General features: G+C 60.2%; 54 protein-coding genes, 3 tRNA genes and 1 pseudogene (1 of these 58 running past the window's edge). 25 read left to right on the forward strand and 33 right to left on the reverse strand.

Annotated features, from left to right (window positions below; translation table 11 throughout):
- Positions 1-587: 587 nt before the first annotated feature.
- Together fdxA and mutS are read right to left on the reverse strand one after the other, a co-directional pair.
- Entirely contained in the window at positions 588-911 is a 324-nt protein-coding gene (gene fdxA / locus CKW29_RS20755; protein ID WP_007908827.1) for a ferredoxin FdxA, read from the reverse strand.
- 142 nt (positions 912-1,053) lie between these two features.
- Entirely contained in the window at positions 1,054-3,633 is a 2,580-nt protein-coding gene (gene mutS, locus CKW29_RS20760; RefSeq protein WP_095146748.1) for a DNA mismatch repair protein MutS, read from the reverse strand.
- A gap of 192 nt (positions 3,634-3,825) precedes the next feature.
- Here mutS and CKW29_RS20765 point away from each other — a divergent pair, with 192 nt between their 5' ends.
- The 5 genes from CKW29_RS20765 to recX all read left to right on the forward strand — a co-directional run bounded on the left by CKW29_RS20765 (position 3,826) and on the right by recX (position 7,372).
- Positions 3,826-4,569 (forward strand): XRE family transcriptional regulator, encoded by a 744-nt coding sequence (locus CKW29_RS20765; RefSeq protein ID WP_095149020.1) that lies wholly within the window; start codon positions 3,826-3,828, stop codon positions 4,567-4,569.
- Between the two features lie 237 nt (positions 4,570-4,806).
- A complete protein-coding gene (locus tag CKW29_RS20770; RefSeq protein ID WP_095149021.1) occupies positions 4,807-5,157 on the forward strand; it encodes a phage holin family protein in 351 nt (116 codons plus the stop codon).
- Positions 5,158-5,259: 102 nt separating this feature from the next.
- A complete protein-coding gene (locus CKW29_RS20775) occupies positions 5,260-5,760 on the forward strand; it encodes a CinA family protein (RefSeq protein ID WP_095146751.1) in 501 nt (166 codons plus the stop codon).
- Between the two features lie 83 nt (positions 5,761-5,843).
- Entirely contained in the window at positions 5,844-6,896 is a 1,053-nt protein-coding gene (gene recA, locus CKW29_RS20780; protein ID WP_095146752.1) for a recombinase RecA, read from the forward strand.
- Between the two features lie 8 nt (positions 6,897-6,904).
- Entirely contained in the window at positions 6,905-7,372 is a 468-nt protein-coding gene (gene recX, locus CKW29_RS20785; RefSeq protein ID WP_095146753.1) for a recombination regulator RecX, read from the forward strand.
- Positions 7,373-7,404: 32 nt separating this feature from the next.
- On the opposite strand, the gene CKW29_RS20790 is transcribed toward recX, so the two are convergent.
- On the reverse strand, positions 7,405-8,523 hold the full coding sequence (locus tag CKW29_RS20790; RefSeq protein WP_095146754.1) for an LOG family protein: 1,119 nt from the start codon (positions 8,521-8,523) through the stop codon (positions 7,405-7,407).
- A gap of 476 nt (positions 8,524-8,999) precedes the next feature.
- Between CKW29_RS20790 and CKW29_RS20795 the strand changes: the two genes are divergently transcribed.
- On the forward strand, positions 9,000-9,194 hold the full coding sequence (locus CKW29_RS20795) for a hypothetical protein (protein ID WP_095149022.1): 195 nt from the start codon (positions 9,000-9,002) through the stop codon (positions 9,192-9,194).
- On the opposite strand, the gene CKW29_RS20800 is transcribed toward CKW29_RS20795, so the two are convergent.
- Complete coding sequence (locus CKW29_RS20800) at positions 9,195-9,620, reverse strand: PA3611 family quorum-sensing-regulated virulence factor (protein WP_095149023.1); 426 nt, start codon at positions 9,618-9,620, stop codon at positions 9,195-9,197.
- Between the two features lie 190 nt (positions 9,621-9,810).
- Here CKW29_RS20800 and CKW29_RS20805 point away from each other — a divergent pair, with 190 nt between their 5' ends.
- Positions 9,811-10,521, forward strand: a complete 711-nt coding sequence (locus tag CKW29_RS20805) for a tRNA-uridine aminocarboxypropyltransferase (RefSeq protein WP_095149024.1) — start codon at positions 9,811-9,813, stop codon at positions 10,519-10,521.
- Positions 10,522-10,524: 3 nt separating this feature from the next.
- On the opposite strand, the pseudogene CKW29_RS20810 reads toward CKW29_RS20805, so the two are convergent.
- Positions 10,525-11,418: pseudogene (locus CKW29_RS20810) on the reverse strand (DMT family transporter).
- A gap of 119 nt (positions 11,419-11,537) precedes the next feature.
- Positions 11,538-11,663 (reverse strand): hypothetical protein, encoded by a 126-nt coding sequence (locus CKW29_RS26140; protein WP_256577910.1) that lies wholly within the window; start codon positions 11,661-11,663, stop codon positions 11,538-11,540.
- Here CKW29_RS26140 and erdR point away from each other — a divergent pair.
- Both erdR and CKW29_RS20820 read left to right on the forward strand, forming a co-directional pair.
- The gene (gene erdR, locus CKW29_RS20815) at positions 11,656-12,306 is read left to right on the forward strand and encodes a response regulator transcription factor ErdR (RefSeq protein WP_095077444.1); all 651 of its coding nucleotides are present in this window, start codon (positions 11,656-11,658) and stop codon (positions 12,304-12,306) included. The two genes, CKW29_RS26140 and erdR, sit on opposite strands and share 8 nt — an antisense overlap.
- Positions 12,307-12,381: 75 nt before the next feature.
- Positions 12,382-12,744, forward strand: a complete 363-nt coding sequence (locus CKW29_RS20820) for a diacylglycerol kinase (protein ID WP_095077443.1) — start codon at positions 12,382-12,384, stop codon at positions 12,742-12,744.
- A gap of 4 nt (positions 12,745-12,748) precedes the next feature.
- Here the strand turns inward: CKW29_RS20820 and CKW29_RS20825 are convergent, their stop codons facing one another.
- Complete coding sequence (locus CKW29_RS20825) at positions 12,749-13,675, reverse strand: LysR family transcriptional regulator (RefSeq protein WP_095077442.1); 927 nt, start codon at positions 13,673-13,675, stop codon at positions 12,749-12,751.
- A 122-nt stretch (positions 13,676-13,797) separates the two neighbouring features.
- Here CKW29_RS20825 and fpr point away from each other — a divergent pair, with 122 nt between their 5' ends.
- Positions 13,798-14,577: a ferredoxin-NADP reductase gene (gene fpr, locus CKW29_RS20830; RefSeq protein WP_095146759.1), complete on the forward strand. Its 780-nt coding sequence runs from the start codon at positions 13,798-13,800 to the stop codon at positions 14,575-14,577.
- A 97-nt stretch (positions 14,578-14,674) separates the two neighbouring features.
- On the opposite strand, the gene tsaA is transcribed toward fpr, so the two are convergent.
- The 5 genes from tsaA to rimO form a co-directional block, all read right to left on the reverse strand.
- A complete protein-coding gene (tsaA, locus tag CKW29_RS20835) occupies positions 14,675-15,373 on the reverse strand; it encodes a tRNA (N6-threonylcarbamoyladenosine(37)-N6)-methyltransferase TrmO (protein WP_095146760.1) in 699 nt (232 codons plus the stop codon).
- A gap of 68 nt (positions 15,374-15,441) precedes the next feature.
- Entirely contained in the window at positions 15,442-15,909 is a 468-nt protein-coding gene (locus CKW29_RS20840) for a DUF1456 family protein (RefSeq protein ID WP_095077439.1), read from the reverse strand.
- Between the two features lie 76 nt (positions 15,910-15,985).
- The gene (locus CKW29_RS20845) at positions 15,986-16,696 is read right to left on the reverse strand and encodes an rRNA pseudouridine synthase (RefSeq protein ID WP_095146761.1); all 711 of its coding nucleotides are present in this window, start codon (positions 16,694-16,696) and stop codon (positions 15,986-15,988) included.
- Positions 16,697-16,778: 82 nt separating this feature from the next.
- Positions 16,779-17,252 (reverse strand): GNAT family N-acetyltransferase, encoded by a 474-nt coding sequence (locus tag CKW29_RS20850; protein WP_095146762.1) that lies wholly within the window; start codon positions 17,250-17,252, stop codon positions 16,779-16,781.
- A 103-nt stretch (positions 17,253-17,355) separates the two neighbouring features.
- A complete protein-coding gene (gene rimO, locus CKW29_RS20855; RefSeq protein ID WP_095146763.1) occupies positions 17,356-18,693 on the reverse strand; it encodes a 30S ribosomal protein S12 methylthiotransferase RimO in 1,338 nt (445 codons plus the stop codon).
- A 105-nt stretch (positions 18,694-18,798) separates the two neighbouring features.
- On the opposite strand from rimO, the gene CKW29_RS20860 reads away from it, so the two are divergent.
- Both CKW29_RS20860 and CKW29_RS20865 read left to right on the forward strand, forming a co-directional pair.
- Positions 18,799-19,131 carry a hypothetical protein gene (locus CKW29_RS20860; protein ID WP_143496889.1) on the forward strand — a complete coding sequence of 111 codons (333 nt, stop codon included), beginning with the start codon at positions 18,799-18,801 and terminating at the stop codon, positions 19,129-19,131.
- Between the two features lie 62 nt (positions 19,132-19,193).
- Positions 19,194-21,035, forward strand: a complete 1,842-nt coding sequence (locus tag CKW29_RS20865; protein ID WP_371850663.1) for a potassium transporter Kup — start codon at positions 19,194-19,196, stop codon at positions 21,033-21,035.
- A gap of 63 nt (positions 21,036-21,098) precedes the next feature.
- On the opposite strand, the gene CKW29_RS20870 is transcribed toward CKW29_RS20865, so the two are convergent.
- The 5 genes from CKW29_RS20870 to CKW29_RS20890 form a co-directional block, all read right to left on the reverse strand.
- Positions 21,099-22,394: a virulence factor family protein gene (locus tag CKW29_RS20870; protein WP_095149025.1), complete on the reverse strand. Its 1,296-nt coding sequence runs from the start codon at positions 22,392-22,394 to the stop codon at positions 21,099-21,101.
- The gene (gene mprF, locus CKW29_RS20875; protein ID WP_095149026.1) at positions 22,394-25,036 is read right to left on the reverse strand and encodes a bifunctional lysylphosphatidylglycerol flippase/synthetase MprF; all 2,643 of its coding nucleotides are present in this window, start codon (positions 25,034-25,036) and stop codon (positions 22,394-22,396) included. Before mprF ends, CKW29_RS20870 begins: the two co-directional genes overlap by 1 nt.
- Before the next feature lie 272 nt (positions 25,037-25,308).
- Positions 25,309-25,385: transfer RNA gene (locus CKW29_RS20880), tRNA-Met, on the reverse strand.
- Positions 25,386-25,605: 220 nt separating this feature from the next.
- Positions 25,606-25,682: transfer RNA gene (locus CKW29_RS20885), tRNA-Met, on the reverse strand.
- 220 nt (positions 25,683-25,902) lie between these two features.
- A tRNA-Met gene (locus CKW29_RS20890) sits at positions 25,903-25,979 on the reverse strand.
- Positions 25,980-26,278: 299 nt separating this feature from the next.
- On the opposite strand from CKW29_RS20890, the gene dinB reads away from it, so the two are divergent.
- Complete coding sequence (dinB, locus tag CKW29_RS20895; RefSeq protein WP_095146768.1) at positions 26,279-27,340, forward strand: DNA polymerase IV; 1,062 nt, start codon at positions 26,279-26,281, stop codon at positions 27,338-27,340.
- 50 nt (positions 27,341-27,390) lie between these two features.
- Here the strand turns inward: dinB and CKW29_RS20900 are convergent, their stop codons facing one another.
- The 4 genes from CKW29_RS20900 to CKW29_RS20915 form a co-directional block, all read right to left on the reverse strand.
- Positions 27,391-28,344, reverse strand: coding sequence for a hypothetical protein (locus CKW29_RS20900; protein ID WP_095146769.1), 954 nt, complete (start codon positions 28,342-28,344; stop codon positions 27,391-27,393).
- A 17-nt stretch (positions 28,345-28,361) separates the two neighbouring features.
- On the reverse strand, positions 28,362-30,077 hold the full coding sequence (locus CKW29_RS20905) for a proline--tRNA ligase (protein ID WP_095146770.1): 1,716 nt from the start codon (positions 30,075-30,077) through the stop codon (positions 28,362-28,364).
- Positions 30,078-30,203: 126 nt separating this feature from the next.
- The gene (locus CKW29_RS20910; RefSeq protein WP_095149027.1) at positions 30,204-31,766 is read right to left on the reverse strand and encodes an AmpG family muropeptide MFS transporter; all 1,563 of its coding nucleotides are present in this window, start codon (positions 31,764-31,766) and stop codon (positions 30,204-30,206) included.
- Between the two features lie 44 nt (positions 31,767-31,810).
- Positions 31,811-32,164, reverse strand: coding sequence for an MGMT family protein (locus CKW29_RS20915; RefSeq protein WP_095149028.1), 354 nt, complete (start codon positions 32,162-32,164; stop codon positions 31,811-31,813).
- A 164-nt stretch (positions 32,165-32,328) separates the two neighbouring features.
- On the opposite strand from CKW29_RS20915, the gene CKW29_RS20920 reads away from it, so the two are divergent.
- Positions 32,329-33,336: a DUF481 domain-containing protein gene (locus CKW29_RS20920; RefSeq protein WP_095149029.1), complete on the forward strand. Its 1,008-nt coding sequence runs from the start codon at positions 32,329-32,331 to the stop codon at positions 33,334-33,336.
- Positions 33,337-33,445: 109 nt separating this feature from the next.
- Here CKW29_RS20920 and CKW29_RS20925 read toward each other — a convergent pair whose 3' ends face one another.
- Entirely contained in the window at positions 33,446-33,655 is a 210-nt protein-coding gene (locus CKW29_RS20925) for a cold-shock protein (protein WP_002554837.1), read from the reverse strand.
- A 355-nt stretch (positions 33,656-34,010) separates the two neighbouring features.
- Here CKW29_RS20925 and dcd point away from each other — a divergent pair, with 355 nt between their 5' ends.
- Entirely contained in the window at positions 34,011-34,577 is a 567-nt protein-coding gene (gene dcd / locus CKW29_RS20930) for a dCTP deaminase (protein ID WP_019692149.1), read from the forward strand.
- Between the two features lie 107 nt (positions 34,578-34,684).
- Positions 34,685-34,894 (forward strand): hypothetical protein, encoded by a 210-nt coding sequence (locus tag CKW29_RS20935; RefSeq protein ID WP_095149030.1) that lies wholly within the window; start codon positions 34,685-34,687, stop codon positions 34,892-34,894.
- 205 nt (positions 34,895-35,099) lie between these two features.
- Here the strand turns inward: CKW29_RS20935 and CKW29_RS20940 are convergent, their stop codons facing one another.
- From CKW29_RS20940 to CKW29_RS20965, 6 genes are all read right to left on the reverse strand, one after another.
- Positions 35,100-35,864 (reverse strand): ABC transporter ATP-binding protein, encoded by a 765-nt coding sequence (locus tag CKW29_RS20940; protein WP_095146775.1) that lies wholly within the window; start codon positions 35,862-35,864, stop codon positions 35,100-35,102.
- Positions 35,865-35,877: 13 nt separating this feature from the next.
- Positions 35,878-36,996, reverse strand: a complete 1,119-nt coding sequence (locus CKW29_RS20945) for a succinylglutamate desuccinylase/aspartoacylase family protein (RefSeq protein WP_095149031.1) — start codon at positions 36,994-36,996, stop codon at positions 35,878-35,880.
- 12 nt (positions 36,997-37,008) lie between these two features.
- Entirely contained in the window at positions 37,009-37,719 is a 711-nt protein-coding gene (locus tag CKW29_RS20950) for an ABC transporter permease (protein ID WP_095146777.1), read from the reverse strand.
- A complete protein-coding gene (locus CKW29_RS20955; RefSeq protein WP_095077419.1) occupies positions 37,716-38,444 on the reverse strand; it encodes an ABC transporter permease in 729 nt (242 codons plus the stop codon). Before CKW29_RS20955 ends, CKW29_RS20950 begins: the two co-directional genes overlap by 4 nt.
- Before the next feature lie 58 nt (positions 38,445-38,502).
- Positions 38,503-39,285 (reverse strand): transporter substrate-binding domain-containing protein, encoded by a 783-nt coding sequence (locus CKW29_RS20960; protein WP_095146778.1) that lies wholly within the window; start codon positions 39,283-39,285, stop codon positions 38,503-38,505.
- Between the two features lie 244 nt (positions 39,286-39,529).
- Entirely contained in the window at positions 39,530-41,980 is a 2,451-nt protein-coding gene (locus CKW29_RS20965) for a penicillin acylase family protein (protein ID WP_095149032.1), read from the reverse strand.
- A 210-nt stretch (positions 41,981-42,190) separates the two neighbouring features.
- Between CKW29_RS20965 and CKW29_RS20970 the strand changes: the two genes are divergently transcribed.
- A complete protein-coding gene (locus CKW29_RS20970; RefSeq protein WP_095149033.1) occupies positions 42,191-42,739 on the forward strand; it encodes a cysteine hydrolase family protein in 549 nt (182 codons plus the stop codon).
- Positions 42,740-42,779: 40 nt separating this feature from the next.
- Here the strand turns inward: CKW29_RS20970 and CKW29_RS20975 are convergent, their stop codons facing one another.
- From CKW29_RS20975 to CKW29_RS20990, 4 genes are read right to left on the reverse strand one after another with little or no spacing between them, the layout of a single operon-like run.
- Positions 42,780-42,989, reverse strand: a complete 210-nt coding sequence (locus tag CKW29_RS20975; protein ID WP_095077415.1) for an SEC-C metal-binding domain-containing protein — start codon at positions 42,987-42,989, stop codon at positions 42,780-42,782.
- Positions 42,990-42,994: 5 nt separating this feature from the next.
- Positions 42,995-43,480: an LEA type 2 family protein gene (locus CKW29_RS20980; RefSeq protein ID WP_095149034.1), complete on the reverse strand. Its 486-nt coding sequence runs from the start codon at positions 43,478-43,480 to the stop codon at positions 42,995-42,997.
- A gap of 33 nt (positions 43,481-43,513) precedes the next feature.
- On the reverse strand, positions 43,514-43,987 hold the full coding sequence (locus CKW29_RS20985) for a YchJ family protein (RefSeq protein ID WP_095149035.1): 474 nt from the start codon (positions 43,985-43,987) through the stop codon (positions 43,514-43,516).
- 4 nt (positions 43,988-43,991) lie between these two features.
- Positions 43,992-44,489 (reverse strand): DUF6231 family protein, encoded by a 498-nt coding sequence (locus CKW29_RS20990; RefSeq protein ID WP_095149036.1) that lies wholly within the window; start codon positions 44,487-44,489, stop codon positions 43,992-43,994.
- Positions 44,490-44,679: 190 nt separating this feature from the next.
- Between CKW29_RS20990 and CKW29_RS20995 the strand changes: the two genes are divergently transcribed.
- The 4 genes from CKW29_RS20995 (at position 44,680) to CKW29_RS21010 (ending at position 47,349) form a co-directional block, all read left to right on the forward strand.
- Entirely contained in the window at positions 44,680-45,369 is a 690-nt protein-coding gene (locus CKW29_RS20995) for an OmpA family protein (RefSeq protein ID WP_095146783.1), read from the forward strand.
- Positions 45,370-45,459: 90 nt separating this feature from the next.
- Positions 45,460-46,179: an OmpA family protein gene (locus CKW29_RS21000; protein WP_095149037.1), complete on the forward strand. Its 720-nt coding sequence runs from the start codon at positions 45,460-45,462 to the stop codon at positions 46,177-46,179.
- A 140-nt stretch (positions 46,180-46,319) separates the two neighbouring features.
- The gene (locus CKW29_RS21005) at positions 46,320-46,598 is read left to right on the forward strand and encodes a DUF1145 domain-containing protein (protein ID WP_095146785.1); all 279 of its coding nucleotides are present in this window, start codon (positions 46,320-46,322) and stop codon (positions 46,596-46,598) included.
- Positions 46,591-47,349, forward strand: a complete 759-nt coding sequence (locus tag CKW29_RS21010; RefSeq protein ID WP_095146786.1) for a hypothetical protein — start codon at positions 46,591-46,593, stop codon at positions 47,347-47,349. Before CKW29_RS21005 ends, CKW29_RS21010 begins: the two co-directional genes overlap by 8 nt.
- A 509-nt stretch (positions 47,350-47,858) precedes the next feature.
- On the opposite strand, the gene CKW29_RS21015 is transcribed toward CKW29_RS21010, so the two are convergent.
- Positions 47,859-48,323, reverse strand: a complete 465-nt coding sequence (locus tag CKW29_RS21015; protein ID WP_095146787.1) for a DUF2269 family protein — start codon at positions 48,321-48,323, stop codon at positions 47,859-47,861.
- Between the two features lie 99 nt (positions 48,324-48,422).
- On the opposite strand from CKW29_RS21015, the gene dinG reads away from it, so the two are divergent.
- The 4 genes from dinG to CKW29_RS21035 all read left to right on the forward strand — a co-directional run.
- Positions 48,423-50,567 (forward strand): ATP-dependent DNA helicase DinG, encoded by a 2,145-nt coding sequence (gene dinG / locus CKW29_RS21020; protein ID WP_095146788.1) that lies wholly within the window; start codon positions 48,423-48,425, stop codon positions 50,565-50,567.
- Positions 50,568-50,649: 82 nt separating this feature from the next.
- Entirely contained in the window at positions 50,650-52,995 is a 2,346-nt protein-coding gene (locus CKW29_RS21025) for a beta-agarase (RefSeq protein ID WP_095149038.1), read from the forward strand.
- Positions 52,996-53,151: 156 nt separating this feature from the next.
- Positions 53,152-54,297 carry a serine hydrolase domain-containing protein gene (locus CKW29_RS21030; protein ID WP_095149039.1) on the forward strand — a complete coding sequence of 382 codons (1,146 nt, stop codon included), beginning with the start codon at positions 53,152-53,154 and terminating at the stop codon, positions 54,295-54,297.
- A gap of 121 nt (positions 54,298-54,418) precedes the next feature.
- Positions 54,419-55,208 carry the 5' portion of an OmpA family protein gene (locus CKW29_RS21035; protein ID WP_095146791.1) on the forward strand. The gene runs 419 nt beyond the window's last position, so the window shows 790 of its 1,209 coding nt (coding positions 1-790); the start codon lies at positions 54,419-54,421; its stop codon lies beyond the right edge, outside the window.

Below are 55,208 nucleotides of genomic sequence, written 5' to 3' on the forward strand. Positions count from 1 at the left end.
GCGGCTACTCATCGAGGGCCGAGCGCTGTTGCCACAGCGCTCACCATGAGCCCGGATACATTAGCGCAAGCCAGCTTTACCGAAAACAGCCAAAGAGGTTGCAGGAGATGGGCTGACCATACATTTTGTTGGGCTCGATTCAGTGGAATGTTTAATCGTTCGGGGGCTGCCCGTACACCTTCTTAGCTTGATGTAAGCCTTGGCTTACTCTTTCGTAAGTGTTCGGTTTTTATGTTCGGTAGCAGTCGTCCGCAAGACTCTATTTAAGTTTCTAGTCTGTTGTTTTTAAAAGATATTTTTACAGTCTGGCAAGTTTCTATACGGAACGTTTGGCCATTACCTGTGATTGCTCTTGCCGAGGAACTCTCTAGTATCGGTCCTGTGTCGACGGACAGACACAGCCATCAAGGATGATGGTCAAGGAGCATCTCAAGGACGCGATTCATCAGGATGATGAAAAGGAATACAGGGAATAGGGAAAAAATGTGGGCGGGTCATACCGCCCCTTTTTTTTGCCTGTGAAAAAGTATCGAAACCCGGAAATGCAAAAAGGCCCGCAGGGGGCCTTTTCGAGGGTACCGTCAGGATCAGCGTTCGAGATCCTTGATCTTGCCTTTGACGCCATCCCACTCTTCGGCATCGGGCAGCGATTCTTTCTTTTCAGTGATGTTTGGCCAGATTTCGGCCAGCTCAACGTTCAACTGAATGAATTCCTGCATCTCTTCCGGGACTTCGTCTTCGGAGAAGATGGCCACGGCAGGGCATTCTGGCTCGCACAGGGCGCAGTCGATGCACTCATCCGGGTGAATCACCAGGAAGTTCGGGCCTTCGTAAAAGCAGTCCACCGGACAGACTTCTACGCAGTCGGTGTACTTGCACTTGATGCAGTTGTCGGTGACGACGAAGGTCATTTCTAATTCTCTCCTCAGGCGCGGCTTGCAGCGCCCCTTCACGGTGGGGTCGCCAGGTTTGGGAGCGATAGTCTGCAGACCAGGCTATGTGCCTGCAGCATCCCAAACCGCGCGAGATTCTATCAGCTTGCAAGCCTGTGCGTTAGATCAGTGTCTTTAGTGTATAGAGCATTTCGAGTGCTCGACGCGGCGTCATGTCATCCAGGCTGAGCTTGGCCAGTTCGTCGAGCACCGGATGGGGCAGGCTGGCGAACAGGTCGCTTTGCTGTGGTGCTGCCGGTTTGCCCTTGGCCGGTGTCGGCACTTCATGGGGCAGGCTGGTGGTTTCCAGGCGGCTCAAATGCTCACGTGCCCGTACGATGACCTCGGTTGGTACGCCGGCCAACTGCGCAACCGCCAGCCCGTAGCTCTGGCTGGCAGGCCCGGGCAGTACGTGGTGGAGGAACACGATGCGTTCGTTGTGCTCGGTGGCATTGAGGTGCACGTTGGCCACCAGCGGCTGGCTTTCCGGCAGTACCGTCAGCTCGAAGTAGTGCGTAGCGAACAGGGTATAGGCACGCAGTTGTGCCAGGCGTTCGGCTGCCGCCCAGGCCAGCGACAGGCCGTCGAAGGTGCTGGTGCCGCGGCCGACTTCGTCCATCAGCACCAGGCTGCGTTCGGTGGCATTGTGCAGGATGTTCGCGGTTTCGCTCATTTCGACCATGAAGGTCGAGCGCCCGCCCGCCAGGTCGTCGCTGGAGCCGATCCGGGTGAAGATGCGGTCCATCAGCGACAATTCGCAACTGGCGGCCGGTACGAAGCTGCCGATATGGGCCAGCAGTACGATCAGCGCGGTCTGGCGCATGTAGGTGGATTTACCGCCCATGTTCGGGCCGGTGATCACCAGCATTCGCGTGTTGTCATCCAGGCTCAGGTCGTTGGCCACGAACGGCGTGGTCAGCACCTGCTCGACCACCGGGTGACGACCCTGGCTGATGCGCATGCACGGCTCGCTGACGAATCGCGGGCAACTCAGATCCAGGTTCAAGGCGCGTTCGGCCAGGTTGCTCAGGACATCCAGTTCGGCCAGGGCGGCAGCGGTATCCTGCAGCGGTGGCAGTTGGCTGATCAAGTCTTCAAGCAGCGCTTCGTAGAGCATCTTCTCGCGAGCCAGTGCACGGCTCTTGGCCGACAGGGCCTTGTCTTCGAAGGCTTTGAGCTCAGGCGTGATGAAGCGCTCGGCACCCTTGAGGGTCTGGCGGCGGATATAGTCGGCAGGTGCCTGTTCCGCCTGCTTGCTCGGCAACTCGATGAAGTAGCCGTGAATCCGGTTGTAACCGACTTTAAGGTGTGACAGGCCGGTGCGGGCTTTCTCGCGGGCTTCGAGGTCGATCAGGAACTGGCCAGCGTTCTCGCTCAGTGATTGCAGCTCGTCGAGTTCGGTGTCGTAACCGGTCTTCAACACCCCCCCGTCACGGATGACGGCGGGCGGGTTGTCGACGATGGCTTTTTCCAGCAGGGCAGCCAGCTCGGGATAGGTGCTGGTGGTGACGGCCAACTGGTTCAGGTGCGGTGCTTCCAGCTCGCCCATCGCCACTTGCAGTTCCGGCAGGGCACCCAGCGCATCGCGCAAGCGCGCCAGGTCACGTGGGCGCGCATTGCGCAGGCCGATCCGCGCGAGGATCCGCTCGATGTCGCCGATCTCTTTCAATTGCGGTTGCAGTCGTTCGAAGCGATAGCCGTCGAGCAGGCACGTGATCGAGCTCTGGCGCGCCTGCAACACCTGCAGGTCGCGCAGCGGGCGGTTCAGCCAGCGGGTCAGCAAACGGCTGCCCATGGCGGTCTGGCAACGGTCGACCACCGATTGCAGGGTGTTGTCGCGGCCCCCGGCCAGGTTGGTGTCCAGCTCCAGGTTACGGCGGCTGGCACCGTCCAGTACCACGGTATCGTCCAGGCGTTCATGACGCAGGCTGCGCAAATGGGGCAGGGCGGTGCGCTGGGTTTCCTTGGCGTAGCTCAGCAGGCAGCCAGCAGCGCCGATGGCCAGGGTCAGGTTCTCGCAGCCAAAACCCTTGAGGTCTTGGGTGGAAAATTGCTGACAAAGGCTTTTCAGCGCCGAATCGCGCTCGAAATCCCACGGTGCACGACGACGAACGCCGCGACGCTTCTCCGCTGGCAGGTCTTTTGGCCAGTCGTCGGGAATCATCAGCTCGACCGGGTTGACCCGCTCCAGTTCCGCCAGCAGGTTTTCCCAGCCTTTGATTTCCAGCACGGTGAAGTTGCCGCTGGTGATGTCCAACACAGCCAGGCCAAACAGGCGCTCATCGCCGAGCACCGCGGCGATCAGGTTATCGCGGCGCTCGTCCAGCAGCGCCTCGTCGCTGACGGTGCCGGGGGTAATGATGCGCACCACCTGGCGTTCCACCGGACCTTTGCTGGTCGCCGGGTCGCCGACCTGCTCACAGATCACCACCGACTCACCGAGTTTGACCAGCTTCGCCAGGTAGCCTTCGGCGGCGTGGTATGGAATCCCGCACATCGGAATCGCCTGCCCGGCCGACTGCCCACGGGCGGTCAAGGTAATGTCCAGCAGCTTGGCGGCCTTCTTCGCGTCTTCGTAGAAGATCTCGTAGAAGTCACCCATGCGGTAGAACATCAACTGATCAGGGTGCTGGTTCTTCAGGCGCCAGTACTGCTGCATCATCGGGGTGTGGGAGGACAGATCGGAGAGTGCTTTATTCATCAGGTAATCAGGCGATTTCATTCAATGGGGTGGGGTAAAGGTGGGGCATCGGCCCGGCTTTACCGCGATGGGCGCAAGGTTACCATGGGCCGGTCCGGACGACCCAGGGATGAACGGTACGGGATGGTTTTCTGCCGCTGACGTGGCGCTTATGCAAATCAGCAATTGTCATCGTCGAACAGAACTCGCACTATGCGCATTATGCAAAAATGCAACGTTTCCACAGTCCTCAGAGCGCTGCTCGACCAGCACGGGATCTCCCCGACGGAGCTTCACCGTCGCACCGGCGTGCCTCAGTCCACCCTCTCGCGGATTCTCGGCGGCAAGATCGCGGATCCTTCGGATAAACACATCTCGAAGATTGCCGAGTACTTTCGCATGAGTACTGATCAGTTGCGCGGCCGTGCCGACCTGGCAGCGTTCACGGCGCCTGTTCGCGGCCCGGTGCATCCGGAACTCAAGGATATAAGCCTGTGGGATGACGACACGCCCGTTGATGACGACGAGGTGTCGGTGCCCTTTCTTCGCGAGGTTGAATTGGCTGCCGGTTCAGGAAGATTTGTCATTGAAGAAAGCGAGCGCGCCAGTCTGCGTTTCGGCAAGCGCAGCCTGCGCCACAACGGTGTGCAGTTTGACCAGGCCAAGTGCGTGACAGTACGCGGCAATAGCATGTTGCCGGTGCTGCGCGATGGCGCCACGGTCGGGGTGAATGCAGCGAAGTGCGCAATCGGCGACATTGTCGACGGTGACTTGTATGCTATTAACCATAACGGCCAACTGCGGGTGAAACAGCTCTATCGTCTGCCGACAGGGATTCGCCTGCGTAGCTTCAATCGTGATGAGCACCCGGACGAGGACTACAGCTTCCAGGAAGTCCAGGAAGAACAGATTGTCATCCTCGGGCACGTTTTCTGGTGGGGTATGTACGCCCGCTAACCTTCAGCGATCAGGTAGAGCCCGCCATACGGCGGGCATTTTTTTGCCTGCGGATATCAAAAGGTTTTGCCTATCGATGCTCTGATGCGGTTGTGCATATATTTGGTGTTTCAGAATGCATTGATGCATTGACTGTATATGCATACATGCATAGTCTGTATTCGAACACGCCAGCAAGATGTTGCTCGACCAGGGAAAGGCAGGTTCATGGCGATTTTTCCACTCGGGAGTAGTGAGATGACAAACGAACAGCAAGCATTGCTGGAAATTCCTGTCTGGCTTGTCATTGCCCTCACTCTGCTGGGTGGCGTGTCGGGCGAAATGTGGCGCGCCGACAAGGCGGGCGCTCGCGGCTGGCCACTGTTTCGACGCCTGCTCCTGCGCTCCGGCTCCAGCATGATCTGCGGCGTCTCGATCGTCATGCTGCTGTATGCCGCCAACCTTTCGGCCTGGACGGCGGGGGCTCTGGGTTGCCTGACGGCCATGGCCGGTGCCGATGTGGCCATCGGGCTTTACGAGCGTTGGGCGGCCAAGCGTATCGGTGTGGCTGAACCGGCAGCGCATCACGACCCTTCGGACCCGCAGTAGAGCGGTGCCGACCTACTCACAATTTGATCCAGCCTGCGTCTTGCAAGCGCAATCCGCTCGTGTACGGTAGCGCTCATGCCCGCCTGATTTAAGGAGAGAGTCGTGAACGAAATCACCCAGCTTGCCGCGGAACTTGGGCGACGCCTACAGGTTCTCAATGCCCACGTCAGCACCGCCGAGTCTTGTACCGGTGGCGGTATCGCCGAAGCGATCACCCGGATTGCCGGCAGTTCGGCGTGGTTCGAGGCCGGCTATGTCACGTATTCCAATCGCCAGAAGACCCAGCTACTGAAAGTGCCGGCCGAGTTGTTCGTCCAGGTCGGGGCGGTCAGCCGCGAGGTGGTCGAAGCCATGGTCCGGGGCGCGCAGCGCAACAGTCAGGCGCGTTTCGTCGTGGCGGTCAGCGGTATTGCCGGGCCGGACGGCGGCTCGCCGAACAAGCCGGTGGGCACTGTCTGGCTGGCCTGGGGCATTGGCGAGGCGGTTTTCAGCGAGTGCCGGCACTTCCCGGGTAACCGCGATGAGGTTCGCCGACAAACGGTGAAGGCCGCGCTAGAGGGGTTGCTACAGCATGCCGACGCAGAAATCTCAAATCAGGGGTAGGCGATCCACAAACGCTGTGGAATAATACTGTCTACTTATACAGGTGTTGGCCGTCAGGCCTTATTGATTACGTGAGGACTTTAATGGACGACAACAAGAAGAAAGCCTTGGCTGCGGCCCTGGGTCAGATCGAACGTCAATTCGGCAAGGGTGCCGTAATGCGTATGGGCGATCAGGACCGTCAGGCGATCCCGGCTATTTCCACAGGCTCTCTGGGTCTGGACATCGCGCTCGGCATTGGCGGTCTGCCAAAAGGCCGTATCGTTGAAATCTACGGTCCTGAATCCTCCGGTAAAACCACACTGACACTGTCCGTGATCGCCCAGGCTCAAAAAGCCGGCGCGACCTGCGCATTCGTCGACGCCGAGCACGCACTGGATCCGGAATACGCCGGCAAGCTGGGGGTTAACGTCGATGACCTGCTGGTTTCCCAGCCAGATACCGGCGAGCAAGCCCTGGAAATCACCGACATGCTGGTGCGTTCCAACGCGGTTGACGTGATCATCGTCGACTCCGTGGCAGCTTTGGTGCCAAAGGCTGAAATCGAAGGTGAAATGGGTGACATGCACGTGGGCCTGCAAGCCCGACTGATGTCCCAGGCACTGCGTAAAATCACCGGTAACATCAAGAACGCCAACTGCCTGGTGATCTTCATCAACCAGATCCGGATGAAGATCGGCGTGATGTTCGGCAGCCCGGAAACCACCACCGGTGGTAACGCGCTGAAGTTCTACGCCTCGGTTCGCCTGGACATCCGCCGTACCGGCGCGGTGAAGGAAGGCGACGAAGTGGTGGGCAGTGAAACCCGCGTCAAGGTCGTCAAGAACAAGGTGGCTTCGCCGTTCCGTCAGGCCGAGTTCCAGATCCTTTACGGCAAGGGTATCTACCTCAACGGCGAGATGATCGACCTGGGTGTGCTGCACGGCTTCGTTGAGAAATCCGGTGCCTGGTATGCCTATAACGGCAGCAAGATCGGTCAGGGCAAGGCCAACTCGGCCAAGTTCCTGCAGGACAACCCGGACATCGCCGCCACTCTCGAGAAGCAGATTCGCGACAAGCTGCTGACGCCGGCAGGCGACACCAAGGCTTCTCCGGTCAAAGAGACCGAAGCTGACCTGGCTGATGCTGATATCTGATTGATCCAATGACCGCCGTACTCGATACCCTCGTCGCGGTGCGGCGAACCGCAATGGACCTGCTCGCGCGTCGCGAGCACGGTCGAGTCGAGCTGACGCGTAAACTGCGTCAGCGCGGCGCTCCAGATGAAATGATCGAAACAGCCCTCGATCGCCTGACGGAAGAGGGGCTGCTGTCCGAATCCCGTTACCTCGAAAGCTTCGTTTCCTACCGTGCCCGTTCCGGCTATGGCCCTCTGCGTATTCGCGAAGAGCTCAGCCAGCGTGGTTTGCAGCGTGCCGATATCGAACTCGCCCTGCGCGAGAGCGGAATCAGCTGGCAAGAGCGCCTGGAAGAGACCTGGCGGCGCAAGTTCGCCGGGCATTTACCGACAGATGCCCGCGAGCGTGCCAAGCAGGGGCGCTTTCTCGCCTACCGTGGTTATTCCATGGAGATGATCGGCCGCTTGTTCAGCGGCCGGGGAATGGAAGACTAAAGAAGCCCGACTATGCCAATAGTCGGGTTTTTTTATGTCACCTTGCTCGGCTCCCGTTTGCGCTTTGGCGTAGCCGGCTGAGGCGTGGCCCAGTTTTCCGGCAGGTTGATGTAGTCGACCAGTTCACGCAGGCGTCCGTGATCACGGGCGCTGAAGGTGAATGCCAGGCGCGCCAGGTGGCTGAATTGAGCCTCGTCATGCTCCTCGCCGCTGTAGGCATGCTGGTGAAAGTGATCGTTCAGGCACAGGTCGGCAAACGCCTCCTGCATGTGCTCAAGTGCCCGTTCGTTGAGCGGGTGATTCATGCGGATCACAAACTGGTGTTTCAGCCAGCGGCTGGAGTGGAAGTTGCTGTAGAACTGGTTGATTTGCGTCACGGCCTCCTCGGCGGTGTACACCAGTCGAATCAGCTTCAGGTCGTTTGGCAGGATGTAGCGGTTGGCCTCCAGTTGATTGCGAATGAAGTCCAGCGCCCCTTCCCAGAACGTGCCGCCGGGTGCATCCAGCAACACCACCGGCACCAGGGGGCTTTTGCCGGTCTGGATCAGGGTCAGGACTTCGAGGGCTTCGTCCAGGGTGCCGAAACCGCCCGGGCACAGCACCAGTGCATCGGCTTCTTTGACGAAGAACAACTTGCGGGTAAAGAAAAAGTGAAAGGACAGCAGGTTTGCCGTGCCGCCGACGGTCGGATTCGCATGCTGCTCGAATGGCAGGGTGATATTGAATCCGAGGCTGTGATCCCTGCCCGCACCTTCGTGGGCGGCGGCCATGATGCCGCCACCGGCACCGGTAATGACCATCAGGTTCGATTGCGCGAGTTTTTCCCCCAGCTCCCGGGCCTGGGCATACAGCGGGTGTTCGACCGGTGTTCGTGCCGAGCCGAAAACGGTCACCTTGCGTCGCCCCTTGAACTGCTCCAGTACGCGAAAGGCATGTTCCAGTTCGCGAAGGGCTTGCAGGGTGATCTTGGCATTCCAGCGATTATGGTCCTCTTGGGCCATGCGCAGGACCGTTAATATCATGTCGCGATAAATCGGAATATTCGGACTGTTGGGTGAAAGCTGGTTGAGTTGTTCTTCGATCTTGCTGGTGAGATCGACGCCGTTGCTTTGGAAATGACGTATCAGAAGGTCATTCGGTTGGTAAGGCATTCAACTTCTCCTTCTACACAGAACCTCGGCCCGAACGAGCAGTTCGTTTGAGCCGCGACACGGCTTGTGTCGCTGTCAGCCTGTAAAAAAGGTTGGGCGCTAAACCCGACCCGACAGGCTAGCAAGGGTAATCGGGTCATCCAGACGGGTTCTGTCTATCCCTTGGATGAAAGAAATGTTCGCACGACAGACTCTGCAGGGCAGCCCCTTTTCTGCCTTGGGCGTTGAGTATCAACCTATATGAATCTAGACCTTTGCAGTGAATTGCGCTGACTTGATCATGGGCTTCAAAAGTCGGTGCTGGCAATAGCGGGTTAGCGCTTTGTCATTGGCATTCGCCGCCGGTCAGGCGCTGCGCCGGATGGTCTGGGCTCTGATTTACTCAGCAACAGACACAGCAAGGTCGCCATGCGTCCGGACCCCGGAACAAGGCATCAGGAATCGTGGGGTGCGATACCCATGCAGGGAGGCAGGTCATGACCCAAGTCATTCTAGAGATCGACACGCCATTGTATCGATTGCTGAAGTCGGCGGCCGACGAGCATCGCGTCAGCCTCGAAGAGGAATGTCGTCGGCGTCTGCAGGGTAATGAACAGTGTTCGCCGTACTTGCAGGCGCTGCTGGCAGAGTTGCGAGCCGCTGATGAGCAGCGGCGCGCCGGCTCGCGGTGATTACTTTTTCTTCTGTGCAGGCTGGGCAGGGCAGTCCGATTCCTGGAATCTGGCCGAGGCCACAGGACGGTTGGTTTTGTTCTCGGTGAACTCGTACCGCATGATTGCGCCCTTGGCCATCAGCTTGCGGTAGTTGGGGTTGCGGCAGACACTGGCACCCAGTTGCAGATAAACCGCCTTCGGATTGGCGCGCATCTGCTCGGCGTAACCGGCTTGTACGCTCAGATGGTCAATCAGTTCCTTGCCCTCGACCGTATAGCCTTGGTCGAGAATGTTGTCACTGACCTCGCGCGGTAGTCCGACGTTGCTTTCCTGGGCGACCTTTTGCAGCATTTTGTTCAGGTCGTAGTCCTGCTTGGACGCCGCCTGGGCATTGAGGGGCAGGGCCAGCAACAGGGCAGCGGTGGGAACGATAAGGCGCAGCATGAAACTCTCCTGATTCAGTGACTGGTGCTTCGACCCGTCACGGGGCTGAGCGTTCAGTGGCGGCGAATTATAGGGGGCTGCGGGCGGGCGGTACAGGTTTGCGCAGGTGGCTCTGGTAAACTGCCACGACTTTATTGCCCTGCCGAGCGCTTTTTGTGTCGAATCAATCCCCTTTGCATCGAAGCCTGCCATGAGCCATGCCGTTTCCCGTTTGCGCGCCCAGCGTCTGGCTCGCGCCGTCAAACCCTTTGTGGCGCGCGGCTCGCGGGCTGAGCGTTGCGCCGGTTGCCGAGTGATCCCCAGCCATTGCATGTGCGCCTGGCGCCCGAAAGTGGCGGCGAAGTCGGCCATGTGTCTGGTGATGCACGATGTCGAGCCCTTGAAGCCGAGCAATACTGGCTGGCTGATTGCGGATGTGATCAGCGAGACCAGTGCTTTTCCCTGGTCGCGTACCGAGGTCGAGCCGGGCCTGCTGGCGTTGATCGCGGACCCACAGTGGCAGCCGTACATCGTGTTCCCGGGGGAGTTCGTTGCCCCGGAACGGGTGGTGTCCGAGGTCAAGCTGCAGGAGGGCAAGCGCCCACTGTTTATTCTGCTGGACGCGACCTGGAGCGAGGCGCGCAAGATGTTTCGCAAGAGTCCGTATCTGGAACACTTACCGGTCCTGAGTCTCGCCCCCGAGCAGCTGTCGCGCTACAAGCTGCGCCGCTCCAAGCGTGACGACCATTTCTGCACCGCGGAAGTCGCGGCGTTGTGCCTGGAACTGGCCGATGATCAAGTGGCCAGCGAAGTGTTGGACGCCTACCTGGACGTTTTCAGCACCCACTACCTGTCAGCCAAGTTCCAGCTTCCCATCGATCCGCAAGACGAAACCCACAGCCGTCTCAAGCCGTACCTGTAACTCTCACGCCCTGGCCAGCGCCGGTTTTTTTGGCCAGAGCTGGGCCATCAGCATGCCGGCCAGCATCAGTGCACAACCGATGTAGCCGCGTGGTTGCAGTTGTTCATCCAGCAGCCAGGCGCCGGCAATGGCGGCAAACACGGCCTCCATGGAAAAAATGATCGCCGCGTGCGAGGCGATCGCGTCCTTTTATGCGATCACCTGCAGGGTATAGCCGATACCAACCGCAATCAGGCCGCCATACAAGATGGCCGGACCAGCCGCGATGATTGCGCTGAGGTCAAAGGTCTCCAGGCACAACGCCAGGATCAGGCTGACCACCGCGCACGTCGCGAACTGCACAAACGCCAGGCGAATAGGGTCGTGGCGGCTGGCGAACACGCCGACCAGCACCACATGTCCGCCCCAGACAAATGCCCCGATCAGTTGCAACCAATCGCCGGAAGCCACCTGGAACTGATCGCCAACGCTGAGCAGGAACATCCCCAGGACTGCCAGGATCGCCCCGAGCCAGGTGCCGAGGCCGGTCTTATGACCAATCAGCAGGCCCAGCAGAGGCACCACGATGACGTAGAGCCCGGTGATGAAACCGGCGTTGGTCACGCTGGTAAACAGCAGGCCGACTTGTTGCAGGTTGATTCCCAGGGCCAGGGCCAGGCCCATCAGGCCGCCACCGATCAACAGGCCCCGGGTCAGGAAGGGCTCGGCCTTGGCCTGGTGCCGGGGGCCACGCAAGACCAGGGGGAGCAGGCACAGCGAACCCAGCGCAAAGCGCAGGCCGGAATAGAGAAAAGGACCGATGTGATCCATACCGGAGGTTTGTGCGACAAATCCCGACCCCCAGATCATGGCGGTAATCAGCATCAGGACATCGGCACGCAGGGCTTTGGTCTGCATGATGGCACTCTTATTAGTTAGCCAGCTAAGATGCCGCAAAGGATGCGGCTTGACCACCCCGGCTTCGCTGGGCATCCTTGGCGCCGATTGGGGTGCGGCCGAAGATTGAAACGCCGGTTTCATGGGCTCTTGGCGTTGAACGTGCCCTGTTGGTGCCGCTGATTGGCGGTGCCTTGAGTTGCTTTGGTGAGGCTTGAATGCATCAGGCCTGCCATGAAAAACAGGATCATTTGAAAAATGGCCACATACGAAATCCTGATTGCCGATGACCACCCCCTCTTTCGCAGCGCACTGCATCAGGCGGTAACCCTGGGCCTTGGCCCCGACGTGCGCCTGGTGGAAGTGGCAAGCATTGCCGAACTGGAAACCCGCCTGACTGAAAAGGCCGATTGGGACCTGGTACTGCTGGACCTGAACATGCCTGGCGCGTACGGGTTTTCCGGACTGGTGCTGTTGCGCGGGCAGTACCCGCAGATTCCGGTGGTGATGGTCTCGGCGCAGGAAGAAGCGTCGATCATGGTCAAGTCCCGTGAGTTTGGCGCCAGCGGTTTCATCCCTAAATCCAGTTCACTGGAAGTGATCCAGCAGGCCGTGCGTGCCGTACTCGATGGCGATGTTTTCTGGCCGCCACAGGCGTTCGAAGAGGTCAGTGTGTCGGCTGAGGCCAAGGCGGCCAGTGAAGGCCTGGCGAGCTTGACCCCGCAGCAGTTCCGCGTACTGACCATGGTCTGCGAAGGGTTGCTGAACAAGCAGATTGCCTACGAGCTGAATGTTTCGGAAGCTACCATCAAGGCGCACGTGACGGCGATCTTCCGCAAGCTGGGTGTGCGCACCCGGACTCAGGCGGCGTTGCTCCTGCAACAACTTGAGTCAATTTCGAACCTGTAACGGCTCTACATTCACGCTTTTTTGACTTTTGTTGATCTAGCTTTTCCATTCCTATTTGTTCAGTTGCCTACTCTTATGTCACCTTTCAAAGGTCAAACCGGTCTCAAACGCATCCTCAACGCTTCCGGCTACTCCCTGGACGGCCTGCGTGCAGCTTTTACGGGCGAAGCGGCTTTTCGTCAGCTGGTGTTGCTCAACGTCATCCTGATTCCGCTGACCTTCTTCCTGGATGTCAGCCGCGTCGAACAGGCGCTGCTGATTGCCGTCTGCCTGCTGGCGTTGATCGTGGAGCTGCTCAACTCCGCCGTGGAAGCGGCCATCGACCGGATTTCCCTCGAGCTGCACCCGCTGTCGAAGAACGCCAAGGACATGGGCAGCGCCGCTCAGTTCGTGGCCCTGAGCATGATTGCGCTGGTGTGGGCAGTCATTCTGATCTGAGCCTTCAGGCAATGGTCGGCAGTACGATCTCGTCGCTGCGCTGAACCCCGGCGGTGAAGGCGCGGCACAGGTCGAGGAACTCGCGCATGGCCGAGGTCTGATACTTCTGTTTGTGCCAGATGAAGTAAAACTGCCGCGCCAGGTCGAGGTCCGGGGTTTCGACGGCCACCAGGCTGCCACGGCGGAAGGCGTCACGCAGCGCAAGTCGGGAAATGCAGCCTATCCCCAGGCCCGACTCGACCGCGCGCTTGATGGCTTCGGTGTGTTCCAGTTCCAGGCGGATGTTCAGCGTGCTGCGGTGGTGGCGCATGGCCTGGTCAAAGGTCAGGCGCGTGCCGGAGCCTTGCTCCCGAAGGATCCACGCCTCATGAGTGAGCTCCTCCATGCTTGCCTGGCCACGGCTCGCCAGCGGATGTTGCGGGGCACAAAACACCACTAGCTCATCCTCGACCCAGCTCTGCACTTCGATGTCCGGGTGGCTGCAGTCGCCTTCGATTAGACCCAGATCAATTTCATAGTGCGCAACCTGTTGCACGATATGAGCCGTGTTCTGTACATGCAGCTTCACTTGGCTTTCCGGATGACGCTGCATGAAGCCGCCGATCAGGAGGGTGGCCAGGTAATTGCCGATGGTCAGCGTGGCGCCGACCGCCAGTGAGCCGAAACCGGACTTGCCGTTGAGCAGGTCTTCGATTTCCTTGGCCTGGTCGAGCATGGCCACCGCTTGCGGCAAGAGCTGCTTGCCCAAGGCGTTGAGGCTCAGGCGTTTGCCGGCGCGATCGAACAACTGGCAGCTCGACTGGCGCTCAAGTTCGGTGATGGAGGTGCTGGCCGCTGATTGCGAGAGGTTGAGCAGGCCCGCAGCACGGGACACACTCTCTTGCTGAGCGACGGCGACGAAGACTTGAAGTTGACGTAGAGTAAATCGCATATCGATATAACCGATAACCCTTATCTTAATAATCCATTTAACAGATATTGTCGCCGCCATTAGAATGCGATGCAATTGCGCACTGCATCGGCGCAGGCAAAATCTCCAGGAGTCCCACGTACATGAGCAACATGAACCACGAGCGTGTCCTCAGTGTTCACCACTGGAACGACACTCTGTTCAGCTTCAAGTGCACCCGCGATCCGGGCCTGCGCTTCGAGAACGGTCAGTTCGTGATGATCGGCCTGCAACAGCCCAACGGCCGCCCGCTTATGCGTGCTTACTCCATTGCCAGCCCGAACTGGGAAGAGCATCTGGAGTTCTTCAGCATCAAGGTGCCTGATGGCCCGTTGACTTCCCAGTTGCAGCATCTGAAGGAAGGCGATGAGATCATCATCAGCAAGAAACCGACCGGCACCCTGGTGCTGGACGATCTGAAGCCGGGTAAACACCTGTACCTGCTCAGCACCGGTACTGGCCTTGCGCCGTTCATGAGCGTCATCCAGGACCCGGAAACCTACGAGCGTTTCGAAAAAGTGATCCTGTGCCACGGCGTACGTTACGTCAACGAAGTCGCTTACCGCGAATTCATCACCGAGCACCTGCCGCAGAACGAGTTCTTCGGCGAGTCGCTGCGTGACAAGTTGATCTACTACCCGACCGTGACCCGCGAGCCGTTCGAGAACGAAGGCCGCCTGACCGACCTGATGCGCAGCGGCAAGCTGTTCAGCGACATCGGCCTGCCGCCGATCAACCCTGAAGACGACCGCGCCATGCTGTGCGGCAGCCCGAGCATGCTCGACGAAACCAGCGAAGTGCTCAACAGCTTCGGCCTGAAGGTTTCGCCACGGATGCGCGAGCCAGGCGACTACCTGATCGAGCGTGCGTTCGTCGAGAAGTAAGCGGTTGTTCCAGTGACGCAGAGCGTCACTGGATGCATGTCCAAGCAAAAGCCCGCGTTGCCTGACAAGGCTGCGCGGGCTTTTTCGTTGCTGGGGATCAGGCGCTGGCGGGGATGACCTCAAGGACCCGAATCGAGTCCGGCGTCGGGTAGTGCCAGCGCACGTCCAGGTCCCAGAACTGTGCACCGTACTCGCGCTCGGGCGTCGGGGTCTGGTAGGCCGGGCGCGGATCCTGGGCCAGGCACTGCTCGATCAGCTCCACCAAGGGTTCTTCAAGGCGCTGAGCGTGCGTATGAGCCTGTTGCAGTGCGCTCTCGGCCCACTGCACCGCAATCAACTGCGGCGCCGCGCTGGCGATCGCATTGGAGGCCTCAGGAATGATGTCGGCGTAGGGCACGTAGGGCTTGATATCGATGACCGGTGTGCCATCCAGCAGGTCGATGCCGGAGATCCACAGGCGATTGCCTTCAACCTTGTCCAGCTTGACCACCGATTGACCGATGCCATTGGGGCGATGGGTCGCACGGGTGGCGAATACACCCATGGATTTGTTGCCACCCAGGCGCGGCGGGCGGACTTTGAGTCGTGGCTTGTCTTCCAGTGCCTGGTGAAACAGAAACAGCAGCCAGACATGACTGACCTGTTCCAGGCCCTGCACGGCATCGCCCTGATCGAACGGTGCCACCAACTCCAGAATGCCGCGGGCGGCCGGGGCCAGTTGCGGTTGACGGGGGATGGCGAACTTCTCCTTGAAGCAGGAGCGCACGAAGCCGATGGGGGAAACGCTGTAGGTCATTACTGAAGCCTCAAGTTACAAGCTGCAAGCGACAAGCCTTGACTTGTAGCTTGCAGCTTGTCGCTGTCTTACGCTCTGACGCGCAACGTCAGACCCTTGAGGAAGTTACGCAGCAACTGGTCGCCGCACGTGCGGTAGTTGGTGTGGCCGAACTTGCGGAACAGCGCACTCAATTCAGGCTTGGACACCGGGAACTCGGCCGCCTTGAGGATGGCGTGCATGTCGTCTTCTTTCAGTTCGAAAGCCACGCGTAGCTTCTTCAGGATGATGTTGTTGGTCACCGGCAGCTCGATGGGCTGCGGCGGACGGCTTTCGTCCTTGCCGCGCTTGAAGATCACCAGGCCATCGAGGAAGTGCGCCATGACGTCGTCCGGGCAGCGTACGAAGCCTTCCTCGTCTTCCTCTTTCTTATCGAGGTACGTCACCAGGTCTTCCATGGTCACGTCCATGCCGCCGAGCTTGATGATCTCGATGACTTTCTTGTCACTGATGTCGAGCATGTAGCGCACGCTGCGCAGTACGTCGTTATGAATCATGGTGTGCAATCCTGATATTCAGCAGTGGGCGCCGCACAAAACTGCGGTGCCGAAATGTATGGCGGCGTGAAAAGTCTTAGAACTTCTCTTTGCCGGACAGGTAGCGCCATTGCCCCAACGGCACTTTGCCGATGGACACGCCGCCGATGCGGATACGGCGGATGGCGACGACCTTCAGGCCGACGGCCTGGCAGAACAGGGCAATCACGCCCGGTTGTGGGTTCTTCATCGCAAAGCGCAGGCGGTTTTCGTTCTGCCAGCTGGCTTTGACCGCTGGCAGTTCCTTGCCCTTGTAGGTCAGGCCGTGGTTCAAGCGGTTGAGGCCGTGAGCCACCATGTCGCCTTCAACCTCGACCACATACTCTTGCTCGATCTTGTTGGAATCGGCAGTGAGTTTGCGCAGGATCTTCCAGTCCTGGGTGAACACCAGCAAACCGCTGGCATTGGCCTGCAGGTCGGTACTGGCGGTCAGCCGCAGGAAGTGGCCCTTGAGCGGACGTTTGCCGTAGCGGTGCTCTTCGCTCAGAGTTTCGGCGCTGATCGTCGCCATGGCGGTGTCCGCATCCATGCCCACGGGAACGTTCAGCAGGATGGTCACCGGCTCCGGCGCGGTGGCCTTGGCTTCTGGATCGAGCTCGACTTTCTGGTTGTCGACCTTGAACTGGGGCTCGTCGATGACTTCGCCGTCCACGGTGACCCAGCCGCCCTCAATGAACAGCTCAGCCTCCCGACGGGAGCAGCCGACGAGCTCGATGAGGCGTTTGGAGAGGCGAATGGGGTCAGTCATGACAAGGCCGTAACAAAAAGGGGGCAGGCATTGTACCTGCCTCGCGCCGGTTAATCGCGGGTCCATTTGCCTCGTGTGGCTTTTAGCCGCGCAGGGCCTGCTGCTGAGGCTGTTTAAAACGCATGTGCAGCAAGGGATAGGGCTGCCCCATGCCGTCGACTTCCGAGCGTCCGATGACTTCAAAGCCCTGTTTCAAATAGAAGCCGAGGGCTTGCGGGTTCTGTTCGTTGACGTCCAGTTCATCGGCGTTGAGGTGCTCCAGGGCATAGCGCAGCAGTTGTTTGCCCAGGCCTTCGCCGCGGTGTTCGGGGGCAATGAACAGCATCTCGATCTTGCCCGCGGCCACGCCGGCGAACCCGGTGATGCGCTGATGCTTGTCACGGGTGCAAATCAGCATCACGGCGTCCAGGTAGCAGGTCAGCACCAGGGTTCTCAAGCGCTCGATGTAAGGGTCCGGCAAAAAATCATGGGTGGCGCGTACCGACGCCTCCCAGACCCGGGTGAGTTCTTCGTAGTCGCTGTGTTTCGGCGTGTGGATGACCGAATGATGGCGCATGCCCGCCTGCCCCTTGTGGTGAGTGAGTTCCCTGAACCAAACAATAGTCGTAAAAAAGCCCCGCATCTCGTCTGGAGAGCGGGGCTTTGCGTATTTTTTACGATTAGATCTGTTCAGCCCACAGATCGTACTCGTCGGCGTCGGTCACCTTGCACCAGACCTTGTCGCCTGGCTTGAGGTTGCTGCCGTTGTCGATGAACACGTTACCGTCGATTTCCGGGGCATCGAAGAAGCAGCGGCCAACGGCGCCTTGCTCGTCGACTTCATCGACCAGCACTTCGATCTCGCGGCCAATGCGCATTTGCAGGCGCGCCGAGCTGATGGCCTGCTGGTGCGCCATGAAGCGGTCCCAGCGGTCTTGCTTGACGTCGTCCGGCACGATGTCCAGGTTCAGGTCGTTGGCTGGAGCGCCTTCAACCGGCGAGTACTGGAAGCAGCCGACGCGGTCGAGCTGGGCTTCGGTCAGCCAGTTCAGCAGGTACTGGAAGTCTTCTTCGGTTTCGCCCGGGAAGCCGACGATGAAGGTCGAGCGGATGATCAGGTCCGGGCAGATTTCGCGCCAGTTCTTGATGCGCGCCAGGGTCTTGTCTTCGAAGGCCGGGCGTTTCATGGCCTTGAGCACTTTCGGGCTGGCGTGCTGGAACGGGATGTCCAGGTACGGCAGGATCTTGCCGGCGGCCATCAGCGGAATCAGTTCGTCAACGTGCGGGTACGGGTAGACGTAGTGCAGGCGAACCCAGACACCGAGGGTGCTCAGGGCTTCGCACAGCTCGGTCATGCGGGTTTTCACCGGCGCGCCGTTCCAGAAACCGGTGCGGTACTTGACGTCAACACCATAGGCGCTGGTGTCCTGGGAGATCACCAGCAGTTCCTTGACGCCGGACTTGACCAGGCGCTGGGCTTCGTCGAGCACGTCGCCCACCGGGCGGCTGACCAGTTTGCCGCGCATCGACGGGATGATGCAGAAGCTGCAGCTGTGGTTGCAGCCTTCGGAGATCTTCAGGTAGGCATAGTGGCGCGGTGTCAGCTTGATGCCTTGCGGCGGCACCAGGTCGATCAGCGGGTTGTGGTCCTGGCGTGGCGGCACGACTTCGTGGACGGCGTTGACCACTTGTTCGTACTGCTGCGGGCCGGTGACGGCCAGTACGCTTGGGTGCACGTCGCGAATGTTGCCTTCTTCGACGCCCATGCAGCCGGTCACGATGACCTTGCCGTTTTCCTTGATGGCTTCGCCGATCACTTCCAGGGACTCGGCCTTGGCCGAGTCGATGAAGCCGCAGGTGTTGACCACCACGACATCAGCGTCCTGATAGGTGGACACGACGTCATAGCCTTCCATGCGCAGTTGGGTAAGGATGCGCTCGGAGTCGACGAGCGCTTTCGGGCAACCCAGGGATACGAAGCCAACCTTGGGATTGGCTGACGCAGGAGTGGTGGACATGTCTAACCTCGGTGTTATGTGACGCCTCCAGCCGAAGACGGTAAGGCGACAGATGGGCGCTTAGCGTCCTGTCTCGTGAATACGCCGTTTTTTGACGAATGACTGTTGTTGCCAGGCAAGGCAGCATGGCGGCAACCGTCTTTTGTCAAGAAGTCAGCAGTGATTCGCGAGACAGGACGCCTGCCTCTGATCAAAAAGTGCGCAATTCTAGCGATGGTCAGCGCGCTTGACCAGCTTTATGCAGGGAAATACGACGAGTGCTGCGCTATGCTTCGCGCCGTTACACCCAAGTGTATTTTGTTCGTCAATGAATCGTCTGTATCAACAGGTAAAACAGCGCAGGCTGCACATCAGTCTGTACCGGTTTGTACAGCGCAGGCGCACGATCTGCGCCGTGCTTTGAATGAAGCCCCGGTCTTGGTGGGCAGGAGTGGTTGATGGGGCAGGCAAGTAGTCAGGCGGTGAGCACGGAGCATTCCGGGGTAGCAAAACCCTTGGGGATGCTGGTGGCGGCGGTCGGGGTGGTGTATGGCGATATCGGTACCAGCCCGCTTTATACCCTTAAAGAGGTGTTTGCCGGTCATTATGGGGTGCCGGTCAATCACGATGGCGTGTTCGGGATTCTCGCACTGATTTTCTGGTCGCTGGTGTGGGTCGTTTCGATCAAGTACGTGCTGTTCATCCTGCGCGCCGATAACCAGGGCGAGGGCGGGATCATGGCACTGACGGCACTGGCGCGACGTGCAGCCTCTCCCTATCCGAAGCTGCGCACGGTGTTGGTCATCCTCGGGTTGATCGGCGCAGCGCTGTTCTACGGGGACAGCATGATCACCCCGGCGATCTCCGTACTCTCTGCGGTGGAAGGGCTGGAGCTGGCATTTGACGGGCTGGAGCGCTGGGTCGTGCCATTGGCGCTGATTGTGCTGGTGGGGTTATTCCTGATTCAGAAACACGGCACTGATCGCATCGGCAAACTGTTCGGCCCGGTGATGGTGTTGTGGTTTGTGGTGCTGGGCGTGTTGGGCATCAACGGCATTTCTCAGCATCCCGAAGTACTCCATGCATTGAACCCGGTCTGGGGTGTGCGCTTCTTCATCGTTCACCCGGGTATGGGGGTGGCGATCCTCGGTGCGGTAGTGCTGGCTCTGACGGGAGCGGAAGCGCTGTATGCCGACATGGGCCACTTTGGGCGCAAGCCGATTGCCCGCGCCTGGTTCGCGTTGGTGCTGCCGGCCCTGGTGCTCAACTACTTTGGCCAAGGCGCACTGCTGCTTGAGAATCCGGAGGCCGCGCGTAACCCGTTCTACCTGTTGGCGCCAAGCTGGGCGCTGGTACCGTTGGTCGTTCTGGCGACCCTGGCGACGGTGATTGCCTCCCAGGCAGTGATCTCTGGCGCATTCTCCCTGACGCGTCAGGCGATCCAGCTTGGCTACATCCCGCGCATGTACATTCAGCACACCTCGAGTGCCGAACAGGGGCAGATTTACATCGGCGCTGTGAACTGGGCGTTGATGGTCGGCGTGATTCTGCTGGTGCTCGGTTTCGAGTCGTCCGGCGCGCTGGCGTCGGCCTACGGCGTTGCAGTGACCGGAACCATGCTGATCACCAGTATTCTGGTATCGGCGGTGATGTTGCTGCTGTGGAAATGGTCACCGATTCTTACCGTGCCGATTCTGCTGGGTTTCCTGTTGGTGGACGGCCTGTTCTTCGCCGCTAACGTGCCCAAGATCTTGCAGGGTGGTGCATTCCCGGTATTGGCGGGGATTGTGCTATTCGTGCTGATGACCACCTGGAAGCGCGGTAAGGAGCTATTGGTGGATCGAATGGATGAGGGCGGGCTGCCACTGCCGATTTTCATCAGCAGTATTCGCGTGCAGCCGCCGCATCGGGTTCAGGGTACCGCCGTGTTTCTCACCGCCCGCCCGGATGCGGTACCTCATGCCTTGCTGCACAACCTGCTGCACAACCAGGTGTTGCACGAGCAGGTAGTGCTACTGACGGTGGTCTACGAAGACATTCCACGGGTGCCGGTGCAACGCCGCTTTGAGGTGGATGCCTATGGTGAAGGCTTCTTCCGGGTGATCCTGCACTTCGGTTTCATCGATGAGCCGGACGTGCCGCAGGCCCTGAAACTGTGCCATCTCGAGGCGCTGGATTTCAGTCCGATGCGCACTACCTATTTTCTCAGTCGCGAGACGGTCATCACCTCCAAACTGGTGGGAATGGCCCGTTGGCGTGAGGTGTTGTTCGCCTTCATGCTGAAAAACGCCAACGGCAACCTGCGCTTCTTCAAACTGCCGCTGAATCGGGTGATTGAGCTGGGCACTCAGGTCGAGATGTAAGCCATGTGAAAAGCCCCCCGTTACCTTGCGGCAGCGGGGGCCTCTTTTTGGGCGCGGCTCAGGTCACTCTTCAGCGACCTTGCTCTTGTCCTGGTGCTTTTCGATGATGTCGACCAGGCGCTGAGCCAGGGCCGGGTAGTTCTCGTCGAAGTGGTGTCCGCCGGGCAGCTTCACGGCTTCGCCGACGGCCGTCTTGTCGGTGCAGCCGCTTTCATCGGCCTCTTCCACGCCGTAGATGCACACGACCTTGGCCGCAGGCAGCCTGGCCATTTCCGGGCCGGTGGCGGCTTCCTTGCCTGCATTGCCTAGCCAGCCTTCGACTTCGATCTCGAAGCTGCCAGTGCGGGCGAAGGCCAGCAGAATGATCGCATCGACGCGCTGCTGCTCCGACTCGGGCAGGCGGTTGTAGATGGCAGGCAGTACGTCCGCACCAAACGAATAGCCGGTGAGGATGAAGCGCTTGGTGCCCCATTTCTGCCGGTAGTGCTGCATCAGTTCGCCCAGGTCGATGGCGCTTTGCTCGGGGCTTTTGTGCTGCCAGTAGTAGCGCAGGGTGTCGATGCCGACCACCGGATAGCCGATCTTGGTCATCTCTCCGGCCACGTCACGGTCCAGGTCGCGCCAGCCGCCGTCGCCGGACAGGAACAGGGTGACGGTGTCCCTGGCTTGGCCGGCAGGCACCTCGACCACGGGGATGCTGAGCCCGCCATTGCCCTTGTCGGAGCCGACCAGGATCTTGCGCAGCTCGTTGTTGAGGACTTGCGGCAAGTTGATGTCATAGTCGCTGATGCTGGTTTGCGCATTGGGTTGGTCGCGCACGAAACCGGCACTGGTATCGTCCGGGTTGTCGTTCCAGGCCACCAGCCAATGGCCATGGGCGGCGCTTTTTGGCAGCAGGTGGGTGCAGCCGGGCTTTTCCAGGGCCAGGTCGACCGAGACCGCCTGGGACTTGTCGTCCTTTTGTTCGGCCAGCCAGCGCCAGGCCAGTACCGCGCCCGGGCCTATGCCGCTGACCAGCGTCGCCGGGCCCTTGAGTTCCCTGAGTGCCGATTGCAGCGCCCGCCCTTGCAGCAGGCAGTCCTTGGGCAGGATCACTTGGACGATCTGCGCGGCGCCGCCACGGCTCAGGGCAATCAGTTGCTTGTCGCTCAGCTTCTGTTCATCGGTCACCGCAACCACCACCCGGGCGTGGGGCGTCGAGCCAGGCATGACCCGGGTCATGGGTGCGCCATCAGGCGGCGCCAGCACTTCCAGGGTCGGTTCGGGGGCGGGGCAGTTCCAGTACCAGTAGCCACCGCCGAGTATTACAGCCAGTACCACCAGAGTGGCCAGTACATACCGCCAGGCACGTCGAATCATCAGCGTTTCACCAATCCAGTCAAGCCGCCCGCAATCAGGGCGGCGGTATCGGCCAGCGCCACCAGCGGATCGAGTCCGGCGGGCACGGCCATGTAGCGGGGTTCCCAGTCAGGCTGGAACTTGTCTTTGAAGCGGCGCAGCCCCTGGAAGTTGTAGAGCTGCTCGCCACGGCGGAACACCATCGAGCCGAGGCGCTGGGTCAGTGGCGCACCGCGACGCGGCTGCAGGCCCGACAATGGGACCATGCCCAGGCTGAAGCGCGCATAGCCATGGCTTTTATAATATTGAATCAGGCCGACCATCATGAACTCCATGGTCAGCTTCGGGGCTTCGGGGTGCGCCCGCATCAGGTCGAGGCTGGCCAAGTCGTGGCTGTAAGTCTCGAGCAGGTTGGCGAACGCCACCGGGCGGCCTTCAAAGTGAATGATCGCAATGCGAAAGTGCTTCAGGTAGTCGTCGCTGAAACGGCCGAGCGAGAAGCCTTTCTCGCGCACGTTCTTGCCGGTGAGCCAGGCGTCGGAGATGACTTTCAGTTCGTCCATCGGTGCCTGCCCTGGTTCGAAGATCTCCAGCGACAAACCATCGCGGGTGCCACGGTTCCAGGTGTATCGCAGGTCTTTCATCTCCTTGCCCTTGGCGTCGAGATCGAAGCGCTGCAGGTCGACCCGGGCTTCCTCGCCAAGCTTGATCGCGGTCAGGCCGATGTCCATGTAGTAGGGCAGGTTCTCGGCACGGACCTGGTAGAACACCGGGCGGGCGTGATGCAGGTCGCACAGGTCGCGGAACTGCCAGATCATCTCGGCCCTTTGCTGGGGCGGGCCGATCGGGTCGTACAGCGCCACCAGGCTGCGGCCACGGCGCGCGTACATCAGGAAGGCGTTGTCGTCGGGGTTGAACAGCAGCGCCTTGTCACCGGTCAGGGCCAGGCCTCCGTCCGGCTGCGCCGAGGCCAGCAGAATCTTCTGGGCTTTATCCAGCTCGGTACTGTCGGGCAGGTGGATCACCGGGCGTTCGGTGCGCAGCAGCCAGGTCAACGACACGACCACCAGTACCACGGCGGCGCCGAGTAGCGAGCGCAGGCCACGGGGCGCATCGGAGTCCAGGGTGAATTGCCACCAGAGTTCGTGGCTGTAGGGCACGTCCTGATAGGCGAACAGCAGCAGCCAGATCGAGGCGCCGAGTACGCAGACGCTGGCCACCAGATACAGGGGCGAGAAGGGCAGTTCGGTCAGGCGGCTGGGGCGATAGAACGAGCGACGGAAAATGGCCAGCAGGCTGGCCGTCAGGATCAGCAGGCTGGCTTCTTCCCAGTCGAAACCCTTGAGCAGCGAAAGCAGGGCGCCGGCCAGCAGCAACACGGTGGTCAGCATCCACGCAGCCGACAGCCGGCGGCGCAAGCCCTGGGCCAGCAGCAGGCACAGCACGCCGATCAGGCTGGCGCCGAAGTGCGACGCGTCAATCAGGCGATGAGGGATCAGAAAGCCGATATGTTCCAGGCGGGTATCGATCTCCGGCGTGGCGCCGGAGAACAGCAGGACCACGCCGGAGAGAAACACCAGCACGGCCAGTACCGGCGCGGCGAGGCCAGAGGCCGTGCGCAATGCTTCGCGGGTGGTGAACAGCCGCTGGGCTTCATTGATCAACAGCAGAATGCAGGCCGCCAGCATCGGCAGGACCACATAGATCAGGCGATACAGCAGCAGCGCGGCGGCCAGTGGCGCTGCACCGAGCGTGTCGGCGAACGCGGCCAGCAAGATGGCTTCGAATACCCCGACACCCCCCGGTACGTGGCTGAGCACGCCTGCGGCCAAGGCCAGAAGATACACCAGCAGGAACGCTCCGAAGGGTGGTGCCTGCGGTAGCAGCAGGTACAGAACGGTCGCGGCAGCGGCCACGTCGAGCGCGGTGATGATCAGTTGCAGGAAGGTCAGGCGCCGGCCTGGCAGGCGCAAGGTTCGCCGGCCGATACGCACCAGCAAATTATCCGCATACGGCTGCTCGGGCAGGCGACGACGGTAGAGGCCGATCGCCAGGATCGCGCACAGCAGCAGTACGGCAATCGCAATCGCCGCCAGCACAGGTTGCGACACGTGCAGTGCGACAGACGCGGCGGGCAGGTTGCTCAACGTGGCCAGGGCGGCCAGCGGCGGCAGGGCGCAGCCCAGCGATAAACTGGCAAACAGCGTCATGCGAGCGACTTCTGCCGCCCCCAGGCCGTGGCGCGCGTACAGGCGATAGCGCACCGAGCCGCCCGACAACAGCGACAGGCCGATGGCATTGCCGATCGCGAATGCGGTGAAGCCCCCCAGAAACAGAGTGCGTGCTGGCAGGGTCACGCCGGCATAACGCGTCGCCGACCATTCATAGCCGAGCAACACCATGAAGCCGATAATCGTTGCGCCCAATGCACCGAGCAAGGCTGGCTGCGGGACTTGCAGGATCGAGTCGTGCAGGGCGTAGAGGTCGAGTTCGCTTAATAGATGACGACAGGCAATCAGGGCGATCGCGAACAGCAGCAGCGTCACTGCCAGGCCAATGGGCTGGCGGTATTTGCTGATCAGGTCCAGCCAGTGCAAGCGGCTGGCGTTGATCGGTTGAGTTCCTGTCACGGTGTCTTGTGAGTCAGACGAGTTGGCGCGCATCAATCACCTCTTGGATTGTGCGCGACAGGATGGAGGTATCCAGCCAAGTTACCAATCCCTGCAGAAAAATATAGTTACAAATATTAACGCGTATTGCCCCGTGGATGTGCGTTGCCAATGGGCAAGGCAGGCTTGTGCTTGAGCATAGCCTGAGATGTTGGAGTGGGGAGGGCATGGGGAGACCGGGCAGTGAATTGCCAAGCCATTGTTACGAAAGGGTTTTTCGACAGGCACAAAAAAGGCCACTCTTTCGAGTAGCCTTTTTTGATGTTTGGTTGCGGGAGCCGGATTTGAACCGACGACCTTCGGGTTATGAGCCCGACGAGCTACCAGACTGCTCCATCCCGCGTCTGTGTGGCGGCATTCTACAGGCGAACGCCGGAGTGTCAACTGTTAATTATACGCGCGGTCAAGTAAACGTAAAATCGCCTCAAGCGGTCGTAGGTGTGCGGTTAAGTCTCGGACGCACAATGAGAATTTATCGTGTCTCGGCGTTTGGTCCGCAGGGGGAGAAGTAAAAACACGCACGCACAAAAAAGGCCACTCTTTCGAGTAGCCTTTTTGATGTTTGGTTGCGGGAGCCGGATTTGAACCGACGACCTTCGGGTTATGAGCCCGACGAGCTACCAGACTGCTCCATCCCGCGTCTGTGTGTCGGCATCCTACAGGTGAATGCCTGAGTGTCAACCGTTAGTTGTTCGCGGGGTCAAATAAACGTAAATTCACCCCAAGCGGTTGTGGCTTTGCGGTTAAGTATCAGATGTGCAAAGAAAAATTATCGCATCTCGATGTTTGCTCCCCAGGGGGAGAGGTAAAACATGCGCGCACAAAAAAGGCCACTCTTTCGAGTAGCCTTTTTTGATGTTTGGTTGCGGGAGCCGGATTTGAACCGACGACCTTCGGGTTATGAGCCCGACGAGCTACCAGACTGCTCCATCCCGCGTCTGTGTGTCGGCATTCTACAGAGGATCAGGGTGCTGTCAACGATTGATTCATAAAAAATGCTGTCTGTTCAATCGGTTAGCGTTTTTTGTCAGGAGGGTTATGGGCTTGAAGGCTTGCTGTGCAAGGCTTTCAGCTCTATTGGTGGCTTGAACTTGATTAGAAAAATAAATCCATCAGTCACCTGTCCTACGCTCAGTAGAGAAGATTCAAGGTACTGGTGCTATATACAGTTGTCAGTGAGATACTGGTGATCTGGCTTGTTTGGGTTCCTTTTCCTTCATTGAACACCGCCTTGATATGACGCAACGCAAAATCATCCACGTCGACTGCGACTGCTTTTATGCTGCCATCGAGATGCGTGACGACCCGACGCTGGCCAGCAAGCCGCTGGCCGTGGGTGGTTCGGCGGACCGGCGGGGCGTCATTGCAACCTGCAACTATGAGGCGCGAGCCTTTGGGGTACGGTCGGCGATGTCTTCGCGACATGCACTGAAGCTGTGCCCGGACCTGGTCATCGTCAAGCCGCGGATGGAAGCCTATCGAGAGGCGTCGAAGGAAATCCAGGCCATCTTTCGCGATTACACCGAGCTGATCGAGCCCCTGTCGCTGGACGAGGCTTACCTCGATGTGTCCGAGAGTAGCCATTTCGCGGGCAGTGCCACGCGAATTGCCCAGGATATCCGGCGCCGGGTCTCCAATCAGTTGCACATCACGGTGTCGGCAGGCGTGGCGCCGAACAAGTTCCTGGCGAAGATCGCCAGTGACTGGAAAAAACCCAACGGGTTGTTCGTGATCACGCCGGATCAGGTCGAGGATTTTGTCTCGCAACTGCCGGTAAGCAAGTTGCACGGGGTGGGAAAGGTCACGGCGGACAAGCTGGCCCGGCTGGGGATTGTCGATTGCCTGCAGTTGCGCGAGTGGAACAAGCTGGCGCTGGTGCGCGAGTTCGGCAGTTTCGGCGAACGGTTATGGAGTCTGGCTCGTGGGATTGATGAGCGGCAGGTGCAGAATGACAGTCGGCGGCAGTCGGTGAGCGTGGAAAACACCTACGACGTTGATCTGCCAGACCTGGTCAGCTGCCTGGACAAGCTGCCAGCGTTGCTGGAGTCGCTGAATGGGCGCATGGCTCGCATCGACAGCAGTTACCGTCCGGGCAAGCCGTTCGTGAAGGTGAAGTTTCATGACTTCACCCAGACGACACTGGAGCAGGCCGGCGCGGGGCGGGATTTGGGCAGTTTTCAGCTGTTGCTGACACAGGCATTCAACCGGGGTGGCAAGCCGGTGCGATTGCTGGGGATTGGCGTGCGTTTGCAGGATCTGCGGGGCGGGTTCGAGCAACTGGATCTATTTGGCTGGTAAGACCTCGCGCCTACCAGGGTAGGGGCGAGGCTTGCCCGTGAAGCGTCAGATCAATTCGGGCCAGGGTCGGCCACTAGCCGTCCGGCATCCTTGGTCAGGGACTTGAGGAACTCACTCTGCAGTTCAGGATCGTTGCGAGTCAGTTCGATCAGGCTCTGTTCAAGCTCGCTGGCTTCCTCTTCCAGACCCAGTTCCGACAGACGTTTGACCCGGTGTACCCACTGGCTGACTTCGTCGTCTTCGAGGTCGTCGTAAATCAGCTCATGGGCTTCCAGCAGCTTGCTGCGCAAGTTGCCGCTAATGGCCAGTGATGAGTCGGTGTGCACGTCATCCTGGGCATCCGCTACGGAAATATGCAGCTTGCTGATGTGGCTCAGGTCGTTTTCCGAGAACGGGCTGTCGAGCAGGTTCAAGCGCAACAGGCCATTACGGTCGGTGGTGAGCTCGAAGGTCTGCTTGCCGGTCTTGACCTCTACCGGGCGTTCGCTCCAGGGCAGGCTCGAGTACTCCGTGCGCTTGTCGCGCTGGACTTCATCGATGCCCGCCAGGTTCTGTTGCGCGCGTCCGTGGGACTGTACGTTCATGAACGGGTTGAGCCCGGCAAAGCCGTAGCTGATCCAGTCCTTGGTGGCACTGTCCGGCAGGTTGCCCAGGGCGAAGACATTGACCACGTTGGCGCCGACGCCGGCCACCACCGCGACCGCGCCCAGCGGGATCTCGTAGACCTCCCGCCAGGGTTGGTACGGCGTATAGCGATCATAGCGACGGGTGACTTCGAACTCGGTGACCTCGAAGGTCTTCTGTTCGTTTATCCGTACCCGGCGTTGCGGCAGCTCAAGCACCTTAGGCTCACCGACATCGATCTGAAGGCTGTGATCGAGCAGTTTTCGCTCGATGCGCTCCTCGTGCTCGCTGCGCTGCGACATTTGATTGGCGCAGCCGCTGATCAGCAGGGTGCCGCACAGGGCGGCACCACCGAGGCTTAAGGTGTTTCGCTTGAACATGAGGTCTCTATCTGGTGTCAGCGGCGGATACGAGCCTGAAGGAACGACAGCACGTCGGCGACCGGCAGCGCTTGCGGTTCGGCCTCGGTACGGCTCTTGTATTCCAGGTTGCCTTCGGCGAGGCCGCGGTCACTGACCACGATCCGGTGAGGAATGCCGATCAGCTCCATGTCCGCGAACTTGATGCCCGGGCTGGTTTTCTTGTCGCGATCGTCCAGCAGCACTTCGAAGCCGGCCGCCGTCAATTCAGCGTAGAGCTTGTCGGTGGCTTCGCGAACCAGGTCGGTTTCGTAGCGCAATGGCACCAGGGCAATCTGGAAAGGTGCGAGGGTGTCGCTCCAGATGATCCCTTTCTCGTCGTTGTTCTGCTCGATGGCTGCCGCCACCACGCGGGACACGCCGATACCGTAGCAACCCATTTCCAGGGTCACCGGCTTGCCGTTCTCGCCCAGCACTTCGCACTTCATCGCCTTGCTGTACTTGTTGCCCAGCTGGAAGATGTGTCCGACTTCGATGCCGCGCTTGATTTCAAGGGTGCCTTTGCCGTCGGGGCTCGGGTCGCCGGCCACGACGTTGCGCAGGTCGGCCACGGTCGGAACCGGCAGGTCGCGTTCCCAGTTGACGCCGAAGTAGTGCTTGTCGTCGATGTTGGCGCCGATGCCGAAGTCGCTCATCAGTTCGACCGAGCGGTCGATGATGATTGGCAGCGGCAGGTTCAGCGGGCCGAGGGAGCCGGCGCCGGCGCCGATGGCGTCACGCAGTTCGGCTTCGGAGGCCATGACCAGCGGGCTGGCAACGCCAGGCTGATTGGCGGCCTTGATTTCGTTGAGCTCGTGGTCGCCGCGAATGATCAGCGCGATTAGCTTGCCGGCTTCTTCGGCGTGTACTACCAGGGTCTTGATGGTCTTTTCGATCGGCAGGTTGAAGCCTTCGACCAGTTGCGCGATGGTCTTGGCGTTCGGCGTGTCGACCAGGCGCAGTTCTTCGGTGGCTGCGGCGCGGGAAGTTTCCCGTGGCACGGCTTCGGCTTTCTCGATGTTCGCCGCGTAGTCGGAACCGTTGCTGAAAACGATGTCGTCTTCACCGGACTCGGCCAGTACGTGGAACTCGTGGGAACCGGCGCCGCCGATCGAGCCGTTGTCGGCCTCAACCGGGCGGAACTTCAGGCCCAGGCGGGTAAACACGTTGCAATAAGCCTGGTGCATGCGGTCGTAGGTGACCTGCAGCGATGGCTGGTCGGCGTGGAAGGAGTAGGCGTCCTTCATGATGAACTCGCGGCCGCGCATCAGGCCGAAGCGTGGGCGGATTTCATCACGGAATTTGGTCTGGATCTGATACAGGTTGATCGGCAGCTGCTTGTAGCTGCTCAACTCGTTGCGCATCAGGTCGGTGATCACTTCTTCGTGAGTCGGGCCTGCGCAGAAGTCGCGACCATGGCGATCCTTGAAGCGCAGTAGTTCAGGGCCGTACTCCTCCCAGCGACCGGATTCCTGCCACAGCTCAGACGGTTGAGTGCTCGGCATCAACACTTCGAGAGAGCCGGCGGCGTTCATTTCTTCGCGAACGACGGCTTCAACCTTGCGCATTACCCGCAGGCCCATGGGCAGCCAGGTGTACAGGCCCGAGGCGAGTTTGCGGATCATGCCGGCACGCAGCATCAGCTGGTGGCTGATGACGACCGCATCGGAAGGCGTTTCTTTCTGTGTGGCGAGCAAAAATTGACTGGTGCGCATGGTAGGCCGTTGTCGGTTGCTGAAGACTAGAAATGACGGAACATTGTACGGGCGAGATCCGCTGACGTACAGGCGTGCAGCCTAGGGTATCACCCGGGCGCGGGGAAAGCCCCGCGCTGTCCGGGATTACTCGATGGCGTTAGTCGTCTGGGTGGGCTCCGGCGTCTGTGTCGGCGTCGGGCCTTCGCGGCGGCTTTCCTGGTACCAGTGCACAAGGATCAGGACGAGGGTCGGGATGCCAAGCAGGGCGGTGATGATAAAGAAGTCGTGGTAGCCGAACTTTTCCACCATGACCCCGGTGTAGCCGCCGATCAGGCGCGGCAGCAGCAGCATGATCGAACTGAGCAGGGCGTATTGGGTGGCCGAGAACTTCAGGTTGGTCAGGCTCGACAGGTAGGCCACGAAGGCCGATGTCGCCAGGCCGGAGCTGAAGTTGTCCAGGGAAATGGTGGCAATCAGCATCTGCAGGTTGGCGCCCATGTCAGCGAGCATCACGAACAGAATATTGGTGCCGGCCGAGGCCGCGCCGCCGATGAACAGAATGGGCAGGATGCCGAAACGCACGATTAGCAGGCCGCCCATGCCGGCGCCGATCAGGGTCATGATCAGGCCGAAGATCTTGCTCACCCCGGCGATCTGGTCCTTGGTGAAGCCCAGGTCGATGTAGAACACGTTGGCCATGACGCCCATCACGGTATCGGACATGCGGTAGGTGGCAATCAGGCCGAGCAGCAGCAAGGCTTGCCAGCGATAGCGCATGACAAAGTCGTTGACCGGTGTCAGTACCGGGGCCAAGCCCCGTCGACCCATGGTCGACAGACACATGACAGTGAAGGTGATGTAGAGAATGGCGCGCAGGAAAGCGCGGTCTTCCAGCAGCAGGTCGAGCGGGCTGGCGTCGCCGAACAGTACGCTGGCAAAGTCGGTGTTGTAGAGCTGGGTGAACATCGCCGGTACGGACACCAGCAGCACGATCAGGACGAATACGGATGCCAGTTGGTGCACAAAGCTGTAGCGGCCGGCAGACAGTTGTGTGCGCAGCGGCACTGGCGGTTCGCGCATGAGCAGGCAGGTCACCAGCGCCGGGACCATCAGCAGGCCAAAGAGGACGTAGGTACCGGTCCAGGCCGAGTGTTTGTAATTGAAACCGGTGGAGCCGAAGCCTTCGGCAAAGAACAGGGCGCCTGCGGTGGCCAGCAAGGCAGCAACCCGATAGCCGGACATGTAGCTGGCGGCCAGTGCAGCCTGGTGGGTGTCGTCGACGATTTCCAGGCGGTAGGCGTCGACGGCAATGTCCTGGGTGGCCGAGGCAAAGGCCACCACCACGGCAATCGCGATCAACCAGGACAGGTGTTTTTGCGGGTCGCAGAAGCCCATGCCGATCAGGCCGAGGATCACCAGGATTTGCGACAGCACCAGCCAGGATCGTCGTCGGCCCAGTTTGCCCAGCAGCGGCAGGCGCCACTGGTCGAGCAGTGGCGACCAGACCCATTTGAAGGCATAGGCCAGCCCGATCAGGCTCGCGTAGCCAATGGTTTCGCGGGCCACGCCGGCCTCACGCAACCAGACGGAAAGCGTCGAAAACACAAGCATGTAGGGCAGGCCGGCGGCGAAGCCCAGCAGCAACAGCACGAGCGTCGAGGGGCTGGCATAAGCGGCGAGCGCGGCGCGCCAGGTTTTACGGGGCATGGGCTGGAGTCTGCCTCAAAATATACGGAAACAAAGCGCGCACTCTAACCGCTGTGCTCTACCGGGCGCCAGCCATGGCGCTGAATATCAACACGATTGTTCAGGATGCTGACGCCTTCCATGCGCAAGCGCGCCCGTTGTTCGTCGCCCGATGGGGTGCCTGCTGGCAGGCTGATCCGGCCGCCCGCGCCGAGTACGCGGTGCCAGGGCAGCGTGCTGTCCGCGGGCAATTGGCTGAGGGTACGTCCCACCCAGCGAGCGGCGCGACCAAGGCCGGCCAGTTCCGCGAGTTGGCCGTAACTGACGACCTTGCCTTCCGGCACTTGCGCCAGGGTGACGTAGAGTGCCGTTCGGCGGATGTGTGCCGGGTCCTGGGAATCGTTCTCGTCGTCACTCACGTCCGGGTTTCCTTGGAAAGGGGGCGTCGTACCGTTGGTAGCTCGAGGCGCCAATGATCCAATGATAAATGAACTCGATGCAAATACCCCGGTCAGTCCTTGCTTGGGCGTTCTCTATGGGATAATGCCGCCTTTTTTCGCGAACCCGAGTGTTGTCGTTGCTTATGCTGTCCAGAACCTTGTTATGCCTCGCCGTCCTCTCTGCCTGCACGCCAGCACTCGCCGACACTGTCTGGTTGAAGAATGGTGATCGCTTGAGTGGCAAGATCAGGCTCTTCGACGGCGGCAAGTTGCTGATCCAGACCGAGTACGCCGGGGCGGTTGCGATCGACTGGAAGCAGGTCAAGACCCTGGAAAGTGATCAGCAACTGCTGGTCAAACAGGGCGACTACAGTGCAGAGGTGGCCAAATCGTTGCAGGCGGCCGATGCAGGCAAGGTCACGTTGGCCAACGGTGATGCGCCCAGGACCGTGGAGCTGGCCACTATTCAGCAAATGCTCAAGCCCCGACCGGTGGTCGAGGATATGGTGTGGAAGGGCAATGTCGACGTCGCGCTGGATTACGAGCGCTCGGAAACCAAGACGGATGACTACGCCATCGATTTCAAGACCAGTGCGCGTCATGGTCATTGGCGTCACACGGCGGAAGGCGAATATAACCGCGAGTTCCAGGATGAGGTGGTGACCTCGGACAATTGGCGTGCGGAATACGCCCTTGACCGCTTCATTACCGAGCAGTGGTTCTGGCAAGGGCGATTCAACTACAAGCGCGACAAGGTTGAAGACTTGAAGCTGCAGCGCACTGTGGGTACGGGGCCGGGCTATCAGTTCTGGGATGATGAACTGGGTGCGTTTTCGCTAGGTTCGCTGTTGAATCGAACCGACTATGAGTACACGCAGGGAGGGCGGGATAATTTCTACTCCCTGGCGATGAAGTGGGACTACAACCGCTACCTGATTGGCAGGTCGGTCGAGCTGTTCACCACTGGTGAGGTGGGCAAGCCCCTGTCCAGTGTGGCGGACTACGCACTCGATGCCGAGGCTGGATTGCGTTACAGGGTGACGGACTGGGCGTCGCTCAATCTGAAGGCCGAGCGCAATGAAATCAAAGGCACGCAGGAGAGCGACCTGGACAAGACCCATTATTCCGCGGGGTTTGGGGTGACCTGGTAAGGCGCGCAGTGGTGTGGCTGGCCGTGTTGCAGCCATTTTTCCGTACAAAACACCCGGGCACAAAAAAGCCCCGCTTTGAGGGCGGGGCTTTTTACTAAATCAGTACAAGTTAGATAACTTGAACTTCTTCAGCTTGCATGCCTTTCTGACCGCGGGTAGCGATGAAAGAAACCTGTTGGCCTTCTTTCAGGCTTTTGAAGCCGTCGGATTGGATAGCTTTGAAGTGAACGAACAGGTCGTCACCGGATTGTGGAGTGATGAAGCCGAAGCCTTTTTCATCGTTGAACCACTTAACGGTACCGGTTTGGCGATTAGACATGGTGTAACTCCTTGAACAAAGATAACTGCGACTCAGGAAGAACCCTGGCCGAGACTGAGTGCAAAGAGCAGGAAAAATTCTTGTAGATGGTTGGATCGAAATTCAACATATCGTGTAGAGATTCTCAGTGACACAAGCAGCACAGTGGCGCCACCTTAACCCTTTTTCCGGAACGTGCCAATGGTCTTTGCGAAGGTTTCTCTGTTTTCGTGACTGACGGTGCGCATCAGCGACGCACGGCCTCTGATATTCAGGGGATCGGCGATTTATCCACCCCCGGACTTTGAACCCTACGGCGTGCCCCGGTAAGATGCCGGACAGAATTTTTCCACCTCGCTATTTCAGGACACCCGCCATGAGCATCAAATCGGACAAGTGGATTCGCCGCATGGCGCAAGAGCACGGGATGATCGAGCCCTTCGTAGAGCGCCAGATGCGTGGCGAAGGCGCCGACCGGCTGATTTCCTTCGGGGTGTCGAGCTACGGCTACGACGTGCGTTGCGCCGATGAGTTCAAGGTGTTCACCAACATCAATTCGGCGACCGTCGATCCGAAGAACTTCGATGAGAAGAGTTTCGTCGACGTCAAAAGCGATGTCTGCATCATCCCGCCGAACTCGTTCGCGCTGGCCCGTACCGTCGAATTTTTCCGTATTCCGCGCAACGTGCTGACCATCTGCCTGGGCAAGAGCACCTACGCGCGTTGCGGCATCATCGTCAACGTCACGCCGCTGGAACCGGAATGGGAAGGTCACGTGACCCTGGAGTTTTCCAACACCACCACGCTGCCGGCCAAGATCTATGCCAATGAAGGCGTGGCGCAGATGCTGTTCTTCGAATCCGATGAAGAGTGCGAAGTGTCTTACAAGGACCGTGGCGGCAAGTACCAGGGCCAGCGTGGCGTGACCTTGCCGCGCACCTGAGTCAACCGTCTGACAACGCGTATGAGTTCTTGAGCGAGCGTACACTCTATGAAGTGTACTGCTCCGATCCGCGCAAGGCGTGTCGAGCCATCGCTCAGGAGTGCGCAATGAAGATCGATCCTCGAATAAGTGCCGAACTGGCCAGGCTCGAACCCAACCAAGTGGGGGGGCTGGCGTGGTCATTGTTGGCGCATCCGGCCGTCACCCAGGCTGGCGGGATCCCCGGCCAACCCGACCCGGACACCCCCAACGAACAGCCCAACGAGCCCGGTGAGCCGACCTTGCCGGATGAGCCGCCTCCTGCTCCAGTAGTGTGATAACCAGACTGGCCGCTCATACTCGGAAATAACGGTGTGTGCCTGTGGAACCTTCAGGTAGGTGGGCCGTGTTTTGATCGCGGCCTGCTCGTCATGCCTGCTTGTGTAAAAGGCTGGGGCCGAGCCGTTATCCCTCAAAAGCAAGCACATAGCCCAGGGGGGGGCGGGAGTCGGCCAGGCCGACTCCCGTTTCATGCGTGATCAGTTACTTCAGGTTGCCACTGAGGAACTGTTTCAGGCGTTCGCTCTTCGGGTTGCCCAGTACATCCTCGGGTGTCCCTTCCTCTTCCACCACCCCCTGGTGCAGAAACAGCACCTGGTTGGACACTTTGCGTGCGAAGCTCATTTCATGGGTGACCATGATCATGGTCCGGCCTTCTTCGGCCAGGCCCTGGATCACCTTGAGCACCTCGCCGACCAGTTCGGGGTCCAGGGCCGAGGTCGGTTCATCGAACAGCATGATTTCCGGTTCCATCGCCAGCGCCCGGGCGATGGCCACGCGCTGCTGCTGACCGCCCGACAGGAACGCCGGGTACTGATCCGCCACCCGTGCCGACAGGCCGACCTTGTCCAGATAACGGCGAGCACGCTCTTCAGCGTCCTTTTTACTCACGCCCAGCACCCGGCGCGGGGCCATGGTGATGTTTTCCAGTACGGTCATGTGGCTCCACAGGTTGAAGTGCTGGAACACCATGGCCAGGCGGGTACGCAGTCGTTGCAGTTCGGCTTCGTCTGCCACGCGCATGCCATGGTGATCCTTGATCATGCGGATGGCCTGGCCGTCCATGCTCATGGCGCCGTCGTTGGGGGTCTCGAGAAAGTTGATGCAGCGCAGGAAGGTACTCTTGCCCGAACCGCTGGCGCCGATCAGGCTGATCACATCACCGGTCTTGGCCTTCAGCGAAACGCCCTTGAGTACTTCATGGCTGCCGTAACTCTTGTGCAGGCCTTCAATGGTCAGTTTGTACATGGGGCAAACATCCTCAAGGCGAAAGTAGGTAGCCGGTGCGATACGCTTCAAGGCCTGCAACATGGGCGATCACCATGCCGGCCGTGGCCATGCGTCGCGTGGAGCGGGCGTACAGCAGGCCGGCGTTGGTGCAGTGAACCGGTGTGACCCGGTCACTGATCGGATCAATGATTTCAGCGATCAATTGCCCTGCCTGCAGGTATTCACCCGGTAGCACGTGGTACACCAGCAAGCCGCCAATCGGCGTGGCCACTGGCTCTACGCCAGCGAGCGGCGTGGCAGGGTAGGGCAGCTCCGGCAAGGGCGGGGCCTGACCTTCAATCGCGCCATAGTGTGTCAGATAGTCGATCAGCGCCTGGCTGTCGAGGCTGGCCAGGGGGTGGTTGACGTCACCTTGGCCGCGCAGTTCTACGGTGACCGAGAAACTGCCCATCGGAATGTTGAAGTGCTCGCCGAAACGCTCCTGCAGTTGCCACCAGAGCAAGGTGAAGCATTCGTCGAACGACTGGCCGCCCGAGTCGGTGGCCAGCAGGCTGGCCTCGGCGCCAATGTAGCGTGCCAGGGGTTCGACCTGGGGCCAGGCGTCAGGGGTGGTGTACAGGTGCGTGACTGCTTCGAAATCACAATGCAGGTCCAGCACCATGTCCGCGTCACACGCCAGTGTCTGCAGGGCCAGGCGCTGGGATTGCAGTTGGGTGCTGGCGGTTTGCCGTGCCAGCGCACTGCGCAGGTGGCTGCGGATCAGTGCCAGGTTGCGTTGCGGGTCATCGCTGAGCCGGCCTTCGATCTCGTTGCCGATCTCTTCGCTCAGGTCGACGAACCAGCGGTTGAAGTTCTGTCCGCTTTCCAGCTCGTAACGCCCGAGCGGCACATCCATCAGCACCTGTTCCAGGCCAATCGGGTTGGCGACGGGCACCAGCACGATTTCGCTGCGCAGGCGACCGGCGGCTTCAAGCTCCGCCAGGCGCAGCTTGAGGTGCCAGGCCACCAGCATGCCGGGCAGTTCGTCGGCGTGCAGCGAGGACTGGATGTAGATCTTGCCTTGGCCCTGTGTCGGACCGAAGTGGAAGCTGTGGATCTGTCGCGTGGTGCCCGGCAATGGGGCCAGCAAGTCATGAATCTGGTGGCGCATGTGCAGAAAGTCCTAGTGAGTCGGCCCAAGGAACGCCAGCCAGCGGCGTTCGGCCAGTCGGAACAGGCCGACCAGCGCAAAGGTAACGGTCAGGTAAATCAACGCAGCGATGCCGAACGACTGGAAGGTCATGAAGGTCGCCGAGTTGGCGTCGCGGGCGACTTTCAGTACGTCGGGGATGGTTGCGGTAAAGGCCACGGTGGTCGAGTGCAGCATCAGGATCACTTCGTTGCTGTAGTACGGCAGCGAACGACGCAGGGCAGATGGCATGATCACGTAGGCATACAGCTTCCAGCCGGTCAGGCCGTAGGCCTTGGCCGCTTCGACTTCGCCGTGGGCCATGCTGCGAATCGCCCCGGCGAAAATCTCCGTGGTGTAGGCACAGGTGTTCAGGGCAAACGCCAGGATGGTGCAGTTCATCGCATCGCGAAAGAACGCATCCAGCACCGGCTGCGCGCGGATCGCGGCCAGGCTGTAGATGCCGGTGTAGCAGATCAGCAGCTGGATATAGAGCGGCGTCCCCCGGAACAGGTAGGTGTAGAACTGCACCGGCCAGCGGATGTAGAAGTGTGGCGAAACCCGGGCTATCGACAGCGGGATCGATACCACGAAGCCGATGAAGATCGAGGCGCTGAGCAGCCACATCGTCATGGCCAGGCCGGTGATGTGGTAGCCGTCGCTGTAGAGGAATGGCCGCCAGTATTCCTGCAGAAGTTCGATCATCGTACGGCCTCCCTGCTGCCTGCGGCATAACGGCGTTCAAGCCTGCGCAGGACAATGTTCGACACGCTGGTGATCACCAGGTAGATCAAAGCGGCGAGCACCAGGAAATAAAACAGTTGATAGGTGCTTTTGCCAGCGTCCTGGGCGGCCTTGACCAGATCGGCCAGGCCGATGATCGATACCAGCGCGGTGGCCTTGAGCATCACCATCCAGTTGTTGCCGATACCCGGCAGGGCAAAGCGCATCATTTGCGGGAACACCACGAAACGAAACCGCTGGCCGCGTTTGAGGCCATAGGCGGTGGCTGCTTCGACCTGGCCACGGGGCACGGCAATGATCGCGCCGCGAAAGGTTTCGGTGAAGTAGGCGCCGTAGATGAAGCCCAGAGTGATGACCCCGGCGCTGAACGGGTTGATTTCGATGTATTCCCATTCCATGAAGTCGGTAAAGGATGTCAGCCAGGTTTGCAGGCTGTAGAAAATCAGCAGCATCAGTACCAGGTCCGGTACCCCGCGAATCAGTGTGGTGTAGAACTGGGCTGGTATCCGAAGCAGCCTGGAAGCGGAAAGTTTGGCGCTGGCGCCCAGCAGACCAAGTAACACGGCCACCAGCAGCGACAACACCGACAATTTGATGGTCATCCAGGTGCCTTGCATCAGCAGTGGGCCGAAGCCCTTCAAGCTGAAGGCAGAGAGCCCCAGGTCTTGCAGGAGTTGTTCAAACATAAAATCAGCGACCTGATGGTGTAGAAAAAGCGCCCATCACGAAGATGGGCGCCGGGCATTATTTGCCGCTGTACAGATTCAGATCACCGAAGTGTTTCTTTTGAATGGTGGCGTAGGTGCCATCGTCGTGTAACGCTTTGATACCTTTATCCAAAAGCGCCTTCAGCTCTTTGTTACCTTTCGAGATACCGATCGCGGTCTTGGAGGGCAACAACTCGCTGTCGACAGGCTTGCTGACTTCGAAGTCAGCGCCTTGTGGCGACTTCAGGAAGCCCAGTTCGGCTTGCAGCATGTCCTGGATCGACGCGTCGAGGCGACCGGACGTCAGGTCCGCGTAGACCTGGTCCTGGTTGGCATAGGCCTGGGTTTTCACCCCGGCCTTGTCCAACACGGCCTTGGCGTAGGCTTCCTGGATGGTGCCTTGTTCGTAACCCACGGTTTTACCCTTGAGGGACGCAGTGTCCTCGGTCAGCCCGGAACCTTTCTTGAACACGAAGGAGGTAGGGCCGGAGAACAGCTCGTTGGAGAAGTCGATGACTTTCTCACGGGCCGGCGTCACGGTCATCGAGGAGATCACACCGTCGAATTTATTGGCCTTGAGGCCCGGAATCATGCCGTCGAAGTCACTTTCGACCCATTTGCACTTGACCTTCAGTTCGGCGCAGATTGCATTGCCCAGATCGATATCGAAGCCCACCAGGTTGCCATCGGCGGCTTTGGATTCGAACGGCGCATAGGAAGGATCGACACCAAAACGCAGTTCCTTGTATTCCTTGGCCAGCGCGGAGCCTGCAGCCATGCACAAGGCCAGTGCAGAAAGGGTCAGCAATGCTTTTTTCATTATTCAATCCTTAAGAAGCAATATGAGCGCTTGTGGCGCGTAAGTATTGTTACTGGAAAGCGTAAGACATTATGAAAGTAGCAATTTCCGAACCAGAGTCCCGAACAAGCGTTTTAAAAGTTGATTCAAGAAGCGTCTGGTCAGGCATCACGCCCCAAAAACGGGCGTGACGGGTTTACCGCACCCACACTGGGCAATCTGCATGAGGGGGGCCTGTTTCCAGGCACCCTCAGCCTCGACCCGGTCATTTGCCCGGGATCAGGGTCAATCGAGTCTTTCCATACACCTTGTCGAAGTTCTGCGGCTGTAGCGGCAGGCCTTGGTATTGGCCCTTGAGCCAAGGCTCGATACCGTTGAGGTAGTTCGCGCTGGCCGGGTTACCGGATTGACCTGTACCGTTTTGAACCATCAGCGGTTCGGCCTGGCCGAAGTCGACAATCAAGCGCATGACCGGCACTCGCGTGGCATTGAAGTCCTGGCCCCAGGTGTAGGCTGCTGCATTCAGTGTCGTGTGGTCTCCACCGGCCGCCATGGCCTCGCGTACTGTCTGGCCGCGGGTGTTTTTCCATTCATAGCGGTGCAGTTTGCCCCACTGCCAGGCTTTGCGATCGCCGCCCATCTGGCTCTCGCCAGCGGTGATCGCCGCCGCCAGGCTACGGGCGAGTATCGTCGGCTTGTCTTCTTTTTGCGCTGTGCGAATGTCATCCCAGAACGGGCTGTCTTCGCGGCCGAGCAAATGGTCGGCCTGGGCCGAGTAGGACAAGGTGCCGTTGGCAACGAACGCTTTCCAGGTCGGGCTGGAATCCGGTCCCAGTTCGTCGAGGAACACCTGCTTCATGCTTTCCTGCAGGAACAGTTCGTAGATCGCCGCGTCGGTCGACGTCGGGCTGAGCTTGCCATCGAATGCCATCAGGCGGCTGAACGCCTCGCGTGCTTTGCCGGCTTCGAGGCCTGGCAGGGCCGAGATCGCCTGTTTCAGCGGCTGCGACATGCCGGGGGCTTCAAACATCTTTTTCAGTTTGGCGGCGAACAGGGTGGTCTGGTCGTACTGCATGGCAATCATGCTGCGACTGTCGTGCTTGCCGGCGCCCGCCAGTTCGGCGATACGCTCGCCGCGCTCGGGTGCCGCCCAGGAGTTGGACAACTGCATGCCATAACCGTGGGGAATGATCCGCTGGTTAGCGGTGCCGAGCCAGCCTTGGGCCGGGTCCTGATCGTAGGGATGGAGCATCGGGTCGGCATAGCCGTCCCAGTCATAACGACCCTCCCAGCCGGGCGATGGCAGCAGGCCTTCACCTTCGCGACGGTTCGGGAAGCGGCCCGTGACTTGCCAGCCAATGTTACTGGCGTCGGCGAACAGCATGTTCAGGGCAATGGCACGGATTTCACGGCTGGCATCCGAGGCTTTTTCCACACTCTGCGCACGGGACAGGTCGAAGAACGCATCCAGGCTCCTGTCATCCTTGAACTCAGGCATCTGCAGGGCCACGCCCAGACCATTGCCCAGTGCGCTGCCTTGGGCACTGTTGAGCAGCGCGCCGTGACGGGTTTCGTACACGGCTTCGCGAATCGGTCGCTGACCTTTGACGAAGTAGGTTTCATTGCGAACCATCACCGGCTGCCATTTGCCTGCCACTTCGTAAACCAGCCCAGTGCCCTGGCGCTTGAGTTTTTCCAGGAACAGGTCCTGGTTGTCACCCATGACCGCCGTCATGCTCCAGGCCACCTTGCCATTGAACCCGGACAGGATCATCGGCAAGCCGGCAATGGTGATCCCGGCAGCCTGGTACTTCGGCGCGCGGATCTGTACAGGGCTCCACAGCGAGGGCGCGCCAATCGGGAACTGGCTGTCGCTGGCCAGCAGGCTCTTGCCGCTGCGGCTGCGTTGTGGGGCAATGGCCCAGTTGTTCGAGGCGGTGGTGCCCAGTGGATTCAATCCGGACAGTTGCTCGCCGGCTTTCGCCAGATCGGCCAGGCCCGGGATCGCGCCGTTGAGCTTCACGCCTTGAAGTTTGTCCGTCTCGCCCTGTGGCAGTTGCTCGTCCGGGTAGGACGGCGACAGCCACGCCAGTTTGTCGGTCGTGACGTTTTGCGCCATGACCAGTGCGTTTATTTCCTGCGGCAGGTTGGCCGACTGGCTGAAATTGAGCAGGCAGAAAATCAGCGCCGAATCCTCGGCTTTCCAGTATTCGGGCTTGTAGCCCGTGGCCGCCAGGTCCGCTGGCAGTTTGTCGCGATACCGGAACAGGTAGGCGTTGACCCCGCGAGCATAGACTTCAAAGAAGCGTTTGAGGCGTGGGGAGGAGGCTTTATAGAGTTCGTCGGCGTTTTTCTTGAGATTGACCGCGCGCATGTAGCGGTCAGCGTCCAGCATCTGTGCCCCGGACATTTCTGACAAACGCCCTTGGGCCAGCAAACGCAGGGTGACCATCTGGTTGATGCGGTCACTGGCGTGTACGTAACCGAGGGTGAACAGCGCGTCGTGGAAGGTGCTGCTTTCAAGCAATGGCATGCCCATGGCATTACGTCGTACGGAGACGTTCTGTGCCAGCCCCTTGAGCGGTTGCACGCCGGAGGTCGGTGGCAACGTGTCCTGGGTGTTCCAGGTCTGGCACCCTGAGAGGCTGAGCACACTGGCTACAGCTGCGGCAACGCCGAACCGGGGAAGAAAAGATGTAAGGGCTGGCGAGGCCATGGCAAAGCTCCTGCAGGGGGGTAGTACCAATAAAGGCGCTACGTTAGTGAGCGGCCGGGAGCCGCGCAAGCGGGGGCCGACCTTATTTCAAGGTTTGTCCGATAATTCAGCGAATTTGCAGTCGATGACCCGCCATCCGAGGCTTGCCTGGCGGAATCGGTGATGCTCAAGTAGGCAGAATCCGATGACCGCTATGAGGGAACACTCGCCATGGAGTTTCAGGCAAACGCAACGCTGATTCTGATCGATCAACAAAAAGGTATTCATCACCCTAGGCTCGGGCCACGCAATAACCCACAGGCGGAAGACTGTATGGCGCGTCTGCTGGCTGAGTGGAGGCGATTGGCGCGACCGGTGATTCATGTTCAACACCTGTCCCGCGAACCGGACTCGGTGTTCTGGCCAGGGCAGTCTGGGGTCGAGTTTCAGGAGCGTTTTGAGCCGCGAGCGGGAGAGCGGGTGATCCAGAAACAGGTGCCGGATGCCTTCTGCGGGACAACGCTTGCCCTTGATTTGCGCGAGGCGCAGGTCGAGCAATTGGTCATTGTCGGTGTGGCAACCCATAACTCGGTGGAGGCTACGGCGCGGACGGCCGGTAATCTGGGGTTTGCGACCTGGGTCGTGGAAGATGCCTGCTACACCTTCGATAAAGCGGACTTTTTCGGCAACCCGCATTCGGCCCGGGAGGTACATGCCATGTCACTGGGTAACCTGCATGGCGAGTACGCCACGGTCATTCCCCTGGCCGGGATTCTGTGATCGCGGTCAAATGTCCGCGATCCGCCAGAAGCCTAATGCATCAAGCGCCGTGGCACTTCTTGAACTTCTTGCCGTTGCCGCATGGGCAAGGATCGTTGCGGCCGACGTCTTTCAACGCGTTGCGTACCGGCTCCTGGTGAGCGTGGCCGCAATGGGGGCCGTGTACATGGCCATGGTCGTGATCATGGTGGTCGTGATGGTCATGATCGTGGTTGCAGTCAGGGCCATGGACATGAGGTTGCTGGGTCATCGAGGTTACTCCGGAATAAAATCGCCGGGAATTATCTCGCCATAACGCGACAGGTGCACGTCATTGCCGATGAATAATCCGGTTTTCAGTTCGCCTTCAAGGCGATAAGGGATAGGTTGATCGGGTTTTTTCAGCAATTTCACCACCTCGCGCAGGTGTTGCCAGAGGTTGGTGCGAATCGGCACTTCGAAGTAGGCACTGCTGTTGGGGTCGACCCTGAACCATTCGCTGGACTCACCTTCGGTGAGCAGGAACTGGCTCAAGTGAATGCGGTACTCCAGTCCGCGAACCGTCAGGCTGGAGTCGTTGGGGTTGTCGACGCGAAAATGCAGCATGAATTTCTGTTCGAGCAGTTTGGCCCTCACCACTTCGACCTTGAGCAGATGCACCTGGGGCTCAAGGTCGTCGTCGGTGAACCAGGAGACGCAACCGCCGAGGCCCAGGGCCATCAGCAAGGTGAGTGTCCGCAGTGCGCGCCATTGGCCGGGCATGGTGTGGCTCCTTTCTACACACTAGGTTCGTGGTTACGCGAAATACCCCGCGCAACACTTCTTGAACTTCTGTCCGCTGCCGCAAGGGCAGGCATCGTTTCGCCCGATCCTGAGCGGCACGGTCGGGTCGATGAAGTACCAGCGACTGGTGTTTTGCACAAAGGAGGAGCGTTCGCGGTGACTGTGTTCGCCAGTGTTGTCGTGCCAGCGGGCAGTGAAAGTGACAAACGCGTGTTCAGGCTGGCCGCCGAAGACTTCCGAGCTTTCCACCTCCAGACCCAGCCAGGTGCTCTGCGCGCTCCAGTCGCTGATCGACTGGCGATCCAGGCCTGGTTGTTGAGCCGGCAGGGTGGTGGCGACCAGATAATCGACCAGGCCCAGCACATAGGCGCTGTAGCGCGAGCGCATCAAGGCCTCGGCACAAGGAGCGGGGTGGCCGTCGTGGTAATGGCCGCAACAGGCATCGAGCGGCGTGCCGCTGCCGCAGGGACATATGGATGTGCTCATTGTGTTACCACCAGTATTTTCCGAAGTTTTCCGGATTGGCCCAGAATCGTGAGTTGAGCCAGTCGGGCACTTGCTTGTAGTCAAGCAGATCGTAGGTGAACAGGGTCAACACCTGCTCGTTGCGCTGGAAGCGTTCACTGGCTTGCAGGGCCAGGGAATAGAAGTCGGTTTCCTGCCAGCCACAGGCATTCAGGTCCGCGAGCACCGCGATGCGGCTGGCGTTGAGGTTGCGGATCCCACCGAGCAGATTCAGGCCGTCGCGCTTTGGCAGGTACTCAAGGCAATCGAGCGCCAGCGCCAGGTCGAAACGTTGGGCTGCCAGCTCCGGAGGTAGTACGCCAGGTGCTGCCTGGGCGATCTGGGTCTCGGGGTGTGCCTGCCTGAACGCCTGCAGTGCCGGGAAGTCACTGGCGCCGATCAGCAGCAGTCGCTGCGGCGCATAGCGATCGAGCAGGGCGGCGAGGGCTTGCTGGGGTGTGCGCGAAGAAATGCCTGCGGTCATCGAAGATCCTCAATCAGAACTGCAGAGACTAGCCTGCCGGAACGCTCGGGCCTAGAGCCTGATTGCGCATCAGGTTTCCAGAGCCAGTGATTACGGGGTGAAACAGAGGTGGCCTAGTGCTGGCGGATATTAAAACCCGGGTCTTTACTCCATGAATCGGTCGTAAGCCGATCCCTCAGGAGATAACTCGATGAGCATAGTTCGGACAGCATTACCCTTGGTTCTGCTAACCAGTGTGTTGACTGGTTGCGCAGGTTTGCAGAAAACAGACTGGCCGACCTGTGCTGCGGTCGGTGGCGTTGTGGGTGCCGGTCTCGGCGCGACGGAAAGCTCGGCCTGGGCTGGCAGTGGCGCGCTGATCGTGGGGAGTCTGGCAGCCGCCTATTGCTGGGTTCATGGCGACGGTGACGAAGATGGCGATGGTGTTCTGGACAGTCGTGACAAGTGCCCTGGCACACCGAAAGGTACGCAGGTCGATGCAGATGGTTGCCCTCCACCGGCTCCTGTGGTTGAAGAGGTCGTGGTGGTCAAGGAAGAAACCATTGTTATCCGTGATGTGAATTTCAGCTTCGACTCGGCCAAACTGACCGAAGCCGACAAAGCCAAGCTTGAAACCATTGCCACCCGCCTGAAACAGGAAGCACCTTCCGCCCGGTTGAGCGTGACCGGACATACCGACAGTGTCGGCAGCGATGCCTACAACCAGGCACTTTCGGAAAAACGTGCGCGTTCGGTGGTCGAGTACCTGATCGAAGAAGGCGTGCCACGCGCCAGTTTCGTTTCGGTGAGCGGCGCCGGGGAAAGCCAGCCAGTGGCCGACAACTCAACCGCTGACGGCCGTTCGATGAACCGTCGTACCGAAATCAAAATCAACCGTTAGACCCTCTCGCCTCCGCGCCTTGTGCAGTCGCGGAGGCGGGTCTTTACTCCTGTGTGACCGGTATGGACCGGTGACACAGGAGCAATCACCATGAGTGTTCGCCTGCGAGCCGCAATGCCGGTTCTTCTGCTCGGCAGCCTGTTGACAGGTTGCGCCACACACAGCGACGGCACTGCCCCCCTCAATCAAGGTAACTGGCCGATCTGCAGCTTGATCGGTGGCTTGGTAGGCGGCGGTCTGGGGGCCATTGAAAGTGCGAGTTGGGCAGGGGGCGGTGCGGCACTCGGCCTGTTGACCGGTGGCTTGATTTGTTACGCACAGGATGGCGACGACGACGAAGACGGCGTGTTCGATCGCCGTGATCATTGCCCCGACACTCCCGCCAGTACACCGGTCGACAACAGAGGTTGCCCGGTTCCTCAGTACCCGGCCACCGTCAAGCCGGTCGAGGCCCCTCAAGATGAAGTCATCACCCTCAGCGATCAAGGCAATGTGCTGTTCGCCTCCGGCTCGGCCGAGCTGACACCGGCTGCCAACGAACAACTGATGGCGCTGATGGGCAAGCTGAAAAATGCCGACGTGGCGAGTATCAAGGTGCTCGGTCACACCGATAGCCAAGGGGCGGACGCTTATAACCAGGGACTTTCCGAGATGCGTGCCAGCAGTGTGGCCGCATTCCTGCTGGACCAGGGCCTTGCGCCGGACAAAGTGACCAGCCAGGGCGTGGGGGAAAGCCAGCCGGTGGCCGACAACGCCACCGAAGAAGGACGGGCAAAAAACCGTCGGGTGGAGCTGGTGATCGGACACTGATCAACCGCTGCCGGACCGGCGATCCTCGTCGAACCGGCAGCCAAACAGCGGGCTCAAGAAGAATTTTCACTGGCCTCTGGCGTATCCCTCGTGGAAGTCGTTACTGTGCGCGCAAAGAATAATGATCCACGGGGGCGCGTATGAAAGTGTTTTGGGGGTTGGGGAAGTGGTTGACCCTGATGTTCTGGCTGGTGGTGCTGATCAATCTGATCCAGCCGTTCACCAATCCGATTCATTTGATGGTCAATCTGGTCGGTAGCCTGTTGCTGCTGACCCATCTTCTGGAACTGGTGCTGTTCAACCGCAACCTTAAAACCCGGCCGCACCCTTGGCGTGATCGTTTGCAGGTCCTGGTGGTCGGCATCTTTCATGTGCAGACCATCGCAACGTCTGACTCTACGGAGGCCTCCCATGCGTAAGCTCTGTTTGCTGGCCGCGCTGGTCAGTCCGATGGCTTTGGCGCAGGTGGTCACGGTCGAAACCCATTCGCTGGTGCGCCTGCCCAATACCGCCAGCGTTTTGCAGCTGGAACGGCTGGAGGTGGCGGATTACGGTACGTTGCTGATCCCTTCGAATGTCACCGAGTTGAATGTGGGCCTATTGCAGCTGGGGCGCGAGGCGCGGATCGCCATTGTTCCCGGTGAGCAGAGCCTGCAATTGAAGGTCAGCCGTGCGCAGTTGGACTCGGGCAGCCAGATCACGTCCCGCGGTGCGCCTGGTACTTACCTCAAGGCTGCACGCGCGGGGCGCAACCTGAATCTACGGATTGCCTCGCTCAATGCACCCGAATTGTCGATCGATGCCCGTGGTGGCGCGGGGGCGCCGGGTTACGTGGGGCTTGATGGTGCCAATGGTCAGGAACCCGGTTGTACTTGGGGAGAGGCGGGGCGAGGTGCCGATGGTGATAACGGCGGCGATGGTCGTGCCGGTGCCCCGGGCGCGTTGGTGCGCGTGGAGTTGCCGCGTGATTATCCGGAGCAACAGATCAAGGTGCTGGTCGAGGGTGGCGTCGGTGGCGTGGCGGGGGCCGGTGGTAAGCCGGGGGCGGGAGGCAAGGCCAAGGGGTGCTTCGTTTATCGCGCTGATGGCGGCAAGAGTGGGCGGGCCGGTGCACCGGGGCAGCCTGGGCCGGCTGGTGCGCCGGGTTCGGTGACGGTTCAGCGGCTGTAAATCTGCTTTGATTGGTATGGCCCCCGATTTTCTGTGGGGGCGGGCTTGCTCGCGAAGGCGGCCTGGCAGTCAACCATTCTCTTGCGGGTGCGGTGTACATATCCTTTGCTGCGGTCATGGCTACTTATGGTTCCGCCCTTACGGCGGGTCACTTTGGCAAACGCCCCAAAGTAACCAAAGGTCTCGCCCCGAGCGTCCGGCCCCTCGCCGAGGCTCGGGGTTCCCTCGACTCCGGCATTCCTCAGGGGGCATCGCCCTCCGGTCGGCTTCGCTCGACCTCCATGCGATGTCCTCGACTGCGTCGAGGGGCGCTGCGCGCCATTCCCCTGATGAACGCCTGCGCTCGGCCTGCCGATGGGGCGGGTGGATCAAGATCAAAAGCCAGAGCCAGAGCCAGAGCCAAAGCCAAAGCAAGATCAAGGGCGGCAGGCGAGCTAACGCTCGGCCTGTTGAGTGGTGGTGGTGGTGGTGGTGGTGGTGGTGGTGGTGGTGGGTTGTCAGCGAAGTTGTTAGAACATCGGCCGCGCGGCGGCGATGGCTACCAGTAGTAGTCCCAGCAGCAGATTGATTCCTACCAGGCGGCGAATGCTGCCAAGGGTCGCGGCGCCGGTCGGCCAGTCCTCGGCCAGCACGGCTTCGCGCAAGTGTGGAAGTTGCAAGGCTTGAATGCGGATGAACAGGGCGGCCATCACCAGATACAGGCCCATCATGATCTGTACATAGCGTGGCGCGGTTTCAAAGCCGCTGAAGTGCAGGTGAATCATCCCCACTCCGCTGACCGGCAGGATCACCACCGCGATCCAGACCCAGACAAAAAAGCGTTGAAACACGTCTACCCACAGTTTCAGCCGGGCCGGGCCTTCCAGTGTTTTTACGGCTGCCGGGCGCAGGACCATCCAGGCGAAAAACATGCCGCCTATCCAGATCGTTGCAGCCAGTACATGGAAGGTATAAATGATAGCGAAAGGTGTCATTGGGGTACTCCGTTCTGCGCGGGATTCATTAGCGGGGTATGATAGCGACCGATCCGAACCACTGAAAATTTATCCAGCGTTTTTTGCGCCCGACAATCCATGATCAGCACTGAACTCAAAACCACGATCCAGGGCGCCTATTCGCGTTTTCTCGAAGCCAAGAGCCTGAAGCCGCGTTACGGCCAACGTCTGATGATCGCCGAAGTGGCGAAAGTCCTGGGGGACATCGACACCGACGACGAAGGCCGGCGTAGTGGCGACCCCGCTGTCGTGGCGGTGGAAGCCGGCACCGGTACCGGCAAGACCGTGGCCTACAGCCTGGCGGCGATCCCGACTGCCAAGGCCGCCGGTAAACGCTTGGTGATTGCCACCGCGACCGTCGCCCTGCAAGAGCAGATCGTCTACAAGGACCTGCCGGACCTGATGCGCAACAGCGGGCTGAACTTCAGCTTTGCGCTGGCCAAGGGCCGTGGACGCTACATGTGCCTTTCCAAGCTCGATATGCTGCTGCAGGAAGGCCACGCCCAAACCGCCACCGCGCAACTTTTCGAAGAAGAAGGCTTCAAGATTGAGGTCGATGAGGCCAGTCAGAAGCTGTTCACCAGCATGATCGAGAAGCTCGCCGGCAATAAATGGGATGGCGACCGCGACAGCTGGCCCAATGCCCTGGAAGATGCCGACTGGGCGCGCCTGACCACCGATCACAGCCAGTGCACCAACCGGCATTGCCCCAACTTCGGCCAGTGCGCGTTCTACAAGGCCCGCGAAGGCATGGGCAAGGTGGATGTGATCGTCACCAACCACGACATGGTCCTGGCCGACCTGGCGCTCGGCGGTGGTGCGGTGCTGCCGGATCCCCGTGACACGCTCTATGTGTTCGATGAAGGTCACCACTTGCCTGACAAGGCCATCGGCCACTTCGCCCATTACACCCGTCTGCGTTCCACCGCGGACTGGCTGGAACAAACCGCCAAGAACCTCACCAAACTGCTGGCCCAGCACCCGTTGCCCGGCGACCTGGGCAAGCTCATCGAGCAAGTGCCGGAGCTGGCGCGGGAGATCAAGACCCAGCAGCAGTTCATGTTCAGCGCCTGCGAACAGGTGGCTGACTTCAAGCCCGGTGAAGATGTCGAAGGCCGGGAGCGTCCACGTCACCGTTTCGTGGGCGGAGTGGTTCCCGAGCACATGCGCGAGATGGGCATCGAGCTGAAGAAAGGCTTTTCGCGCCTGACGGACCTCTTTACCCGGCTCACGGATTTGCTGAAAGAAGGCATGGATGGCGAGGTCAACATCGGCATCGCCAGTAACCAGGCGGAAGAGTGGTACCCGCTGTTTGGCAGCCTGTTGTCCCGCTCCCAGGGCAATTGGGAGTTGTGGACGGCATTCACCGCGGAAGACCCGGAAGACAACCCGCCGATGGCGCGCTGGCTGACCCTGGCCGAAAGTGGTTCGCTGTTCGACATCGAGGTCAACGCCAGCCCGATCCTGGCCGCAGAAATGCTGCGTCGCAACCTGTGGAATGTGGCCTATGGCGCATTGGTCACTTCGGCGACCCTGACGGCCCTCGGCACGTTCGAGCGTTTCCGCATGCGTGCCGGCCTGCCGAAGAAAGCCGTGACGGCCGTGGTGCCCAGCCCCTTCCTGCATGCCGACGCCGGTGTGTTGCGGGTGCCGGATTTGCGGGCCGATCCTCGCGACGCCCCCGCCCATACGGCGGCGATCATTCGTGACCTGCCGGAACTGGTGGAAGGTTCGCGCGGCACCCTGGTGCTGTTTTCTTCGCGCAAACAGATGCAGGACGTGTTCGACGGGCTGGATCGGGATTGGCGCAAGCAAGTATTCATCCAGGGCAACCTGTCGAAACAGGAAACCTTGAACAAGCACAAGGCGCGAGTCGATGGCGGGGACTCCAGCGTGTTGTTCGGGTTGGCCAGTTTCGCCGAGGGCGTCGACTTGCCGGGTGCCTACTGCGAGCACGTGGTGATCGCCAAGATCCCGTTCTCGGTACCCGATGACCCGGTTGAAGCCGCGCTGGCCGAATGGATCGAGGCCCGGGGCGGCAATCCGTTCATGGAAATCTCGGTGCCCGACGCCTCGCTCAAACTGGTCCAGGCCTGCGGGCGCTTGCTGCGTACCGAAGAAGACCGCGGCACCATCACCCTGCTTGACCGGCGCCTGGTCACGCAGCGCTACGGCAAAGCGATCCTCAACGCGTTGCCGCCGTTCCGTCGCGAAATATCTTGACTCACGGTGGGCGAAATCGCCCGCCGCGTTGTCTATCCCCTATCACCGATTGCACACTGGCCCTAGGGAGAACCTGGTTCATATGATTCGCCGCACGTTACCCGCTGTTTTTGCCCTGATGTTTGCCGCTCCGCTGCTCGCGGCACCCGCCGGGCAACAGACGCTGTTCAACTTTGTTCGACCCGCCGATGTCGTCCAGGTGGCGACGCAGGATGCCAGCCTGCCGCAATCCAATGCGGAGCAAACAGCCGAGGGTGAAGTGCTGCGTAGGGTGACGTTCAACCCGGTGGCGCAACCGAGCCTGCGCCTGACGCCGCAAACCGGTGCCTGGGACTGGTCGCAGTCCGGGGTCATGAGCCTGCGCCTGCAGAGTGCGATGAACTGGGCGGTCACGCTCTACGTGAAGATCCAGAGCAGTGACGGCAAGGTTCTGGTCAGCCGCGTCGACCTGCCAGCGGGGCCTGCGCAAACACTGCTGGTACCGCTGACCCCCAGCTCGCCACTGAGCCAGGGGATGAAAGCCGGGCCGCCCATGCCGATGATGGTAGATGGACAGCGAATTTTGCTGGCCGGCAGCGAAGGGCAGCTGGATCGCAGCCAGGTGGTCTCGGTCACGCTGTCGATGGATCATCCGAAAGTCGCCCAGAGCATCATGCTTGAGCGCTTTGGCGTGCAGGATGGCGAAGCGGTGATCAGTGCTGTCTATGGCTCGTTGGTCGATGCCTATGGCCAGTCCAGCCGGGCAAAGTGGCCGGAGAAAGTGGCCGCTGACGATCAGCTCAAGACCGCGGCCAATAAAGAACAGCAGCAACTGAACACCTGGCTGGCAGAGCGCGGGCGTGCGTCCCTGGACACGTTCGGCGGCTGGAGCAAGGGCCCGGCCTTCAAGGCCAGCGGCTTTTTTCGCACTGAAAAGCGTGATGGTCGCTGGTATCTGGTGACACCGGAAGGTCATCCGTTCTATTCCCTGGGGGTCAATACCGTCACCGCGGATGCCGCTCGGACTTACGTCGCCGGGCGTGAAGGAATGTTCCAGTCGTTGCCGACAAGCGACGAGCCTTTGGCCCGTTACTACGGCGAAGGCGATAACCGTGGCGGTAACGGTGCCGATCAGGGTCGTGGGTTCAATGCCGGCCGCTGGTACGACTTCTATGGCGCCAACCTGCAGCGTACCTATGGCCAGCCGTGTGTCGTTGCGACGGCTGCCAAAGTCGATGAGGCCAAGGCCGACGCCAGTGCCGCACCTTGCGTGCCTTCTGCCTTCGATGAAAAACGCTGGGCCGGCCACACCCTCGACCGCCTGCAAGCCTGGGGTTTCAACACCCTGGGGAACTGGAGCGCTCCAGCGCTTGGCCTGAACGACCGTGTGCCCTACACCTTGCCGTTGTCGATCGTTGGCGATTACACCAGCATCAGCACCGGAAATGACTGGTGGGGCGGCATGCCTGATCCGTTCGATCCGCGCTTTGCCATGGCCACCGAGCGTGCCGTGGCCATTGCCGCCCGTGATCATCGCGACGATCCGTGGCTGATCGGCTACTTTGCCGACAACGAGCTGGCCTGGGCAGGTCCCGGCGAGGACCCGAAGGCCCGTTATGCCCTGGCCTACGGTACGTTGAAAATGACCACCGATGTACCGGCCAAACGGGCGTTCCTCAAGCAATTACGCGACAAATACCGTAATCAGGCCGGGCTTTCCAAGGCCTGGGGCATAGACCTGCCAGCCTGGGAGTTGATGGAGGACCCGGGGTTCGTGCCGCCGCTGCCAAGTGCGGAGTACCCGGAAATCGAAGCCGACTTCAAATACTTCCAGAAAGTCTTCGCCGATACCTACTTCAAGACCATTTCCGACTCGCTGAAATGGCATGCCCCCAACCATCTATTGCTTGGGGGCCGGTTTGCCGTCAGCACACCAGAGGCCGTGGGGGCCTGCGCGCAGTATTGCGACGTGCTGAGTTTCAACCTGTACACGCTCAAGCCACAGGAGGGTTATGACTTCGCCCAACTCCAGGCGTTGGACAAGCCGGTGTTGATCACCGAATTCAACTTCGGCTCGCGCGATCGCGGACCGTTCTGGGCGGGTGTCACTGAGGTGGCCAGGGAAGAGGATCGTGGTCCGGCCTACGCCAACTTCGTCAAGCAGGCGGTGAGCGAGCCATCGATTGTCGGCGTGCACTGGTTCCAGTACCTGGACCAGCCGGTGACCGGTCGTCTGCTGGATGGTGAGAACGGTCATTTCGGACTGGTAGGGATCACTGATCTGCCATTCCAGGGCTTCGTCGACAGTGTGCGCAAGGCCAACCTGCAGGCTGTTGATCAGTTGCGTAAAACCGCTGAAAAAGCCAGGGTAACGGCCGAAAAAGCGCAAAGCACCAGCCCTGGCGAAGAGGGCGGGAAAGTCGACCACGAGGCGAAAACCTCAGACTAGGGCACTCACGTCGGCGGGCTTTCGGGAAAAGGCCACTGAACCCTGAAACTCCATGCTTCAAAGCACTGACCGCCCGGCCTGCGCGGGTTCCCAAAACCCTCAAGGGCTGGAACAATGCGGGGCTTTGTATCAAGACGTTTTTCCGGGGAGTGGCGGGTGCAGATTCAGGGTCATTACGAGCTTAAATTCGAAGCGGTACGAGAAGCGTTTGCGGCCCTCCTCGACGATCCTCAGGAACGCGGTGCTGCATTGTGCATTCAGATCGGCGGCGAAACAGTCGTCGACCTGTGGGCCGGTACGGCGGACAAGGACGGTAGTGAAGCCTGGCACAGCGATACCATCGCCAACCTGTTCTCCTGCACCAAGACCTTTACCGCCGTGACGGCCCTGCAACTGGTTGCCGAAGGCAAGTTGCAGCTCGATGCGCCGGTTGCCCGGTACTGGCCCGAGTTCGCCGCGGCGGGCAAGGAGGCAGTTACCTTGCGCCAGTTGCTCTGCCATCGGGCCGGCTTGCCGGCACTGCGTGAGTTGCTGGCCCCCGAAGCGCTGTACGACTGGCAAACCATGGTCGATGCACTGGCTGCCGAGGCGCCTTGGTGGACGCCGGGTGAGGGGCATGGTTATGCCGCGATTACCTATGGCTGGCTGGTGGGGGAGTTGCTGCGCCGTGCCGACGGCCGGGGTCCGGGCGAATCGATCGTGGCGCGTATTGCCCGTCCATTGGCGCTGGATTTCCACGTCGGCCTGGCCGATGAAGAGTTTCATCGCGTGGCGCACATCGCACGCGGCAAAGGCAACGTGGGTGATGCTGCCGCACAGCGTCTGCTGCAGGTGACCATGCGTGAGCCAACGGCCATGACCACGCGAGCCTTCACCAATCCACCGTCGGTCATGACCAGCACCAACAAGCCGGAATGGCGCCGGATGCAGCAGCCGGCGGCCAATGGCCACGGCAATGCGCGTAGCCTGGCCGGGTTCTACAGTGGTCTGCTCGATGGCAGTTTGCTCGAAAGCGACATGCTCCAGGAACTGACCCGCGAGCACAGCCTGGGTGAAGACAAGACGTTACTGACCCGGACCCGTTTTGGCCTGGGTTGCATGCTCGATCAACCGGACGTTCCCAACGCCACCTTCGGCCTCGGACCTCGGGCGTTTGGCCATCCCGGGGCGGGTGGTTCCGTCGGATTTGCCGACCCGGAACACGATGTAGCCTTCGGTTTTGTCACCAATACCCTGGGGCCTTACGTCTTGATGGACCCGCGTGCGCAGAAGCTGGTGCGGGTTTTGTCTGAATGCCTGTAAATAGAGTTGCTGAAGGCGCTTTTTCGATAAAAAATGCTTGGTAACTTTCCGTGTTACAAAGCGTCTGTTGTATACGGGTCACAGCGACCCACAGCTATTTATCTCATTTTGTGGATATCCCATGTCACCGAACAAATCTCTAGCCTTGGCACTGTGTCTCAGCATCACTGGTTGCGCACAGACCCCACAAAATGACGCAGACGGTGGCCACTGGTGGTCATTGGGTTCCGGTCCCGACAAGGTCGCGGACAAAGGCACTGCCAAGCAGGACGTCAAAGCGGATCCCAAGGCAGCCAGTGCGCCGGCTCCTGCCAGCACTGCAGCCAGTACTGCCAGCAAGGCCAAGCCTGGTGTAAGCGCTGCAGCGCCCGCGGCGGCTCCTGCGCCAACCCCGACGCCGGTCGCCAAGGCCCAGGACACTGGCAGCAGCTGGTGGCCGTTCGCCTCCTCGGCGTCCGCCGACAAGGCACCCGCCTCGGAAATCAAGGTACTGGCGCCAATCCCTGCCAGCACGTCCGCCGCAGCGGCGGCCAAGGCCGATTCCGAGAGCAAATGGTGGTGGCCATTCAACGACCAGCCAAAAGCGGTGACCAAGGCAGACATCAAGGACGTTCCGATGCCTGATCCGAAAATCACCCAGGCCTGGCTGGACGACTACGAGCCACGCCTGCGCAGTGCCATTCAGGACAAGCGTTTGCAGGTAGAGCGTCGTGAAAACGTGCTGGTGGTGATCGTGCCGGTAGACGAAACCTTCAACCCGAAACGGCCGACCATGCTGCTGCCATCGACGCTGGGTCCGTTCTCCCGGATCGCCAAGCTGGTGGAAGGCGATACCAAGACCTCCGTCCTGGTCCTCGGCCATGGCGACTCCTCAAGCGCAGCCTCGTCGGCACAAGCGTTGAGCAAGGATC

The organism is Pseudomonas sp. Irchel s3a18 (assembly GCF_900187535.1).
GTDB lineage: Bacteria > Pseudomonadota > Gammaproteobacteria > Pseudomonadales > Pseudomonadaceae > Aquipseudomonas.

Excerpts from the sequence above, each read along its gene's own strand:
- fdxA (WP_007908827.1), bottom strand. The coding sequence starts at position 911 with ATGACCTTCGTCGTCACCGACAACTGCATCAAGTGCAAGTACACCGAC.
- mutS (WP_095146748.1), bottom strand. The coding sequence starts at position 3,633 with ATGAATAAAGCACTCTCCGATCTGTCCTCCCACACCCCGATGATGCAG.
- CKW29_RS20765 (WP_095149020.1), top strand. The coding sequence starts at position 3,826 with ATGCGCATTATGCAAAAATGCAACGTTTCCACAGTCCTCAGAGCGCTG.
- CKW29_RS20770 (WP_095149021.1), top strand. The coding sequence starts at position 4,807 with ATGACAAACGAACAGCAAGCATTGCTGGAAATTCCTGTCTGGCTTGTC.
- recA (WP_095146752.1), top strand. The coding sequence starts at position 5,844 with ATGGACGACAACAAGAAGAAAGCCTTGGCTGCGGCCCTGGGTCAGATC.
- recX (WP_095146753.1), top strand. The coding sequence starts at position 6,905 with ATGACCGCCGTACTCGATACCCTCGTCGCGGTGCGGCGAACCGCAATG.
- CKW29_RS20790 (WP_095146754.1), bottom strand. The coding sequence starts at position 8,523 with ATGCCTTACCAACCGAATGACCTTCTGATACGTCATTTCCAAAGCAAC.
- CKW29_RS20795 (WP_095149022.1), top strand. The coding sequence starts at position 9,000 with ATGACCCAAGTCATTCTAGAGATCGACACGCCATTGTATCGATTGCTG.
- CKW29_RS20800 (WP_095149023.1), bottom strand. The coding sequence starts at position 9,620 with ATGCTGCGCCTTATCGTTCCCACCGCTGCCCTGTTGCTGGCCCTGCCC.
- CKW29_RS20805 (WP_095149024.1), top strand. The coding sequence starts at position 9,811 with ATGAGCCATGCCGTTTCCCGTTTGCGCGCCCAGCGTCTGGCTCGCGCC.
- erdR (WP_095077444.1), top strand. The coding sequence starts at position 11,656 with ATGGCCACATACGAAATCCTGATTGCCGATGACCACCCCCTCTTTCGC.
- CKW29_RS20820 (WP_095077443.1), top strand. The coding sequence starts at position 12,382 with ATGTCACCTTTCAAAGGTCAAACCGGTCTCAAACGCATCCTCAACGCT.
- CKW29_RS20825 (WP_095077442.1), bottom strand. The coding sequence starts at position 13,675 with ATGCGATTTACTCTACGTCAACTTCAAGTCTTCGTCGCCGTCGCTCAG.
- fpr (WP_095146759.1), top strand. The coding sequence starts at position 13,798 with ATGAGCAACATGAACCACGAGCGTGTCCTCAGTGTTCACCACTGGAAC.
- tsaA (WP_095146760.1), bottom strand. The coding sequence starts at position 15,373 with ATGACCTACAGCGTTTCCCCCATCGGCTTCGTGCGCTCCTGCTTCAAG.
- CKW29_RS20840 (WP_095077439.1), bottom strand. The coding sequence starts at position 15,909 with ATGATTCATAACGACGTACTGCGCAGCGTGCGCTACATGCTCGACATC.
- CKW29_RS20845 (WP_095146761.1), bottom strand. The coding sequence starts at position 16,696 with ATGACTGACCCCATTCGCCTCTCCAAACGCCTCATCGAGCTCGTCGGC.
- CKW29_RS20850 (WP_095146762.1), bottom strand. The coding sequence starts at position 17,252 with ATGCGCCATCATTCGGTCATCCACACGCCGAAACACAGCGACTACGAA.
- rimO (WP_095146763.1), bottom strand. The coding sequence starts at position 18,693 with ATGTCCACCACTCCTGCGTCAGCCAATCCCAAGGTTGGCTTCGTATCC.
- CKW29_RS20865 (WP_371850663.1), top strand. The coding sequence starts at position 19,194 with ATGCTGGTGGCGGCGGTCGGGGTGGTGTATGGCGATATCGGTACCAGC.
- CKW29_RS20870 (WP_095149025.1), bottom strand. The coding sequence starts at position 22,394 with ATGATTCGACGTGCCTGGCGGTATGTACTGGCCACTCTGGTGGTACTG.
- mprF (WP_095149026.1), bottom strand. The coding sequence starts at position 25,036 with ATGCGCGCCAACTCGTCTGACTCACAAGACACCGTGACAGGAACTCAA.
- dinB (WP_095146768.1), top strand. The coding sequence starts at position 26,279 with ATGACGCAACGCAAAATCATCCACGTCGACTGCGACTGCTTTTATGCT.
- CKW29_RS20900 (WP_095146769.1), bottom strand. The coding sequence starts at position 28,344 with ATGTTCAAGCGAAACACCTTAAGCCTCGGTGGTGCCGCCCTGTGCGGC.
- CKW29_RS20905 (WP_095146770.1), bottom strand. The coding sequence starts at position 30,077 with ATGCGCACCAGTCAATTTTTGCTCGCCACACAGAAAGAAACGCCTTCC.
- CKW29_RS20910 (WP_095149027.1), bottom strand. The coding sequence starts at position 31,766 with ATGCCCCGTAAAACCTGGCGCGCCGCGCTCGCCGCTTATGCCAGCCCC.
- CKW29_RS20920 (WP_095149029.1), top strand. The coding sequence starts at position 32,329 with ATGCTGTCCAGAACCTTGTTATGCCTCGCCGTCCTCTCTGCCTGCACG.
- CKW29_RS20925 (WP_002554837.1), bottom strand. The coding sequence starts at position 33,655 with ATGTCTAATCGCCAAACCGGTACCGTTAAGTGGTTCAACGATGAAAAA.
- dcd (WP_019692149.1), top strand. The coding sequence starts at position 34,011 with ATGAGCATCAAATCGGACAAGTGGATTCGCCGCATGGCGCAAGAGCAC.
- CKW29_RS20935 (WP_095149030.1), top strand. The coding sequence starts at position 34,685 with ATGAAGATCGATCCTCGAATAAGTGCCGAACTGGCCAGGCTCGAACCC.
- CKW29_RS20940 (WP_095146775.1), bottom strand. The coding sequence starts at position 35,864 with ATGTACAAACTGACCATTGAAGGCCTGCACAAGAGTTACGGCAGCCAT.
- CKW29_RS20945 (WP_095149031.1), bottom strand. The coding sequence starts at position 36,996 with ATGCGCCACCAGATTCATGACTTGCTGGCCCCATTGCCGGGCACCACG.
- CKW29_RS20950 (WP_095146777.1), bottom strand. The coding sequence starts at position 37,719 with ATGATCGAACTTCTGCAGGAATACTGGCGGCCATTCCTCTACAGCGAC.
- CKW29_RS20955 (WP_095077419.1), bottom strand. The coding sequence starts at position 38,444 with ATGTTTGAACAACTCCTGCAAGACCTGGGGCTCTCTGCCTTCAGCTTG.
- CKW29_RS20960 (WP_095146778.1), bottom strand. The coding sequence starts at position 39,285 with ATGAAAAAAGCATTGCTGACCCTTTCTGCACTGGCCTTGTGCATGGCT.
- CKW29_RS20965 (WP_095149032.1), bottom strand. The coding sequence starts at position 41,980 with ATGGCCTCGCCAGCCCTTACATCTTTTCTTCCCCGGTTCGGCGTTGCC.
- CKW29_RS20970 (WP_095149033.1), top strand. The coding sequence starts at position 42,191 with ATGGAGTTTCAGGCAAACGCAACGCTGATTCTGATCGATCAACAAAAA.
- CKW29_RS20975 (WP_095077415.1), bottom strand. The coding sequence starts at position 42,989 with ATGACCCAGCAACCTCATGTCCATGGCCCTGACTGCAACCACGATCAT.
- CKW29_RS20980 (WP_095149034.1), bottom strand. The coding sequence starts at position 43,480 with ATGCCCGGCCAATGGCGCGCACTGCGGACACTCACCTTGCTGATGGCC.
- CKW29_RS20985 (WP_095149035.1), bottom strand. The coding sequence starts at position 43,987 with ATGAGCACATCCATATGTCCCTGCGGCAGCGGCACGCCGCTCGATGCC.
- CKW29_RS20990 (WP_095149036.1), bottom strand. The coding sequence starts at position 44,489 with ATGACCGCAGGCATTTCTTCGCGCACACCCCAGCAAGCCCTCGCCGCC.
- CKW29_RS20995 (WP_095146783.1), top strand. The coding sequence starts at position 44,680 with ATGAGCATAGTTCGGACAGCATTACCCTTGGTTCTGCTAACCAGTGTG.
- CKW29_RS21000 (WP_095149037.1), top strand. The coding sequence starts at position 45,460 with ATGAGTGTTCGCCTGCGAGCCGCAATGCCGGTTCTTCTGCTCGGCAGC.
- CKW29_RS21005 (WP_095146785.1), top strand. The coding sequence starts at position 46,320 with ATGAAAGTGTTTTGGGGGTTGGGGAAGTGGTTGACCCTGATGTTCTGG.
- CKW29_RS21010 (WP_095146786.1), top strand. The coding sequence starts at position 46,591 with ATGCGTAAGCTCTGTTTGCTGGCCGCGCTGGTCAGTCCGATGGCTTTG.
- CKW29_RS21015 (WP_095146787.1), bottom strand. The coding sequence starts at position 48,323 with ATGACACCTTTCGCTATCATTTATACCTTCCATGTACTGGCTGCAACG.
- dinG (WP_095146788.1), top strand. The coding sequence starts at position 48,423 with ATGATCAGCACTGAACTCAAAACCACGATCCAGGGCGCCTATTCGCGT.
- CKW29_RS21025 (WP_095149038.1), top strand. The coding sequence starts at position 50,650 with ATGATTCGCCGCACGTTACCCGCTGTTTTTGCCCTGATGTTTGCCGCT.